The organism is Serinibacter arcticus, from assembly GCF_004786095.1.
In the GTDB taxonomy this organism is placed as follows: domain Bacteria; phylum Actinomycetota; class Actinomycetes; order Actinomycetales; family Beutenbergiaceae; genus Litorihabitans; species Litorihabitans arcticus.
Genome location: NZ_RHPJ01000001.1, coordinates 740,275 through 797,945, shown reverse-complemented (window position 1 = coordinate 797,945; position 57,671 = coordinate 740,275). Strand labels below are relative to the sequence as shown.

The 57,671-nt window shown below is 73.9% G+C and carries 47 protein-coding genes, 1 tRNA gene, 1 pseudogene and 2 riboswitches (2 of these 51 only partly in view); of the genes and pseudogenes, 32 read left to right on the top strand and 17 right to left on the bottom strand.

Going from position 1 to position 57,671, the window contains the following annotated elements; translation table 11 throughout:
• Together SERN_RS03710 and SERN_RS03705 are read right to left on the bottom strand one after the other, a co-directional pair.
• A protein-coding gene (locus SERN_RS03710; protein ID WP_233251436.1) for an MFS transporter crosses the window boundary here: on the bottom strand, positions 1 to 420 show its start. 906 nt of this gene lie to the left of the window's left edge; only the first 420 of its 1,326 coding nucleotides appear in the window; it begins with the start codon at positions 418 to 420; its stop codon lies off the left edge, out of view.
• Positions 421 to 431: 11 nt separating this feature from the next.
• Positions 432 to 1,121, bottom strand: coding sequence for a Crp/Fnr family transcriptional regulator (locus SERN_RS03705; protein WP_135848725.1), 690 nt, complete (start codon positions 1,119 to 1,121; stop codon positions 432 to 434).
• A 118-nt stretch (positions 1,122 to 1,239) separates the two neighbouring features.
• On the opposite strand from SERN_RS03705, the gene SERN_RS03700 reads away from it, so the two are divergent.
• Entirely contained in the window at positions 1,240 to 2,802 is a 1,563-nt protein-coding gene (locus SERN_RS03700) for a DUF7059 domain-containing protein (protein WP_233251435.1), read from the top strand.
• Positions 2,803 to 2,888: 86 nt separating this feature from the next.
• Here the strand turns inward: SERN_RS03700 and SERN_RS03695 are convergent, their stop codons facing one another.
• From SERN_RS03695 to SERN_RS03675, 5 genes are all read right to left on the bottom strand, one after another.
• Positions 2,889 to 3,422, bottom strand: coding sequence for a hypothetical protein (locus SERN_RS03695; protein WP_135848724.1), 534 nt, complete (start codon positions 3,420 to 3,422; stop codon positions 2,889 to 2,891).
• A gap of 67 nt (positions 3,423 to 3,489) precedes the next feature.
• On the bottom strand, positions 3,490 to 3,945 hold the full coding sequence (locus SERN_RS03690; protein WP_135848723.1) for an SRPBCC family protein: 456 nt from the start codon (positions 3,943 to 3,945) through the stop codon (positions 3,490 to 3,492).
• 122 nt (positions 3,946 to 4,067) lie between these two features.
• Complete coding sequence (gene gcvP, locus SERN_RS03685) at positions 4,068 to 6,944, bottom strand: aminomethyl-transferring glycine dehydrogenase (protein ID WP_135848722.1); 2,877 nt, start codon at positions 6,942 to 6,944, stop codon at positions 4,068 to 4,070.
• Positions 6,945 to 6,946: 2 nt separating this feature from the next.
• Positions 6,947 to 8,161 carry a glycine cleavage system aminomethyltransferase GcvT gene (gene gcvT / locus SERN_RS03680; RefSeq protein WP_135848721.1) on the bottom strand — a complete coding sequence of 405 codons (1,215 nt, stop codon included), beginning with the start codon at positions 8,159 to 8,161 and terminating at the stop codon, positions 6,947 to 6,949.
• Positions 8,162 to 8,200: 39 nt separating this feature from the next.
• Positions 8,201 to 8,325: riboswitch (glycine riboswitch) on the bottom strand.
• A riboswitch (glycine riboswitch) is annotated at positions 8,326 to 8,431 on the bottom strand.
• A 150-nt stretch (positions 8,432 to 8,581) separates the two neighbouring features.
• Positions 8,582 to 8,953: a PH domain-containing protein gene (locus SERN_RS03675; protein ID WP_135848720.1), complete on the bottom strand. Its 372-nt coding sequence runs from the start codon at positions 8,951 to 8,953 to the stop codon at positions 8,582 to 8,584.
• 153 nt (positions 8,954 to 9,106) lie between these two features.
• Between SERN_RS03675 and SERN_RS03670 the strand changes: the two genes are divergently transcribed.
• From SERN_RS03670 to SERN_RS03660, 3 genes are read left to right on the top strand one after another with little or no spacing between them, the layout of a single operon-like run.
• A complete protein-coding gene (locus SERN_RS03670; RefSeq protein ID WP_135848719.1) occupies positions 9,107 to 10,618 on the top strand; it encodes an MFS transporter in 1,512 nt (503 codons plus the stop codon).
• A gap of 28 nt (positions 10,619 to 10,646) precedes the next feature.
• Entirely contained in the window at positions 10,647 to 12,080 is a 1,434-nt protein-coding gene (locus SERN_RS03665; RefSeq protein WP_135848718.1) for a M20/M25/M40 family metallo-hydrolase, read from the top strand.
• 6 nt (positions 12,081 to 12,086) lie between these two features.
• Complete coding sequence (locus SERN_RS03660; RefSeq protein WP_135849011.1) at positions 12,087 to 12,881, top strand: MerR family transcriptional regulator; 795 nt, start codon at positions 12,087 to 12,089, stop codon at positions 12,879 to 12,881.
• An 80-nt stretch (positions 12,882 to 12,961) separates the two neighbouring features.
• On the opposite strand, the pseudogene SERN_RS03655 reads toward SERN_RS03660, so the two are convergent.
• A pseudogene (locus tag SERN_RS03655) lies at positions 12,962 to 13,651 on the bottom strand (DUF2268 domain-containing protein); the annotation flags it as partial.
• Between the two features lie 284 nt (positions 13,652 to 13,935).
• Here SERN_RS03655 and ku point away from each other — a divergent pair.
• The 12 genes from ku to SERN_RS03600 all read left to right on the top strand — a co-directional run bounded on the left by ku (position 13,936) and on the right by SERN_RS03600 (position 28,103).
• Positions 13,936 to 14,784, top strand: coding sequence for a non-homologous end joining protein Ku (gene ku / locus SERN_RS03650; protein ID WP_135848717.1), 849 nt, complete (start codon positions 13,936 to 13,938; stop codon positions 14,782 to 14,784).
• The gene (gene ligD / locus SERN_RS03645; protein ID WP_135848716.1) at positions 14,784 to 16,976 is read left to right on the top strand and encodes a non-homologous end-joining DNA ligase; all 2,193 of its coding nucleotides are present in this window, start codon (positions 14,784 to 14,786) and stop codon (positions 16,974 to 16,976) included. The genes ku and ligD overlap by 1 nt, the downstream gene beginning before the upstream one ends.
• A 90-nt stretch (positions 16,977 to 17,066) precedes the next feature.
• Entirely contained in the window at positions 17,067 to 18,035 is a 969-nt protein-coding gene (locus tag SERN_RS03640) for a phosphatase PAP2 family protein (protein ID WP_135848715.1), read from the top strand.
• A gap of 146 nt (positions 18,036 to 18,181) precedes the next feature.
• Complete coding sequence (topA, locus tag SERN_RS03635; protein WP_135849010.1) at positions 18,182 to 20,980, top strand: type I DNA topoisomerase; 2,799 nt, start codon at positions 18,182 to 18,184, stop codon at positions 20,978 to 20,980.
• A 165-nt stretch (positions 20,981 to 21,145) separates the two neighbouring features.
• Positions 21,146 to 22,204, top strand: a complete 1,059-nt coding sequence (locus SERN_RS03630; protein ID WP_135848714.1) for a Gfo/Idh/MocA family protein — start codon at positions 21,146 to 21,148, stop codon at positions 22,202 to 22,204.
• A 9-nt stretch (positions 22,205 to 22,213) separates the two neighbouring features.
• The gene (locus tag SERN_RS03625; RefSeq protein WP_233251434.1) at positions 22,214 to 23,635 is read left to right on the top strand and encodes an LssY C-terminal domain-containing protein; all 1,422 of its coding nucleotides are present in this window, start codon (positions 22,214 to 22,216) and stop codon (positions 23,633 to 23,635) included.
• A gap of 27 nt (positions 23,636 to 23,662) precedes the next feature.
• Positions 23,663 to 24,322, top strand: a complete 660-nt coding sequence (tmk, locus tag SERN_RS03620) for a dTMP kinase (protein ID WP_233251433.1) — start codon at positions 23,663 to 23,665, stop codon at positions 24,320 to 24,322.
• The gene (locus SERN_RS03615; RefSeq protein ID WP_135848713.1) at positions 24,319 to 25,479 is read left to right on the top strand and encodes a DNA polymerase III subunit delta'; all 1,161 of its coding nucleotides are present in this window, start codon (positions 24,319 to 24,321) and stop codon (positions 25,477 to 25,479) included. Before tmk ends, SERN_RS03615 begins: the two co-directional genes overlap by 4 nt.
• A 14-nt stretch (positions 25,480 to 25,493) precedes the next feature.
• Positions 25,494 to 25,655: a hypothetical protein gene (locus tag SERN_RS15235; protein ID WP_158292553.1), complete on the top strand. Its 162-nt coding sequence runs from the start codon at positions 25,494 to 25,496 to the stop codon at positions 25,653 to 25,655.
• 4 nt (positions 25,656 to 25,659) lie between these two features.
• Positions 25,660 to 27,225 carry an alpha/beta hydrolase gene (locus tag SERN_RS03610; protein ID WP_135848712.1) on the top strand — a complete coding sequence of 522 codons (1,566 nt, stop codon included), beginning with the start codon at positions 25,660 to 25,662 and terminating at the stop codon, positions 27,223 to 27,225.
• A 39-nt stretch (positions 27,226 to 27,264) separates the two neighbouring features.
• Positions 27,265 to 27,924 carry an SDR family oxidoreductase gene (locus SERN_RS03605; RefSeq protein ID WP_135848711.1) on the top strand — a complete coding sequence of 220 codons (660 nt, stop codon included), beginning with the start codon at positions 27,265 to 27,267 and terminating at the stop codon, positions 27,922 to 27,924.
• A gap of 106 nt (positions 27,925 to 28,030) precedes the next feature.
• A tRNA-Thr gene (locus SERN_RS03600) sits at positions 28,031 to 28,103 on the top strand.
• Between the two features lie 55 nt (positions 28,104 to 28,158).
• Here the strand turns inward: SERN_RS03600 and SERN_RS03595 are convergent.
• The 3 genes from SERN_RS03595 to SERN_RS03585 are packed head-to-tail and all read right to left on the bottom strand — an operon-like array spanning position 28,159 to position 31,012.
• Entirely contained in the window at positions 28,159 to 29,460 is a 1,302-nt protein-coding gene (locus SERN_RS03595) for a GDSL-type esterase/lipase family protein (protein WP_135848710.1), read from the bottom strand.
• 32 nt (positions 29,461 to 29,492) lie between these two features.
• Positions 29,493 to 30,257, bottom strand: coding sequence for a glutamine amidotransferase-related protein (locus tag SERN_RS03590; protein ID WP_135848709.1), 765 nt, complete (start codon positions 30,255 to 30,257; stop codon positions 29,493 to 29,495).
• Positions 30,254 to 31,012, bottom strand: a complete 759-nt coding sequence (locus SERN_RS03585; protein ID WP_135848708.1) for a glutamine amidotransferase — start codon at positions 31,010 to 31,012, stop codon at positions 30,254 to 30,256. Before SERN_RS03585 ends, SERN_RS03590 begins: the two co-directional genes overlap by 4 nt.
• A gap of 248 nt (positions 31,013 to 31,260) precedes the next feature.
• Between SERN_RS03585 and SERN_RS03580 the strand changes: the two genes are divergently transcribed.
• From SERN_RS03580 to SERN_RS03560, 5 genes are all read left to right on the top strand, one after another.
• On the top strand, positions 31,261 to 31,764 hold the full coding sequence (locus SERN_RS03580) for an RNA polymerase sigma factor (RefSeq protein ID WP_135848707.1): 504 nt from the start codon (positions 31,261 to 31,263) through the stop codon (positions 31,762 to 31,764).
• Positions 31,765 to 31,870: 106 nt separating this feature from the next.
• A complete protein-coding gene (locus SERN_RS03575) occupies positions 31,871 to 33,274 on the top strand; it encodes a hypothetical protein (protein WP_135848706.1) in 1,404 nt (467 codons plus the stop codon).
• Between the two features lie 52 nt (positions 33,275 to 33,326).
• On the top strand, positions 33,327 to 33,971 hold the full coding sequence (locus SERN_RS03570; RefSeq protein ID WP_135848705.1) for a hypothetical protein: 645 nt from the start codon (positions 33,327 to 33,329) through the stop codon (positions 33,969 to 33,971).
• 66 nt (positions 33,972 to 34,037) lie between these two features.
• Complete coding sequence (locus SERN_RS03565) at positions 34,038 to 36,929, top strand: FAD-binding and (Fe-S)-binding domain-containing protein (protein ID WP_408640858.1); 2,892 nt, start codon at positions 34,038 to 34,040, stop codon at positions 36,927 to 36,929.
• A 173-nt stretch (positions 36,930 to 37,102) separates the two neighbouring features.
• Positions 37,103 to 37,993, top strand: coding sequence for a hypothetical protein (locus SERN_RS03560; protein WP_135848704.1), 891 nt, complete (start codon positions 37,103 to 37,105; stop codon positions 37,991 to 37,993).
• A gap of 18 nt (positions 37,994 to 38,011) precedes the next feature.
• Here SERN_RS03560 and SERN_RS03555 read toward each other — a convergent pair whose 3' ends face one another.
• On the bottom strand, positions 38,012 to 39,115 hold the full coding sequence (locus SERN_RS03555; RefSeq protein WP_135848703.1) for an alpha/beta hydrolase: 1,104 nt from the start codon (positions 39,113 to 39,115) through the stop codon (positions 38,012 to 38,014).
• Between the two features lie 130 nt (positions 39,116 to 39,245).
• Between SERN_RS03555 and SERN_RS03550 the strand changes: the two genes are divergently transcribed.
• On the top strand, positions 39,246 to 39,578 hold the full coding sequence (locus SERN_RS03550; protein WP_135848702.1) for a hypothetical protein: 333 nt from the start codon (positions 39,246 to 39,248) through the stop codon (positions 39,576 to 39,578).
• A gap of 2 nt (positions 39,579 to 39,580) precedes the next feature.
• Here the strand turns inward: SERN_RS03550 and SERN_RS03545 are convergent, their stop codons facing one another.
• Positions 39,581 to 39,973 carry an RbsD/FucU domain-containing protein gene (locus SERN_RS03545; protein WP_135848701.1) on the bottom strand — a complete coding sequence of 131 codons (393 nt, stop codon included), beginning with the start codon at positions 39,971 to 39,973 and terminating at the stop codon, positions 39,581 to 39,583.
• Complete coding sequence (locus tag SERN_RS03540; protein WP_135848700.1) at positions 39,970 to 40,923, bottom strand: ribokinase; 954 nt, start codon at positions 40,921 to 40,923, stop codon at positions 39,970 to 39,972. The genes SERN_RS03545 and SERN_RS03540 overlap by 4 nt, the downstream gene beginning before the upstream one ends.
• Positions 40,924 to 41,021: 98 nt before the next feature.
• On the opposite strand from SERN_RS03540, the gene SERN_RS03535 reads away from it, so the two are divergent.
• From SERN_RS03535 to recQ, 10 genes are all read left to right on the top strand, one after another.
• Positions 41,022 to 42,668 carry an FGGY family carbohydrate kinase gene (locus tag SERN_RS03535; RefSeq protein ID WP_135848699.1) on the top strand — a complete coding sequence of 549 codons (1,647 nt, stop codon included), beginning with the start codon at positions 41,022 to 41,024 and terminating at the stop codon, positions 42,666 to 42,668.
• Positions 42,665 to 43,327, top strand: a complete 663-nt coding sequence (locus SERN_RS03530) for a DUF2291 family protein (RefSeq protein WP_135848698.1) — start codon at positions 42,665 to 42,667, stop codon at positions 43,325 to 43,327. Before SERN_RS03535 ends, SERN_RS03530 begins: the two co-directional genes overlap by 4 nt.
• A complete protein-coding gene (locus tag SERN_RS03525; RefSeq protein ID WP_233251432.1) occupies positions 43,324 to 44,931 on the top strand; it encodes a sugar ABC transporter ATP-binding protein in 1,608 nt (535 codons plus the stop codon). Before SERN_RS03530 ends, SERN_RS03525 begins: the two co-directional genes overlap by 4 nt.
• Before the next feature lies 1 nt (position 44,932).
• Positions 44,933 to 46,063, top strand: coding sequence for an ABC transporter permease (locus tag SERN_RS03520; protein ID WP_135848697.1), 1,131 nt, complete (start codon positions 44,933 to 44,935; stop codon positions 46,061 to 46,063).
• A gap of 54 nt (positions 46,064 to 46,117) precedes the next feature.
• Positions 46,118 to 47,173 (top strand): D-ribose ABC transporter substrate-binding protein, encoded by a 1,056-nt coding sequence (locus tag SERN_RS03515; RefSeq protein ID WP_135848696.1) that lies wholly within the window; start codon positions 46,118 to 46,120, stop codon positions 47,171 to 47,173.
• A 121-nt stretch (positions 47,174 to 47,294) separates the two neighbouring features.
• Positions 47,295 to 48,281: a TIM barrel protein gene (locus tag SERN_RS03510; RefSeq protein ID WP_135848695.1), complete on the top strand. Its 987-nt coding sequence runs from the start codon at positions 47,295 to 47,297 to the stop codon at positions 48,279 to 48,281.
• The gene (locus SERN_RS03505) at positions 48,281 to 49,264 is read left to right on the top strand and encodes a transketolase (protein WP_135848694.1); all 984 of its coding nucleotides are present in this window, start codon (positions 48,281 to 48,283) and stop codon (positions 49,262 to 49,264) included. The genes SERN_RS03510 and SERN_RS03505 overlap by 1 nt, the downstream gene beginning before the upstream one ends.
• Positions 49,261 to 50,229 carry a transketolase family protein gene (locus SERN_RS03500; protein WP_135848693.1) on the top strand — a complete coding sequence of 323 codons (969 nt, stop codon included), beginning with the start codon at positions 49,261 to 49,263 and terminating at the stop codon, positions 50,227 to 50,229. The genes SERN_RS03505 and SERN_RS03500 overlap by 4 nt, the downstream gene beginning before the upstream one ends.
• A 99-nt stretch (positions 50,230 to 50,328) precedes the next feature.
• Positions 50,329 to 51,420 (top strand): sugar-binding transcriptional regulator, encoded by a 1,092-nt coding sequence (locus tag SERN_RS03495; RefSeq protein ID WP_135848692.1) that lies wholly within the window; start codon positions 50,329 to 50,331, stop codon positions 51,418 to 51,420.
• 10 nt (positions 51,421 to 51,430) lie between these two features.
• Positions 51,431 to 53,275 carry a DNA helicase RecQ gene (gene recQ, locus SERN_RS03490; protein WP_135848691.1) on the top strand — a complete coding sequence of 615 codons (1,845 nt, stop codon included), beginning with the start codon at positions 51,431 to 51,433 and terminating at the stop codon, positions 53,273 to 53,275.
• Positions 53,276 to 53,279: 4 nt separating this feature from the next.
• Here recQ and SERN_RS03485 read toward each other — a convergent pair whose 3' ends face one another.
• The 3 genes in view from SERN_RS03485 to SERN_RS03475 are tightly spaced (each overlapping or abutting the next) and all read right to left on the bottom strand, a layout consistent with a single transcriptional unit that may run on beyond the window.
• Positions 53,280 to 54,266, bottom strand: coding sequence for an NAD-dependent epimerase/dehydratase family protein (locus SERN_RS03485; protein WP_135848690.1), 987 nt, complete (start codon positions 54,264 to 54,266; stop codon positions 53,280 to 53,282).
• Positions 54,263 to 56,974 carry an alpha/beta fold hydrolase gene (locus SERN_RS03480; RefSeq protein ID WP_233251431.1) on the bottom strand — a complete coding sequence of 904 codons (2,712 nt, stop codon included), beginning with the start codon at positions 56,972 to 56,974 and terminating at the stop codon, positions 54,263 to 54,265. Before SERN_RS03480 ends, SERN_RS03485 begins: the two co-directional genes overlap by 4 nt.
• Positions 56,971 to 57,671, bottom strand: the 3' portion of a protein-coding gene (locus tag SERN_RS03475; RefSeq protein ID WP_135848689.1) for a 3-oxoacyl-ACP synthase III. 322 nt of this gene lie beyond the right edge of the window; the window shows 701 of its 1,023 coding nt (coding positions 323–1,023); its start codon lies off the right edge, out of view — the gene reads right to left on this strand; its stop codon occupies positions 56,971 to 56,973. The genes SERN_RS03480 and SERN_RS03475 overlap by 4 nt, the downstream gene beginning before the upstream one ends.

Genomic DNA, 57,671 nt, shown 5'->3' with positions numbered 1-57,671 from the left:
GATCACGCTCGCGACGGCGAGCATGATGACGGCGAACGTCAGGTAGGACGGGTCGGGCTCGGCCCAGAAGAGCGACGCCATCGCCAGCACGAGGCCCAGCGTGGAGATGCCCAGCAGCCGGCGACGGCGGCCGTAGCGGTCCGCGAACACGCCCATCAGCGGGCACACGAGCGCGATGACGACGCCCGCCCAGGTCTGGGCGCCCGACAGCGCTGCGGTGCCGGTGACCTCGTCGGCGGCGATGCCGCTGGTGATGTACACCGAGAAGACGAAGGTCAGCATCACGGTGTTGAACGTCTGCTGACCCCAGTCCCACAGTCCCCACGAGGCGAGCACGCGCCGCGGCGCCGTCGTCGTCGCGTAGCCCGCCGGGAGGGGGGAGGAGGGCTGCGGGGGGATGCGTACGCCGTCGTGGTCCACGTCACCAGACCCTATTGGCTCGACTCCCCCTCGGCGCGCTGCGCCGCGACCCGGCGCACGATCCGGCTCATGCCGACCTCGGTGACGCCGAGGTGGGCGGCGAGCTCGCGCTGGCTGATCCGCTCGACGAGGTCGGGGCGGCGCTCGAGGAAGAGGAGGTAGCGCTCCTGCGGCGTCGACAGGTGCACGTCCGGGAGCGCGGCGACCGTGCGCACGAGGTTGGTGCCGATGAGCGTGGTGAGGACCAGCGACCACCCGTGGTGGCGCTCCGCGAGCGCCTCGAGCGTCGCGAACGAGGCGCGCATCGCGGTCGTCGGCTCGATCGCGACGAGATCGAACGGGCTGCCGTCGGGCCGGACGCGGGGATCGGCGCGCAGGTGGGGCATGGTGCGGCCGTCGACCCTGGCGAACAGGTCCATGCCGAGCCCCGGCCAGGAGGTCGCGAGCTCGTTCTCGCCGTGGATCGCGACCGTGCGTTCGGTGCTGCCGTCGCGCACGCGGACCTTCAGCAGGCCACGGATCACCAGGTAGACGTAGGGGTGGTGCACCCGGGCGGGGACGAGGACGGCGCCGCGCTCCACCGTGACGATCTCCGTGGCGCGCGTGAACTGCTCCCACTCGGCCAGGCGACGGCCGGCATACGTCTCCAGCAGGAGACGCGTGCTGGCCAGGGCGTGACCGTGCAGCGTGCTCGAGACCAACCGTCCACCCCCGGGTCGCGGTCCACGACCGGCCGGGGCCGCCCCGGACCGTCAGGATACGAGGCGCGCGGCACGGACGCCGCTCGCGTCTGCGGAGGGGCTGCCTAGGGTGGTGGCCGTGACCTCCTCCGTTCCCGTGACCGACCCGACGCTCCTCGACGCCCTGCGCTCCGACCTGAGGTCCGCGGACTACACGCTCGACGGCGTGCGCTCGCTCCTGGGACCGGTGGCGGCCGACGCGCTGGACCGCGAGGAGGCGCTGCCCGCGCGCGTGGTGACGGCGTCGGCGCTCGCCTCCGGTGCGGACGGGCGCGCCACGCTGCTGCGGCTGTTCCAGCTCGGCGAGGACGTGACGCGGGCTGCGCTCGACGCGGTGCTGCCGACGCTCCGGACCGCCGGGGCCGAGCGTCTGGGGCTGGTGGCGACCCAGGGTGCCGACGACGGGGACGCGGTGCGCGCCGTCGTCGACCTGAGCCCGTACGCCGCCGTGGACGCGGCCGGCGAGGTGGACTGGTGGATCGCGTCCGACCTCGGCGAGGTCGCTCGCCGCGGCGCTCTGCCCGAGAACTTCGTGCTCGGCGTCGGCGGCGCGTCGCGGACGCTCGCCCAGATCACGGTGCGCGAGCCGCGGGGCTCGGTGCTCGATGTCGGGACCGGCTGCGGGATCCAGGCGCTGCACGCGTCGCGGCACGCGGGCGCGGTGGTGGCCACGGACATCGATGCGCGAGCGCTGGCGTACGCGCGCTTCAACGCCGCGCTCGCGGGTGTGCGGCTCGACCTGCGCGAGGGGTCGATGCTGGAGCCCGTCCTCGGTGAGACGTTCGACCTCGTGGTGTCCAACCCGCCGTTCGTGATCACGCCGCGGGGGGAGGCCGGCGTGGGTGAGTTCACCTACCGCGACGGCGGGGCGGTGGGCGACGACGTCGTGCGCTCGCTCGTGACCTCGGTCGGATCGGTGCTGGCGCCGGGCGGCGTCGCGCAGCTGCTGGGCAACTGGGAGCACCGGCGCGGCGAGGACTGGGCCGAGCGCGTGGGCGGGTGGCTCACGGAGTCCGGGCTGGACGGCTGGGTGGTGCAGCGCGAGGTGCAGGATCCGGCGCAGTACGCCGAGCTCTGGCTGCGCGACGGCGGCATCACGCCCGACCGCGACCGCGCGCGGTTCGAGGGCGCGTACGCCGCATGGCTCGCCGACCTGGACCGGCGCGGGGTCGAGGGGATCGGTTTCGGCCTCGTCACGCTGCGCCGGCCGGCGCTCGCGGGCGCCGCGGTCAGCCCGTGGCGGCGCGTGGAGGAGATCACCGGGACGGTGGCGCAGCCGCTGGGCGCGACGATCGCGCGCGTGCTCGACGCCGTCGACCTCGTGCGCGACCTCACGAGCGAGGCGCTGCTCGGCCGGCGCTGGCAGGTGGCGGGCGACGTCACCGACGAGCGCTACTTCACGCCGGGCGAGGCGTCGCCGCGGGTGATGCTGCTGCGCGCCGGTGGCGGGTTCGCGCGGACGGTGCGGACCGAGACCGGCCTGGCGGCGTTCGTCGGGGCGTGCGACGGCGAGCTGACCGGGGTGCAGATCGTCGCGGCGCTCGGGACGCTGCTGGAGGTCGACGCCGCGGCGCTCGCGGCCGAGCTGGAGCCGCAGCTGCGGGGCCTGATCACGGACGGCCTGCTGCTCCCCGCCCCCTGATCCGCGAGGCACTTTGGGGCGTTCGCGAGGTCTTTTCGGGCGTCGGCGAGGTACTTCGGGGCGTTCGCGAGGTCCTTTCTGTGCGGTCACCAGGTGCGCGGCCGGACCGTGACGTTCATGAGGGCGCCCAGCTCCTGCTCGAACGCGTCGTCCGTGCCGAAGATGCGCTCGCGCGTGCCGATCACGAACGCCCACCCGAGCTCGTGTCCGAGGCGTCCGCGACGATCGCCGTCGTGCCGCACGTCGTGGGGGTCCGAGTGGAACTCCCGACCGTCGTACTCGGCCGCCACCCTCCGGGCGACGAACGCCGAGTCCAGCCAGTAGTCGCGACCGCGATGGACGACGTGGTGCGCGATCGCGGGCCGCGGCAGCCCGGCGTCGAGCATCCGGCACCCCATCCACGACTCCCCGGGGGACTCCCGCCGCCCGTCGACGTGCGGAGCCAGCTCCTGCGCCTGCTTCGTCCCAGGGAAGCGCCGCAGGCGCGCGACGAACTCGGCCACCCGAGCGGGATCGACGACGTCGGCGCGCACCATCGTGTCGGCGGCCGCGAGCGCGTAGGGCCGCCAGCTCAGGCGGAGCAGATCCGAGGCGGTGCGCAGCGGTGAGGTGACGGCCACGCTGTCGAGCTCGACGACGGAGCGACGTCGGCGCGCGCTCCGCCGTCGACCTGTGGACAACCGCGGGTCAGGCGCGTTCCGCCGCGGCGGCGAGGTGCGCGCCCCGACGGCGGAGCAACCGCCGCAGGTACGGCACCAGGACGAGCCGCTCGGCCACGGCTCCCAGGACGGGCGAGGCCAGGGTGACGTCGTCGATCATGCGGGTGCCGCTCGCCGTCGGGATGAACGTGTGGACGTGGACGAAGCTGCGGAACGGGCCGCGCACCTGCCGGTCGGTGAAGGTGCGCGGCTCGTCCCAGCCGGCGAGCTCGACGCGTGACGTCATGGTCCAGCGGACGCCCAGGTGTCGCGCGCGCCAGGTGACCTCCTCGCCGGGGCGCATCCGACCCGACGTCACGCCGCCCACGGCCTCCTCACCCGAGGAACCCATCGAGGCGACGTGCGCCCCGACGTCGAGCGCCAGGTCGAACAGTGCCTGCGGCGGCGCGGTCGTCTCGGTGGTCAGGGAGAAGGAGGCGGGCACGACGTCACCCTGCCACGCGGCGGGGAGAGCAGTGCTCGCCGGGAAGGACCTCGCGACGGCCCGAAAGTACCTCGCGGACGCCCGAAAGGACCTCGCGGGCGCCCGAAAGGGCCTCGCGAAGGTCAGGCGAAGGCCTCCGGCGGCGGGCACGCGCACGCGAGGTTGCGGTCGCCCCACGCCTGGTCGATGCGGCGGACCGCCGGCCAGTACTTGTGCCGAATCAGGCTCGGCACGGGGTAGACCGCGAGCTCGCGCGAGTACGGGTGGCTCCACTCGCCCTCGATGACCGAGCGCGCGGTGTGCGGCGCGTTCGCCAGCGGGTTGTCCGACGCCGGCCACTCGCCCGCCGCGACGGCGTCGGCCTCCGCGCGGATCGCCAGCATCGCCTCGACGAACCGGTCGATCTCGCCGAGGTCCTCCGACTCGGTCGGCTCGACCATCAGCGTCCCGGCGACCGGGAAGCTCATCGTGGGGGAGTGGAAGCCGTAGTCCACGAGGCGCTTGGCGACGTCGTCGACGGTGATCCCCGTCGCGGCCTTCAGCGGGCGGATGTCGAGGATGCACTCGTGCGCGACGAGGTCGCCGTCGCCCGTGTAGAGCACGGGGAACGCCTCGCGCAGCCGCGCCGCGACGTAGTTGGCCGACAGCACGGCGGCCGCCGTCGCCTCGCGCAGCCCCTCGCTTCCCATCATCCGCACGTAGGACCACGTGATGGGGAGGATCGACGCCGAGCCGTACGGCGCGGCCGAGACCGGGTTGGCGAGCGGGTCGCGCCCGCCCGCACCGGGCAGGAACTCCGCGAGGTGCGCCTTGGCCGCGACCGGTCCGACGCCGGGGCCCCCACCGCCGTGCGGGATGCAGAACGTCTTGTGCAGGTTGAGGTGGCTGACGTCGCCGCCGACGTCGCCGAACCGGCCGTAGCCGACCAGCGCGTTGAGGTTGGCGCCGTCGATGTAGACCTGGCCGCCGGCGTCGTGCACCGCGTCGGTGATCGTCCGGATCTCGTGCTCGTAGACCCCGTGCGTGGAGGGGTAGGTGATCATCAGCGCGGCGAGCTCGGCGGTGTTCGCCTCGATCTTGGCGCGCAGATCCGCGACGTCGACGTTGCCCGCGTCGTCGCACGCGACGACGACGACGCGCATCCCCGCGAGCACCGCCGAGGCCGCGTTCGTGCCGTGCGCGGACGCGGGGATGAGACAGACGTCGCGGTGGACGTCGCCGCGGGAGCGGTGGTAGCCGCGGATCGCGAGCAGCCCGGCGAGCTCGCCCTGCGACCCGGCGTTCGGCTGGAGCGAGACGGTGTCGTAGCCCGTGATGTCGGCCAGCCAGCCCTCGAGGTCGCCGATCATCGCCAGGTAGCCCTCGGCGTCGCCGGTCGGCGCGAAGGGGTGGAGGTTCGCGAACTCGGGCCACGTCACGGCCGCCATCTCGGTGGCCGCGTTGAGCTTCATCGTGCACGAGCCCAGCGGGATCATGCCGCGGTCGAGCGCGTAGTCGAGGTCCGCGAGGCGCTTGAGGTAGCGCATCATCGCGGTCTCGGAGTGGTAGCTGTGGAACGTCGGGTGCGTGAGGAACTCCGACGTGCGCGCGAGCGAGGCGGGCAGGACGCTGGTCTCTCGCGTCTCGGCGACCGCGGCCCAGTCATCGAGGCCGGAGAGCACGTAAGCGATCACCACGGCGTCGTCACGGGTCACGGTCTCGTCGACGCTCACCTGCAGCGTCTCGCCGTCGACCACCAAGGGCGTGTAGCCCTCTGCGCGCAGACGCGCGAACGCGGCCTCGGCGTCGAGCCCGGCGACGCGGACCGTGTCGAAGAACGCCTCGTGCACCACGGTCAGGCCGATGTCGCGCAGATTCCGGGCCAGGAGATCGGCGGTGGAGTGCACCTCCGCAGCGATCCGCCGGAGCCCGACGGGCCCGTGGTACACCGCGTACATCGAGGCCATCACGGCCAGCAGGACCTGCGCGGTGCAGATGTTCGAGGTCGCCTTCTCGCGACGGATGTGCTGCTCGCGCGTCTGGAGCGCGAGCCGGTAGCCGGGGTGGCCGTCCGCGTCCTGCGAGACACCCACGAGTCGCCCGGGCAGCTGCCGCTCGAGTCCCTTGCGCACCGCCATGTAGCCGGCGTGCGGACCGCCGAAGCCCATCGGCACGCCGAAGCGCTGCGACGTCCCGACGGCGATGTCGGCGCCGAGCTCGCCCGGTGCCTTCACGAGGGTGAGGGCCAGCAGGTCCGCGGCGACGACGGCGAGCGCGCCGCGCGCCGTCACGGCGGCCAGGACCTCGCTCGGGTCCCACACGCGACCCGACGCGCCCGGGTACTGCACGAACGCCCCGAACACCTCACCCTCGGGAAGGTGCGCGACGGCGTCGACCGCACCCTCCGCGGCGAGGTCGAGCGTCTCGAGGTGGATGCCCAGGGCCTCGGCCCGGTGGGCGAGGAGGCGCTGCGTCTGGGGGAGGGTGTCGGCGTCGACGAGGAAGACCGTGCCCTTGACCTTGGACGCGCGCCGCGCCAGCAGCATCGCCTCGACGACGGCGGTGCCCTCGTCGAGCATCGAAGCGTTGGCGATGTCGAGGCCGGTGAGGTCGGTGACCATCGTCTGGTAGTTGATGAGCGCCTCGAGCCGACCCTGGCTGATCTCCGGCTGGTAGGGCGTGTACGCGGTGTACCAGGAGGGGTTCTCGAGCACGTTGCGCTGGATGACGCTCGGGGTGTGCGTGCCGTAGTAGCCCTGCCCGATGAGCGAGGTGGTGACGGTGTTGCGCGAGGCGATGTCGCGCAGCTCGGCGAGGGTCTCCGCCTCGGAGGCGGCGGGGGGCAGGACGTCCTCGGCGCCCGAGGCCACGTCGAGCGCGGCCCGCAGCGAGTCGGCGACGGCGGGCGGGATCGCCGCGCTCATCAGCGACTCGATGCTCTCGTGTCCGATCGCGGCCAGCATGGTCGCGCTGTCGGCGTCGGTGAGCCCGATGTGACGGTCGACGAAGGGGGTGGTCATCTTCAGGACTCCTTGGCGCGGCGGTAGAACGGCAGGGCGACGACCTCGCCCGGGACGGCGGTGCCGCGGACGTCGACGGCGAGCGCCGTACCGATCTCCGCGAGGTGGGGTGCCACGTAGGCCATGGCGATCGGGTGACCGAGGGTGGGGGACAGGACGCCGGAGGTGACGGTGCCGACGCGCTCGAGGGCCCCGTCGCCGCCGTCGGGCAGCACGACGGGGTAGTCGGCGCGGCCGGCACGGCGCCCGGTCAGGGCGATGCCGACCAGGACGGGCGCGTCGGCCGGCGGTCCGGCGAGGATCGCCTCGCGCCCGACGAAGTCGTCCTTCGCCGTGACGACGACGCGGCCGAGGCCCGCCTGAGCGGGCAGCGTGTCCAGGGACAGCTCGTGGCCGTACAGCGGCATCCCGGCCTCGAGGCGCAGCGTGTCGCGGCTCGCGAGGCCCGCGAGCACCAGTCCGTGGGGCGCCCCGACGGCGGAGATCGCCTCCCAGAGCTCGACCGCCCGCTCGGGGGCGACCGAGATCTCGAACCCGTCCTCGCCGGTGTAGCCGGTGCGGCTGAGCGTGATCGTCTCGCCGTCGAAGGCGCCGGGGGCGCTGCGGTAGTAGCGCAGGTCGGCGAGGGTCGCGCCCGAGGAGGCGTCGAGCGTGAGGCGCCCGGCGGCCGCGAGCCCCTCCAAGATCGCCTGCGCCCGCGGGCCCTGCACCGCGATCAGGGCGCGGTGGGTGTCGGTGACGACGACGTCGAAGGTGCGCTCCGCCGTCGTCGTCCGCTCGATCAGGGCGGCGAGAACGGCGTCGCGGTTGCCGGCGTTGGCGACCACGAGGTACGCGGTGGGCGCCGCTGGGTCTCGTGAGGCCGCCGCCTCGGGCGTGTGGGTGTTCGTGACGATGAGGTCGTCGACGATGCCGCCGGACGGCGCGAGCATCATCGTGTACTTCGACTGGAGCGGGGCGAGGGCGCTCATCCGGCCGGCGAGGGCGTGGTCGAGGAACGCGGCTGCGTCGGGGCCCTCGACGGAAAGCTGGCCCATGTGGGAGATGTCGAACAGGCCCGCGGTGGTGCGGACGGCGACGTGCTCGGCGACGTCGGAGGTGTACTTCACCGGCATGGACCAGCCCGCGAACGGGACCATGGTGGCGCCGGCGGCGACGTGGAGGTCGTGCAGCGGGGTGCGCAGGAGCGGGGCTGACGGAACGGTCGGGTCGGTCATCGGAGTCCTTCGACGGCGCGGCTGGTCGGGCCTTGCGGGACTCCCCCTCTGTCTCGGTTGCCTGAGAGATTCACCGCGCGCCGAGTGGTCTCGGGGCGCGGCTTTCACCGTGGGCGAGCGCCTCGACCCCCGCGGTCGGGGACGGGCGCTGCTCTCCAGAGTGGCCTCGCCGTGCGGTACGGGTACCTGAGAGATTGGCGGGGAGTGCTTGCTCCTTCGGTGCCCGGCGCCGCCTGCTGGCTGGCGACCGGACTCTCCCGCACGGTGATGGGGCCGGATGTTCAGTTGGACGTGCTGCGGTGCTGGGTCCGAGCCTACCGGCGCGGGGCCGCCGAGGGAGTGCACGTGCTCGTGGGGAGGATCGGCGGGCTCAGAGGCCGCCGATCCTCCCCACGAGCACCCGCGTGGACCCTCGGAGTGTCACGAGCTGCTGAGGACGGCCCAGGCGATCAGGCTGTCGAGGCGGCGGATGTCGACGTCCTTCGCGAGGCGCACCTTGATGTGACCGGCGCGCGTCCAGAGCTCCAGCTCGGAGTCCCGATCGAAGCGACCCGCATTCTCTGACGACCACATGTTGATCGAGGAGTAGGGGAGCGAGTAGATCTCGACCTTCTTCCCGGTCAGGCCCTGGGCGTCGCGGATGATCAGACGCTTCGTCGTGAAGACGGCGGAGTCGCGAAAGGTCTTGTAGGCCGCGACGGCTTGCTCACCCGGTGTCAGGAGGGGCGTCACGTCGTCGGGGATGGCGATCTCTCGCTGAAGGATCCAGGTCAGGATCGTCGCGGTTTCCACAGGTGCCTCGAATCGTCGGCGGGTCGGGGTCGACCCATCCTGCACGAGCTGCCCGTTCCGCCGATAGGCAGGCGCGGGGCACCGTCGTGCCGGTGGGGTCGAGGTTCCCGCCCCGGGGCGCGCTTTCCGCCCGCGGGTGCCACGATCAGCGGCATGACGAGCGAGCGCGGCCCCGAGCAGCCGAGCACCACCCCCCGCAGCATGAGGATCGCGGGCGGGGTCGTCGGCGCGCTCGTCGTCGTCGAGATCACCTCCGGCGTGCTGCAGGGCTACTACACGCCGCTGTTCACCGACGTCGCGCGCCGGCTCGGCATCAACGACGCCGACATCAACTGGCTCGAGGCGCTGCAGCTGCTCGTCTCCGCCATCGTCGTGCCGGTGCTCGCGCGGCTGGGCGACATCCTCGGCCACCGTCGCGTGCTCCTCGGGAGCCTCGCGGTGACGGCGCTGGCCTCGTGGGCCGTCGCCGTCGCCCCGACGTTCCCGCTGTTCCTGCTCGCGTGGTCGCTGCAGGGGTTCTACGTGGTGTGGCTGCCGCTGAACGTCGCGATCATCTACAGCCGCGCGCGCCGCCTGCGCGAGGCCGATCCGAGCGCCGACGTCCCGGCGACCACGCGCCGCGCGACCGGCGTCATCGTCGTCGCGCTGCAGGCCGGGGCGATCGGCGGCGCGCTCCTGGCGGGGCAGCTCGGCACGCTTCTGTCAGGCAACCTGACGGTCGTGCTCGCCGTGCCGGCGCTCCTGGTGACGGTCGCGCTCGTCGTCGTGTGGCGCCTCGTGCCGGACTCCGGCGAGCGTGCGGGCGGCGCGATCGACACGCGCGGCGCCGTCGTCCTCTCGCTCTCCCTCCTGGCCGTCACGGGCGGCCTGAGCCTGGTCAGGGTCGACGGCGTGACGATCTGGGTCGGTCTCCTCGTCGCGGTCGGGCTGCTGCTGGGCTGGCTCTTCGTCCGGCTCGAGCAGCGCACCGCCGCACCGCTCATCGACATCGCGCTCGTCCGCCGCCCGACCCTGTGGCCCGTCTTCCTCACGGCCGGCCTGTTCGGCGTCAGCGTGCTCGGCGCGCAGGGGCCGCTCTCCACGTTCGTCCGGACCGACCCGACCGTCCACGGATACGGGCTCGGCCTGACCTCGGCCACGGCCTCCTACGTGATCGGTGCGTACGTCTTCAGCCTGCTGATCGGCGCGGGACTGTTCGCCCGGATCTCGGCCGCCCTGACCCCGCGCGTGGTCCTGATCGCCGCGTCCGCGCTGGTCGCCGTCGGTTACCTCTCCCTCATCGGCCTGCACGGGAGCGTGGTCTCGGTCGTCGCGTGCATGGTGGTGGCGGGGCTCGGCTCCGGCGCTCTCGTCGCGGCGCTCCCCGCCGCGGCGGCGGCCGCGGCCCCGGCCGATCGGACCGCGATGGCCACCGGCCTGACCAACACCACCAAGACCGTCGGCGGGTCCTTCGCGAGCTCGGCCTTCGCGCTGGCGCTCGCGAGCGGTGTGGTGGTGGCGGGCGCGGGTGCGCCGGGGGTGGCCGACGCCGGAACGGCCGCCTCGATGTCGGGCTACGTCACGGTGTGGGCGATCTGCGGCGGGACGGCGATCCTCGCGATCGTCGCGCTGCTCACCGTCCCGAAGGTCGCGTTCACGGCCGTGCCGGCCGACGCCGTCGCCTGATCGCTCGCGGGCTGGGAGGCTGGAACCCATGAGCGACGACGACGTCACCACCGCCCGCCGCCTGGCCGACCGTCTCGCGCGTCTGGTGCGCGTCCCGACGGTCACCCCGGCCGACGACGGCCCCCTCGGCCCCGAGGACGCGCGCGTCTTCGGCGAGCTCCGGGAGCTCCTGGGCGAGCTCTACCCGCGCGTGTGCGCGGCGGCGGAGGTCGACGTCGTCGGACGCGCGGGGCTGCTCCTGCGCGTCCCCGGGCGGGGCGGAGACGGCGGGGGCGCGACGGCGCTCGGCCCGGTCGTGCTGATGGCGCACCAGGACGTGGTGCCCGCGCCGCGCGGGAACGCGGGCGAGGACTGGGCCGGCGAGGGCTGGTCGCACGAGCCGTTCGCCGGGGTCGTGGCCCCCGACGGCGCCGGCGAGCTGACCGTCCACGGCCGCGGCACGCTGGACGACAAGGGCGCGCTGCTCGTCACGCTCGAGGCCGTGGAGGACCTGCTCGGCGAGGGCTGGCGTCCGCACGCCGACCTCTGGCTCCTGCTCGGGGCTGACGAGGAGCGCGAGGGTCCGTCGGCGGTAGCCGCCGTCGCGCTGCTCGCGGCACGGGGCGTCGAGCCCGCGCTCGTGGTCGACGAGGGCGGCGCCGTCGTGACCGGCGCGTTCCCCGGGCTGCGGCGGCCGATGGCGGCCGTCGGCATCGCGGAGAAGGGCGTCGTCACGCTCGAGATCGTCGTCGAGGGCGACCCCCGCCACGCGGGGCACGCCTCGACCCCACCGCGGCGTGGTGTGGTGCCGGCGCTGGGGCGCGCGCTCGACGCGCTCGAGCGGACGCCGCACCCCGCCGTCGTCGACGACGTCACCGTCGCGATGTTCGCAGCCGTCGCGCCGCACGTCCCGCCCCCGCTGCGGTGGCTGCTGGCGCGCGCCGATCGCCTGCGGGCGCCGCTCGCGCGCCTCCTGCCGCTGCTCGGCGGCGAGATCGCCGCCATGGTCCGCACGACGACGACCGCCACCGTCCTGCGGGGGTCGTCCGCGGCGAACGTGATCGCGGCGCGTGCGAGCGCCGTCGTCAACATGCGCGTGGCGACGTCGTCCACGGCTGCCGACGCGACGGCGCACGTGGAGCGGGTGGTGGCGCGCGCCGTCGGCCGCCGTGGGCCGAGCGTGAGCGTGCGCGTGCTGGACGCGAGCGAGCCGACCCCGGCCTCGCCGCTCGACGACGAGCGCTGGGCCCTCGTCAGCGGCGCCGTCACCCACGCCTACCCCGACGCCGTCGTGGCCCCGTACACGATGCTCGCCGCGAGCGACGCCCGGCACGTGGCCAGGATCGCCCCCGCCGTCTACCGGTTCTCGCCGCTGCGGATGACGGCGGCGCAGCGGTCCTCGATCCACGGCGTGGACGAGAACGTGGCGGCGTCCTCGCTCGTGGCGGGTGTGCGGTTCTACCGGCACCTGCTGGCCGGCTGAGACGCCGTGGTCGACGACGAGGCGCGCACCGTGGGCGCGGTCGCGCACGCGCTCGGGGTGAGTGTGCGGACGCTCCACCACTGGGACGAGCTCGGGGTGGCGACGCCGTCGACTCGCACCGCCGGCGGCTACCGCGCCTACCTCCCGGCGGACGTCGCGCGGGCGCGGCGCGTGCTCCTGCTGCGCGATCTGGGCGTGCCGCTCGCTCGAATCCCGGCGCTCATGACGGCGACGGCGGCGCAGCGTCGGACCGAGCTGGTGCGGCGTCGCGCCGAGCTGGACGAGCGGATCAAACGGCTCCAGGAGGTCGCGGCCGGCGTCGAGGCCGTGCTCGAGGCCGACGAGAAGGGCGTGCTGCTGTCGGACGCGGAGGCCGCCGAGGCGTTCGGGCCGACGTGGGACCCGGCCTGGAGCGAGCAGGCCAGGGAGCGCTGGGGCGACACGGCGCAGTGGGCGGAGCACGCCGAGCGGTCGGCGGGTCGAGGCGCGCGGGAGTGGGCCGACGTCGTCGAGGCCGTGCGGGAGGTGCTCCGGGTGATGGCGGCGGCCAGGACCGCGGGTGTCCGTCCCGAGGACGCCGCGGCGGTGGCGCTGGCCGAGCGGCACCGGGCCGCGATGGGCGAGCACTTCCACGTGACGCCGTCGATGCACGTGGTCCTGGGCCGCACGTACGTGAGCGAGCCGGGCTTCACCCGGGAGATCGAGGCGGTCCAGGAGGGGCTGACCGCCTGGCTGCTGGCCGCGATCGAGGCCGCTGCACGGGCGCGCGGCGTGGACCCGGCCACGGCCGGGTGGGAGTAGCCCGGCGGGGAGCGGCTCGGCGGCGGTCGAGCCGACTCAGTCGCGCCCGACGCCGGGAGGGCGACGGCGAGGATCTCGCGGCTGGGCACGTGCAGGGCCTGCGACGCCGTCGTGCCCGTCGCGGCGAGGTAGGCGTCGACCAGCCGGTTCCCGACGGCGTAGCCCGCCCCGGTCGGCAGCCCGACCGGCTCCGCGCCGAAGCGTGCGGCGGCCTCGTCGCCGTGCACCCACGCCACGAAGTGCTGCATGCCGCCCACGTCCAGGCCGTCGATCACGCGGTCCAGGACGGCGTCGTCGCGCAGGTGCGGCAGGCCGATCGGGGTCGAACCGGTGTCGCCGTGGAGCTCGCGCGCGAACGCGTCGGCGAGCCCCTCGGAGACGATCTGCTCCCCGACCACGACGCTCGCGGGGTCCCACACGACGCCGCCCGGGGCGTAGCGCAGGTTGTGGTTCAGCTCGTGGACGGCCGCCGCCTCCAGACGGTCGAGGTTCTCCGGCGTCGGCAGCAGCGTGAGGGAGAGGTGGCCGGTCGCGCTGCCGTTGCCGCTGAAGCTGCGGATCGGACCGGTGAAGTAGGCGTCGTCGGGGTCGCCCAGGACCAGCAGGACGGTCAGGTCGGGCACGGTGATGCCCGGGAGCACCGAGACCTGGTGGGCGACGGCGTCCACCAGGGCGCGCTCGACACGGCCCCAGGCGTCGGCGTCGCGCAGCGCTCCCAGCGCCTCGCGGGTGTCCTCCAGGCTGCGGTCCAGCGGGAACCCGAAGGACATCGCGTGCATCGCGACGAGGTCGACGTCGCCCGGGAAGTAGCGGTACATGCCCGCGGCCGGGGCGAGCACGCGGCGCAGGACCTCGGGGCGATCGGCCTCGGGGGCGTCGAGGACGGACTGCATCCCGGTGGCGGTGTCGAGCACGGTGATCGTCATGGTGGGGACGCTAGGGGCTCACGCTGCGTGAGGGTCAAGCGTGTGCGTGGTCCGGGACCACGGACGTCTCCACCGGCCGTTTCAGCTCGACCGTTCCCTCGGGCTCCCCGCCGCGCCACAATGGCCGGATGCGATCCATCTGGAAGGGCTCACTCGCCTTCGGCCTGGTGAACGTGCCGGTCAAGGTCTACTCGGCGACCGAGGACCACGACGTCTCCTTCCACCAGGTGCACGCCGAGGACGGCGGTCGCATCCGCTACCAGCGGCGCTGCGAGGTGTGCGGCGAGGTCGTCACCTACGACCAGATCGCCAAGGCCTACGACTCCGAGGACGGTCAGCGCGTCGTCCTCACCGACGAGGACTTCGCCACGCTGCCGGCCCAGGCCAAGCACGAGATCGAGGTGCTGCAGTTCGTGCCGAACGAGCAGATCGACCCGATCCTGCTCGACAAGAGCTACTACCTCGAGCCCGACTCCCGCTCGCCGAAGGCGTACGCGCTGCTGCGTCGCACGCTCGAGGAGACCGACCGCACCGCGATCGTGCACTTCGCGCTGCGCAACAAGACCCGCCTGGCGGCCTTGCGCGTGCGCGACGACGTCCTCGTGGTCCAGACGATGATCTGGCCCGACGAGGTCCGCACCGCCGAGTTCTCGGCGCTCGACGAGCAGCCCGACATCTCCGACAAGGAGCTGGCGATGTCCGCCAGCCTGGTGGAGTCGATGGCCGAGGACTTCGACGCGAGCGCGTTCACCGACGACTACACCGCTCAGCTGCGCCAGCTCATCGACGACAAGCTCACCGGTGGGGAGTCCTTCACCGCCGTCGAGACGGAGGACGAGCCGGCCGACGTCGTCGACCTCGTCGCCGCGCTGCGCAAGAGCGTGGAGGACCGCAAGAAGGCGCGCGAGGCCGCGACGAAGGCCGAGGAGAAGCCCGCGAAGAAGGCTCCGGCCAAGAAGTCCGCCAAGGCGTCCTAGTGCCGAGCGGCTCGGGCTCGGGGGCGGGTGCCGCGCAGGCGGTCCGCGTCGGCGAGCGCACGGTTCGCCTCACCAACCCGGACAAGGTGCTGTTTCCCGGCGACCCCGCGGGCGACGCCGCCCATCCCACCACCAAGGCCGAGCTCGTCGAGTACTACTGGCGGATCGCGCCCGTGATGCTCCCGCACCTCGCCGGACGACCCGTCACCCGCAAGCGCTGGCCGCACGGCACCGGCCCGGTCCGCGGCAGGGACGCCGATCCGTTCTTCACCAAGAACCTCGACTCCGGCACGCCCGACTGGGTCCCGCGCGCCACGATCGTGCACCACGAGCGCCCGGTCACCTACCCGCTCGCGACCGAGGACGCCGTGCTGGTCTGGTGCGCGCAGATGGCGAGCATCGAGCTGCACGTGCCGCAGTGGCGCCTCCCGCCGGCGGTGATCGAGGGCCGGCGCAGCCTCGTGCTCGACGACGCCGACACCCGCCCCGATCGGCTGGTCGTCGACCTCGACCCGGGCCCCGGCGTCGGGCTGGAGGAGTGCTGCGAGGTGGCGCTCGCGGCGCGCGAGCTGCTCGACGACGTCGGGTTCGCGTGCGTCCCCGTCACCTCCGGGAGCAAGGGGATCCACCTGTACGCGGCGCTCGACGGCGTGAGCTCGGCCGCGGCCAGCGCCTTCGCGGCGGAGCTCGCCGCCTCGCTGGTGGCGGAGCTCCCGAAGCTCGCGCTGATGCAGATGAAGCGCGACCTGCGCGAGGGCAAGGTGTTCGTCGACCACACGCAGAACAACGCCGCCAAGACGACCGTCTCGCCGTACTCGGTGCGCGGCCGCCTCGAACCCTGGGTCGCGGCGCCGCGGTCCTGGGAGGAGATCGAGGCGGGTGGGCTGCGCCAGCTGCTGATGGCAGAGGTGCTGGAGCGCGCGCAGGACGGCGACCTGTTCACGGCCCTCCTGCCGGCCGATGCCGCCTCGGACGACGGCGACGGCGGCGCCGCGCGCGTCCCGCACCCGCCCGTCACGTTCGTCGCTCCCGCTCCCGCTCCCGCGCCCGCCGCTGCGAGCGGCGCACCCGGCGCGGTTCCCGACGACAACGCTCCGGCGGCGCAGGACCGCTCGCCGTCCGCGGCCCACGACGGCGAGCGCGCCGCTCACAGCGGCGGTCCTCGGACGGCCGGTGCCCGGAGCTCCCTCGGGAAGGTGCCGACTCCGATGCTCGCCACCTCCTTCGACCCGATCACGCACGCCGAGCTCGACCCCGAGCGGTGGTCGTTCGAGCCGAAGTGGGACGGCTACCGCGCGATCGCCGCGCTGCGCGACGGAACCGTCCGGCTCGTCGGCCGCTCCGGACGCGACCTGACCTCCGAGTTCCCCGGCCTCGCCGTCGTCCCCGAGGCCCTCACCGACCACGACGGCCTCCTCGACGCCGAGATCGTCGCTCTCCGTGACGGCCGACCGAGCTTCCACGCGCTGCAGGAGCACGGCACCGCGCCGCGCCCGCCGCTGCGGCTCGTCGTGTTCGACGTGCTCGAGCTCGACGGCGTCGACCTCACGGCCCAGCCGCTCAGCGCCCGCGCGGAGATCCTCGAGGTGCTCGACCTCCCGTCCGCCGACATCGGGGCGAGCGCGGGGCTCGGCGACGGCGACGCCGGCTGGCTGCGCAGCCCGACCCTGCCCGGCACGCTCGATCAGGCGCTCGCGGCGACGGCCTCCGTCGAGGGGGAGGGCGTGATGGCCAAGCGGCTCGACTCGCCCTACCGGCCCGGGAGGCGCAGTCCCGCGTGGGTGAAGGTGAAGCACCAGGCCGAGGCGCGCGTCGTCGTCGGTGGCTGGCGGCCGGGGCAGGGTCGACGCGACGGCGGCATCGGTTCCCTCCTGCTGGGTGTGCGCGACGGCGATGAGCACGACGGCGACGCCGCCCTCCGCTACGTCGGCAAGGTCGGGACGGGCTTCACCGACGCCGAGCTCGACCGCCTTCTGGCCCTCCTCGGGCCGCTGCGCACGGGCGAGAACCCGTTCACGACGCCGGTGCCCGCCGTCGAGGCCCGCGTCGCCGTCTGGGTGCGGCCCGAGGTCGAGGGCGAGGTCACGTTCGACTCCTGGACCCCCGACGGCTCGCTCCGTGCCGCGCGCTGGCGCGGTCTCGCGGCGCAGGACCGACCGCAGGACCGGCCGCGGGACCGATCGCGTGACTGACCGCCCTCTTCACCGGATCTCCCCGGGGCGAGGCCCAGCTCCGCGCGGGTCGAGCGCCCGGCCACCTCGCGGCCGATCTACCGTAGTTTCATGAGCATGGTCCAGCACGCGCCGCCCGACGGCGGGCAGCCGTTCGGCGGCACGCACCCCGGTGGGGGTGCGTACGACGCGCAGCGCGGCCCAGCCGGCCCCGCCCGCCCGGTCAACCCCCAGCGCGCGACCCGGTGGGTCTGGAGCCTGGTCGGGGCGATCGTGGCGGGGGTCGCCGTCGCCGGACTGGCCCGCTGCTTCGTCGGCAGCGCCGCGGGACTGTGGGTGGACGAGCTCGCGTTCGTCGGCTCGGAGCGCGGACGCGACCAGCTCGAACCCATCAGCCACGTCGTGCTGTCGGTCGTGAGCGTGCCGTTCCTGGTCGTCGCGATGATCGCGGTCGTCGCGATCGCCCTGGCGCGCCGGCGGTGGGGCGACGCCGCGCGTGCCGTCATCGTCGTGGTCGGGGCCAACCTCTTCACGCAGGTGTTCAAGAAGATGGTCGAGCGCCCCGACCTCGCGGGCATGCCCTCCCTGGACAACTCCCTCCCCAGCGGCCACACGACGGTCGCGGCCTCGGTCTCCGCCGTCGCGCTGCTCGTCGCCCCGCGGGCCGCGAGGCCGTTCGTCGCCATCCTCGGCGGCGCCTACACGGCGGCCACCGCCGTCGCCACGATGTCCCTCGGCTGGCACCGGCCCTCCGACGTGATCGCGGCCATCGCCGTCGTGACCGCCTGGACGCTCCTGATCATGGTGCCGGGCAGCGGTCGCCGGGCCGACGGCTTCCCGGGATCGCCCGGCCGCGTCGCGGCCTCGCTGGTGCTCGGCGGCGTCGCGATCGGTGGCATCGCCGTCGGCGTCGTGACGCTCCTGACGACCCTGGCCGGCGTCGACCTCGCCGCCACGTACACGGAGGCCCGCGACGCGTTCGACGGCGCCGGGCTCCTGCTCGCCTACGGGGGGTCGGCGGCCGCCGTCGTCGGCTGCGCGGCCGCGTCGGCGTGGGCCCAGCTGCTCGCCCGCCGCTGACGCCGGCGCGGGACGTCGCCCACACGCGAGACGGGTCGGCTTGCGCCCCCACCGCGGCTTCGGGGTAGCGTGCGCCACGGACCCGTCCTCGCACCATCACTGCCGACGTCCTCCCCGGGACGCCGGTGCCAGCACCGGAAGGCCCCCTGTTGCCCAAGCTCGTCATCGTCGAGTCGCCCACCAAGGCGCGCACCATCACGCCGTTCCTCGGCTCGGACTACGAGGTCGAGGCCAGCGTGGGGCACATCCGCGACCTCCCGCAGCCGAGCGAGCTGCCGGCGGAGATGAAGAAGGGGCCGTACAAGAAGTTCGCGGTCAACGTCGAGGACGGCTTCGACCCCTACTACGTGGTGGACGCCGACAAGAAGAAGAAGGTCGCCGAGCTCAAGCGCAAGCTCAAGGACGCCGACGAGCTCTACCTCGCCACGGATGAGGACCGCGAGGGCGAGGCCATCGCGTGGCACCTCCTGCAGGTGCTCGACCCCAAGGTCCCCGTCAAGCGCATGGTGTTCCACGAGATCACCCGCGAGGCGATCGTCCGGGCGCTCGACGCCACGCGCGAGCTCGACACCCGCCTCGTCGACGCGCAGGAGACCCGCCGCATCCTCGACCGTCTCTACGGCTACGAGGTCTCACCGGTCCTGTGGCGCAAGATCGGCCCCGGCCTGTCCGCGGGTCGGGTGCAGTCGGTCGCGACCCGCCTCGTCGTCGAGCGCGAGCGCGAGCGCATGGCATTCCGCAGCGCGTCCTACTGGGACGTCTCCGGCGAGTTCACCGGAGGACGCGGCGAGACCGCGGGCACCGCGTTCAACGCCCGCCTGACGAGCGTCGGCGGCACGCGCGTGGCCACGGGCCGCGACTTCGACGACGTCGGGCAGCTCAAGGGGCGCACGGGCGGTGTCGTCCACCTCGACTCCGCCGGTGCGCACGGTCTGGTCGAGGCGCTCGGCGGCGCGAGCTTCACCGTCTCCTCGGTGGAGACGAAGCCGTACACGCGCCGTCCGGCCGCGCCGTTCACCACCTCCACGCTGCAGCAGGAGGCGAGCCGCAAGCTCCGCATGAACAGCCGGGCCGCGATGCGGACCGCGCAGTCGCTGTACGAGAACGGCTACATCACCTACATGCGTACCGACTCGGTGACGCTGTCGACCGAGGCCGTCTCGGCCGCGCGCCGCCAGGCCGCCGACCTCTACGGCGCGGAGTACGTGCCGGAGAAGCCGCGCGTCTACGCCAACAAGAGCAAGAACGCGCAGGAGGCGCACGAGGCGATCCGCCCCGCCGGCGACCACTTCCGCACGCCGGCGCAGGTCGCCAAGGCGCTCTCGGGTGACGAGTTCCGGCTGTACGAGCTGATCTGGAAGCGCACGGTCGCCTCGCAGATGTCGGATGCGCGCGGCTCCACCGCCTCCATCCGGATGCAGGCCGGCACGACGGCGGAGATCACCTCCGCCACGGCCGGCACGCTCGCGACCGGCACGACGGCGGAGTTCTCCGCCTCGGGCACCGTCATCACCTTCCGCGGCTTCCTCGCCGCGTACGAGGAGGGCAAGGACGCCGGCCGCTACGAGGACGGCGCCGACGCCGCGGCCAAGGGTGAGGACAAGGGCGCCTCGCGCCTGCCCGACGTCCGGGAGGGCGACGGCGTCGCGAACGGTCCGCTCACGGCCGACGGCCACGAGACCTCGCCGCCCCCGCGCTACACCGAGGCGTCGCTGACCGCCGCCCTCGAGGAGCGCGGCATCGGCCGCCCCTCGACCTACGCCGCGACGATCGGCGTGATCGTGGACCGCGGCTACGTGCTGCGCCGCGGACAGGCGCTGTTCCCGAGCTGGCTCGCGTTCTCGGTCGTGCGGCTGCTCGAGGAGCACTTCGGCTCGCTCGTGGACTACGACTTCACGGCCAGCATGGAGTCCGACCTGGACCGCATCGCGGCCGGCAGCCAGGACCGCGTGGAGTGGCTGACGCAGTTCTACTACGGCGTGGGCGACGCGCCCGGTCTGTCGGGCCTGGTCAACGACCTCGGCGACATCGACGCGCGCGACATCAACTCCATCCCGGTCGGCGACGGCATCACGCTGCGCGTCGGGCGGTACGGCCCCTACCTCGAGGGCACCGGCGCCGACGGGACGGCGCTGCGCGCCTCCGTCCCCGAGGACGTCGCCCCCGACGAGCTGACGACCGAACGCGCTCGGGAGCTGCTCGAGACGCAGTCCGACGGCGACATCGAGCTCGGCGTCGACCCCGCCACGGGGCTGCAGGTCGTCGCGAAGAACGGCCGCTACGGGCCGTACGTCACCGAGGTCATCCCCGACCCGCCTGCCGCCGAGGAGCCTGCTGCTCCCGCCGGGGGCACCGACGGCGCAGCGAAGCCGAAGCGGAAGAAGGCCCCCGCGAAGGCGAAGCCCCGTACCGGCTCGCTGCTGCAGTCGATGTCGCTCGACACCATCACGCTCGAGCAGGCGCTGCAGCTGATGTCGCTGCCGCGCGTGGTCGGCACGGACGCCGAGGGCGTCGAGATCACCTCCCAGAACGGTCGCTACGGCCCGTACCTGAAGAAGGGCACGGACTCCCGCTCGCTGACCTCCGAGGAGCAGATCTTCGACATCACGCTCGAGGAGGCGCTGGCGATCTACGCCCAGCCGAAGCAGCGCGGCCGCGCCTCCGCGACGCCGCCGCTGCGCGAGCTGGGGGTGGACCCGGTCAGCGAGAAGCCGGTAGTCGTCAAGGACGGTCGGTTCGGTCCGTACGTCACCGACGGCACGACCAACGCCACCCTGCGCAAGGAGGACGAGGTCGAGGCGATCACCCCCGAGCGCGGCTTCGAGCTGCTCGCGGAGAAGCGCGCGAAGGGGCCGGCCAAGAAGCCGGCGGCCCGCAAGCCCGCCGCGCGCAAGCCGGCGGCCAAGAAGCCCGCTGCGAAGAAGGCCCCCGCCAAGAAGGCCTGACCCCGCGCGGCGCTCGCCACCGCGCCGCACGTCGCGCGCGGCAAGGTGGTGTGCGGAGGTGGCTGGGCTCGCTGGGGGTGGGCGTCCCCTCCCTGGACGAGGGACCGTCCGCCCTCGATGAGGACGCCCGGACCTCCCGCCCCGCCCGCGGCATAGGCTTGCCGTGTGACCGACGCCACCGCTGCCGCCCCGTCCACCGCCGACCCTGCCCTTGCCCCGGCGAGCGCCTACCCCGACCCGAGGGACGCCCCCGCGATCCGGTGGGGCATCCTCGCGGCCGGCGGCATCGCCAGGAAGTTCGCCACCGACATCCCGGCGCACACCGCGTCCACGATCGCCGCCGTCGGGTCGCGGAGCGCCGACCGCGCGGCCGCGTTCGCCGCCGAGATGGACGTGCCCCGCTCGTACGGCTCCTACGAGGAGCTCGTCGCCGATCCCGAGATCGACGCGATCTACGTCGCCTCCCCGCACTCCGAGCACCGCGACCACGCGCTGCTGGCGCTGAACGCGGGCAAGCCCGTGCTCGTGGAGAAGGCCGTCACGCGCAACGCCGCCGAGGCGCGCGAGATCTTCGATGTCGCCGCCTCCCGCGGCCTGTTCGCGATGGAGGCGATGTGGGCACGGTTCCTGCCCAGCTACCGCGCGACCGTCGACGCCGTCGCCGCCGGGGCGATCGGTGACGTCATCTCGCTCACGGCGCTGCACGGCCAGAACATCCCGGGTGGTCCCGAGCACCGGCTGTGGAACCCGGACCTCGCGGGCGGCGCGCTGCTGGACCTCGGCGTCTACCCGATCTCGTTCGCGCACGCCGTGCTCGGCGTCCCGGATGAGGTGCACGCCTACGGCGAGCTGTCCGACCTCGGGGTCGACAAGGCCGAGACCGTGGTGCTGCGCTACGGGCAGCGCGCGGTGGCCGTCGCGACGTCCTCGATGGAGACGGCGATGCTCAACAACGCGACCGTCGCCGGCACCGAGGGGCGGATCGACCTCGACCCCACCTTCTACAACCCCACCGACGTCCACCTCTCGCTGCTCGACGGCACGCGCCAGGACGTCTCCGGGCGTCTCCCCGGCGGGTTCCAGTTCCAGGCCGCCGAGGCCGCGCGGCAGATCGTCGCGGGCGAGACCAGCTCGCCGCTCATGACGTGGCAGGCCTCCGTCGAGGTCATGGAGATCATGGACGAGGTGCGCCGCCAGCTCGGCGTCGTCTACCCGGGCGAGTAGGTCGCCGCAGTGCCTGCCGTCACTCCCGCGGCCGTCCGGCTCCCCGGACGGCTGCGGCAGGGGCTGGACGCCTTCTTCTTCGTCCTCGCGGGGCTGGCCGCCGCGTGGCTCGCCGTGCTCGTCGTCTCCGACGCGTGGGGCCGCGGCTGGTGGGCCCTGCCCGGTCTGGTCCTGTTCTGGATCCTGCTGGCCTACCTGGTCCTCCCGCGGCTGCACCGCATCCTCACCGACGTCTACGTCCCCGCGTACTTCATCGGTCGCACCCGGACGAGCGACGGACTTCTGGGCGACCCCGTCAACCTGTCCGTCCTCGGGCCCGAGGACGTGCTGCACGACGTCATGAACCGTGCGGGCTGGATCCGGGCCGACGACGTCACGCTGCGCTCCAGCTGGCGCATCGTGACGACCACGCTCTCCCGTCGCAGCTATGCGCGGGCACCGGTCAGCCCGCTGTTCCTCTTCGGCCGGCAGCAGGACTTCGCCTACCAGCAGGAGGTCGACGGGAATCCCGCCAAGCGCCACCACGTCCGGTTCTGGCGCTGCCCGCCGGGGTGGCTGCTCCCCGGTGGCACCCGGGTGGACTGGCTCGCAGCGGGGACCTTCGACCGCGCGGTCGGACTCTCGCTGTTCACGCTCCAGGTGACGCACCGGATCGAGGCGGACATCGACGTCGAGCGCGACCACGTCGTCGCCTCGGTGCGCGCGGGGGTGCCCGACGTGACCGTCCACCTCCTCCAGGACTTCGCCGCGGGCTACCACTCCCGCAACGGTGGGGGTGACTCGGTCCGGACCGACGGCGATCTCCCCGTGATCGTGCTGCCCGTCGCGGAGGGATCGCCGCCGGTGCCTCGGCCGACCAGGGTGGTGCAGCTCCGCGACGAGCCCCAGGACAGCGCGACCGCCTCCGCCGAGCGGCGCAAGCGCCCGGCGTTCGAGGGCGTGCGCGACGACGACCTCCTCGACCGGCGTCCGGACGGGGGAGTCCGCCGGATCGCCCGCCCCTCGACGATCCTGTTCGGGGTCGTGGCGACCTACGTGCGCGCTCTCGTCCTGGCGGCCACGGTCGTCGAGCTGGTGATCACCGGTCCGGCGGGTTTCGCGGCCGCCACGGGTGGGGACGCGACGGCTGTGGTGCTGCCGGGCTCGTCGTGGACCATCACCGTCGTGGCCGGTGCGGTGGCCGCCGTCGTGCCCGCCGTCCTCGCGACGCTGGTGCTGCGCGGCGTCGACCTGGCCAGGGTGCTGGTGCTCGTGTCGGGCTGCGTCTCGCTGTCGGCCCTCTTCGCCACGTGGGTGTCCAGCGGCGCCGGCCCTCTGGTGGGAGCGGCTCTCCTCGTGACACCGCTCGACATCCTGACGCTGCTCGCGCTCTCGGGACGACCGGCGCGCGAGTTCTGCCGCCCGGTCGCGGCGCCCGCTCCCGTCCGGTAGCAGGCGAGCCGCCACTACCCTGGAGCCGTGATCCCCGACCCCGCCGCCCCGGCCGAACCCGGCCTGTTCCTGTCCTTCGAGGGTGGCGACGGCGCGGGCAAGACCACGCAGCAGGCGCACCTGGCGGCGTGGCTGACGGAGTCGTTCGGCCGCGAGGTCGTGCGCACGCGCGAGCCCGGGGGGACGGAGCTCGGCCGGACGCTGCGCCAGCTGGTCCTGCACGGGGACGACGTCGACGCCCGCACCGAGGCGCTGCTCTACGCCACCGACCGGGCCCACCACGTCGCGAGCCTGGTCCGTCCGGCGCTGGGGCGCGGCGCCGTCGTGATCACCGACCGCTACCTCGACTCCTCGCTCGCCTACCAGGCTGGCGGACGCGAGCTGGGGCTCGCGGAGCTGCGGGATCTGCAGATGTGGGCGGTCGGTGGTCTGCTTCCCCGCATGACGTTCCTGCTCGACCTCGACCCCGCCCTGCTGCCGCAGCGACTGACCGGTTCGCCCGACCGGCTCGAGCGCGCCGGCGCCGAGTTCCACCGTCGCACCCGCGACGCCTTCCTCGCCCTCGCCGCAGCCGAGCCGCAGCGGTGGCGCGTGCTCGACGCGTCCCTCCCGATCGAGGAGCTCGCGGCGCGCATCCGCGCCGAGGTCGCACCGCTCCTCGCCCCGAGCGGCGGGGTCCCCGCGTGACCTCGGTCTGGGACGACGTCGTCGGGCAGCCCGACGCCGTGGCCGTCCTGCGCCGCGCCGTGACCGACCCCTCGTCGATGACCCACGCCTGGCTCGTCACGGGACCTCCCGGTTCCGGTCGGTCCGTGGCCGCGCGTGCCTTCGCGGCCGCGCTCGTGGCGGGCGACGGCGGCCGCTGGACCTCCGAGGTCGCCGACAACGCACGGGCGCGCGTCATGCGCGGCACGCACCCCGACGTGCACGTCGTCGCGACCGACAAGACCGTCATCACGGTGGCCGAGGTGCGTGACCTCGTGACCATCGCGCAGCGCACGCCCGGCGAGGCGCCCTGGCGCGTGATCGTCGTGGAGGACGCCGACCGCATCGTCGAGCGCAGCGCGAACGCACTCCTGAAGGCCATCGAGGAGCCGCCGCCGCGCACGGTCTGGATCCTGTGCGCGCCGAGCGAGCAGGACGTCATCACCACGATCCGCTCGCGCTGCCGCCACGTGACGCTGCGCGTGCCGCCGGCCGACGCCGTCGCCGACCTCCTGGTGCGCCGCCACGGGATCGATCGCGACGACGCCCTGGTCGCGGCCCGCGCCGCCCAGAGCCACATCGGCCTGGCGACCTCGCTGGCGCTGAACGCCGAGGCCCGTGCGCGGCGCGACCGCGTGCTCGAGATCGCCTCGCGCGTGCGTGGTGTCGGCGACGCCGTCATCGCCGCTGGTGAGCTCGTCGAGGTCGCCACGGCGCAGGCGAGCGCGTCGATGGCCGAGCGCGACGCCGTCGAGAAGGCCGCGCTGCTGCGCTCGCTGGGTGCCGACAACGCCGAGGGCGGCAAGACCCTCCCCGCGAACGTGCGCACGCAGATCCGGCAGCTCGAGGACGACCAGAAGCGGCGGGGCAAGCGCGCCGTCGTCGACGGTCTGGACCGCGCGATGACCGACCTGCTCTCGTTCTACCGCGACGTGCTCGCGGTCCAGGTCGGCTCCGACGTCGACCTGGTCAACGCCGCGCAGGTCGCCGACGTGCGGGCCGTGGCCGCCGCGAGCGACCCGCAGCAGACGCTGCGTCGCACCGAGGCGATCGCGACGGCGCGCACGCGTCTCGCGGGCAACGTCGCACCGCTGCTGGCGGTCGAGGCGATGACGGTCGCGCTGCGGCCGCAGGGGTGAGAGGGATGTCCGGCATGGACCGCACCACCAGGAGGACGGCCTCGATCGTGGCGCGCACGCTCGCGGTGCTCGGCGCGATCGTGCTCGGCGCCACCGCCGTGTCCGGCTGCACGGAGACCCGACCGCCGATGCTGCAGCCCGTGGCGCCGGTGCCGGACGTGACCGGGACAGATTGACCACGTGCGGACTGACCACGTGCGGACCGAGCGCGTGCTGAGGGCGCGTGCGCGGGTGGTGGTGGCCACGGTCGCGACGGCGGTCCTCGCCCTCGCGTCCTGCACCCCGCCGGGCGGCCCCTACCCGCGCGAGGCGGACGCCGGCGGCATCGAGGACGCCCCCGCCGCGTCGGGTTTCGCCACGCTGGCCGACGTCGAGGCTCAGCCCGTGGAGTGGGCGCCCTGCGGCAAGTACGTCGACTGCGCCACGATCCTGGTGCCCCTGGACTACGAGGACGTGCCGGGGGAGACCGTGCGAATCGCGATGAAGCGGCTGCCGGCCACCGGCGACGACGAGCAGCGCCAGGGGTCCGTCGTCGTCAACCCGGGCGGACCGGGGGAGTCGGGCGTCGACCTCGTCGACGCGGCCGGGTCCATCTTCTCGGGCGACGTCCTGGACGCCTACGACGTCGTCGGGTTCGACCCGCGCGGTGTCGGCGCCTCGACCCAGGTGCGGTGCCTCGAACCGGGCGAGGACGACCCGACCGCCAGGCTCTACGACCTCCGCGACGAGCGCGACGTCGAGCGGTTCCGCGTCGACCACACCGCCCTCGGGGAGCTCTGCGTCGAGCGCTCGGGACCGCTCCTGGACCACGTCGACACCGCCACGACGGCGCGCGACCTCGACGTGGTGCGCGCCCTGCTCGGTGAGGAGCGCCTGACCTACCTCGGCTACTCCTACGGCACGCTGCTCGGCGCGGTGTACGCCGAGACGTTCCCCGACCGGGTGGGCCGCCTGGTGCTGGACTCCGCCGTCGACCCCGCCCTCGGCTACGCCGACCTGCAGTCCGAGCAGCTCGCGGGGTTCGAGCAGGTCTTCGCGACGTTCGTCGGGCAGTGCCAGGACGTGGCCGCCTGCCCGCTCCCGGCGGACGCCGACGCCGCTCAGGAGCGGGTGCTCGAGCTCGTCGACGCGCTCGACGCCGATCCGCTGCCCTCGGACGCCCAGGACGGCGAGCTCGACGGCGGCGAGCTGTGGTCGGCCGTCACGGGCGCGATGTACTGGGCCGCCGACTGGCCCGCCCTCGTGACCGGCCTGGCGGACGTCGAGGCCGGGACGGACGGCACCGTGGTCGACGAGATCGGCGATGCGGGGGTCATGGCCGGCTCCGACGACGTGAACCATCCGTTCGCCTTTCCCGCGATCGACTGCACCGACTACCCGATGACCTCGACGTACGAGCAGGCCGTGGAGAACGTCCGTGCGCTCGAGGACGCCTCGGCCCTGTTCGGACCGGGGTCGGTCGCCGAGCTCGCGTGCGTGCTGTGGCCGGCGGCGGCCGACGTCGAGCGGGTCCCGATCACGGCGTCCGGGGCGGCACCGATCCTGGTGGTCAGCGCGCTGCGCGACCCCGCGACGCCGCACGCCTGGTCGGTCTCCCTGGCCGACCAGCTCGAGTCCGGCCGGCTGCTGACCTACGACGGCGAGGGCCACGCCGTCTACGGCGGTGTCTCACCCTGCGTGGACCGGGTGGTGGACACCTACCTGCTGACCGGTGAGCTGCCGGCCGAGGGGACGATCTGCGACTGAGGTGGCCGGGCACCCCGCCCCGGGGCACACAATGGGTGGATGACCAAGACGATCGCCATCGTGGGTGGCTACGGAAAGATCTCCCGGCGCCTGGTGCCGCTGCTGCGGGAGCGGGGTGACGCCGTCGTGCCCCTGGTGCGGCGCGCGGAGCAGGCCGCCGTCCTCCTCGACCTCGGCGCCCGGCCGCGGTTCCTCGACATCGAGCGGGCCGACGTCGACGCGTTCGCCGCGGCGTTCGACGGCGTGGACGCCGTGGTGTTCGCGGCCGGCGGGGGCGCCGACGGGAACGTGCTGCGCAAGCGCTCCGTCGACCTCGAGGGCGCCATCAAGTCGCTCGCGGGCTGCGCCGCGGCCGGGGTGCGCCGCTACGTGCAGATCTCCGCGATCGGCGTGGACGCCAAGGTCGGCCTGGACGAGTCCGCCGCGTGGGCGAGCTACGTCGTCGCCAAGCGCGACTCCGACGAGGCCGTGCGCGAGAGCGGCCTGGACTGGACGATCCTGCGTCCGGCCACGCTCCTGGACACGCCCGGCACCGACCGGGTCCTGCTCGGCAGCGACCTCGAGCCCGAGGGCGTGACGCGCGACGACGTCGCCGCCACGATCGCTGCGGTGCTCGACGAGCCGCGCGCGATCGGCCGCCAGTGGGACCTGGTCGGCGGGGACGCGAGCGTCCTGGCCGCGCTCGAGGCGGCGATCTGAGGCCCTCCGACGGCCGGTCCCCCCGACCACGCCCCCCGTGGTTGGTAGCACCCCCGATCGCCCGGTAGAGTTGACGCCGCTGCCCGGGCGATCCTCGGGTGGCGTCGCCGCCTTAGCTCAGTCGGCAGAGCGATTCACTCGTAATGAATAGGTCAAGGGTTCGATTCCCTTAGGCGGCTCGGCTGGAAGACCCGGAACCTCGTGCTCCGGGTCTTTCGTCGTTCTCGGGCGAGGTCAGAGGCCGAGGGCGGCGCGCAGGGCGGGGCCGTAGCGCCGGCCCGCCGCGGCCTGACCCGCCGGGGTCAGGTGCACCCCGTCGGTGTACTCGACGCCGTCGCCCCACCCGGCCACGGACACCGTGGCCAGACCCATGCGGAGGGCCTCGGCGGTGATGAGGGCGTCGACCTCGCGACGCCGCTCGTGGTCGGCGCCGGTCCGGCTCATCACGCCGTCGACGACGATCGGGCTGGTGGGGTAGCGCAGTCGCACCGCCGCGGTCAGACGGCGGACGCCCTCCACGATCTCGGCGTCGCCGGTGCCGACGGCGGAGTCGTTGCCGCCGAGGGTCACGATGACCACGCCCGGGTCGCCCGCCGGCAGCAGCACCCGACCGCTCTCCACCGCCTCCGTCATGGAGAAGCCCCACGGTCCCGTCGCGACGTAGCCGATCCCGCCGTACGCGCGCTCGACGACCGTGCCGAACCCGACCTCCCGAGCCCCCCGTTCGGTCCACCCGTCGCCGCCGCACTGCGAGTCGCACAGCACCACGGCCGCCGAGGCGTCGACCGTCTCACCCGAGTGGACGACCCCGTCGCGGGTCTGCGTCGTGCCCTTCTCGAAGACGGTGGTCGTACCCGATCCGTCGGGCGCGACGTCGCGCACGGGCCAGCCCAGCGCCGTCGGGTCCTGCTGCCACGCCCGGTAGGTCGGGTGGTCGACGGTGACGGCCCCGGTCCGGGGGCCCCAGACCAGCACGCCGCCCGTGAACTCCTGCGCGTACCCGCCGCCGACGGCGGTCTTGTCGACGACCGGGAGTCCCAGGGAGGAGTCCGGGCCACCCAGGGCGTCCCACCTGTCCACGATCGCCCCGGGCGTCGTGGCCGCGACGGTGTGCTGACTCCTGGACCGGTAGAGGCGACCTCCCTCGAAGGGCTGCACCCACCCGCCCGTGGTGGCGCTCTCGTTGCGCGTGGGCGGACCGAGCGGGCCGGCCTCGGCGCCGTGGTCCCGGTAGGCGGGCCAGAGCTCCGCGCGCACCACGAGACCGCTCCCGGCCCTGGACCACCGGACCGTCCCGGGCTCGCGGGTCTGCAGCGCTGCCGCGCGAGCGAGGGTGCGCCACACGTGCAGCGCGGGGTCCCAGGGGATCTCCCAGTCGGCGGCGAGCACCCGGAGCGTGTCGGCCCGACTCTCGAGGCTCGGTGCGGACGCGGCCGAGGCCGGTGCCGACACGGTGCCCGACCCCACGACCGCCGCCAGCACCAGGAACGCCGATCTCCGGAGGGTGCGCCGGGCGCGGCGTGCGTGCGTGCTCATCCTCGAGTCCTCCGGTCGCCGCCGTCGCGGTCTCACGATCGTAGGCGGCCCGACGAGGCGTGCGCCGGAGCGACGCCCCCGCGATCGGGGCCGCTGCGGGCCAGGCCGTCCAACCACTCCCCGACCAGCGCGCGCGATGCCGCCTGGGCCGCGTCCAGGTGGGTGTCCTTCGCCGCGAGCAGCTCGGCGGCGCTCGCCCCGGGCACGTCGGTGACCTCGTGCTGCCAGCGCTCGATCCAGCCGTCGACGATCGCCTCGTCGACCTCCGGGTGGAACTGCACCGCGAGCAGCCAGGACCCGATCGCGTAGGCCTGCGGGTAGCTGGCCGAGGTCGCGAGGAGGTCGACGCCGTCGGGCAGGTCGAACGTGTCGTGGTGCCACTGCATCATCGGGACGCCGATGACGTGGCGGACCGGGCCGGCGGTACCGGCCTCGGTCACCGCGAGCGGGAGGAACCCCACCTCGTGCACCGGTCCGCGCCACGCGCGGGCGCCGAGCGCCACCGCGAGCATCTGGGCACCGAGGCAGATCCCCAGGATCGGACGCCGCGCGGCCGCCCGCGCGGTGAGCAGCTCGATCTCACGGGCGAGATGGGGGTGGAGGTCGGTCTCGTAGGCCCCCTCGGCCCCGCCGAGCGCGATGACGACGTCCCACGCCAGCGGGTCGACCTCGGCCAGGTCGGCGGTCGGCGTGTCGAGCGTCGTGACGACGTAGCCCCGCGAGGTGAGGGTGGCGGCCACGTTGCCGAGCCCGATACCGACGTCGTGGCGCAGGACGAGCGCGGTGGGGGAGCTCACGCGTAGATCTCGGCGAACCGGCGCAGCACGCGCCCGGGGTGCACGACGTGCGCGCTTCGCACGCTCTCGAGCACCGTCTCGACCTCGGCCGGGTCGAAGTAGCCCTCGTACCGGTAGGCGAGCAGGCGCGAGGCGATGCCCTCGGCGTCGAGCTCCGGATGGAACTGCGTGGCGTAGACGTTCGACCCGAACCGCAGCATCTGCACCGGCGCCGTGGGGGAGGAGGCGAGCAGCACGCTGCCGGGCGGCGTCTCGCGCAGCGCCTCCTTGTGGCCGACGTAGGCCTCGAACACGGGCGGCATCCCGGCCAGCAGCGGATCGGCCACCCCCTCGGGCGTCAGGGTGATCTCGACCGCGCCGGCGGGTTCGCCGTACGTCGTGTCCACCACGCCACCGAGGTGCACCCCGAGGGTGCCGACGCCGTAGCACGCGCCGAGGAACGGGATGTCGCGCTCGCAGACCGTCACGAGCAGGTCACCGATCTCGCGCTCGACACGCTTCTGCACGTCCGACTTGGACTCCTCGGGATCGCTCGAGGTGAACGGGCTGCCGCCGACGACGATGCCGGCGATCTCGTCGAGATCGAGGGGCGGCATCGGCTCGCGCTCGAGCCGGATCCGTCGCAGCCGTTCCGGGGGCAGTCCCATGAAGCGGCAGAACTCGCCGTACTCCTCGTCGGCGACGGTGTCCTGCTGCCGCGACGCCAGGAGGACGAACGGCCGACCGCCGTCGCCCTCGACACCGTCTCCGCGCACCTCGACCTCCGCGCCGCCTCGTCGCCCGCCACCGCTCCGCCGGTCGGCGGTGGTGCACCGGCTAGTCAAACGCACTCGGGGCCCGACCGGGGCAACTCGCCCCGGAGCATCCACGGATCGGTCAGCACCGACCAGCAAGATCGAGGCGGGACGGCACACAGACAGAGCAGAGCCGACGCCTCGCCCCGCTCCCCGGGGACGGTGTCACCATCGACGACGACGCCGCCAGCGGCGGGACGGAGGACGCCGTGGACGACCCGCAGGCGGACGCCTGGTTCACCGACGTGGTGCGTGAGCACTCCCGCGCCCTCGTGCGCTACTTCGCGCGCCGCGCCCCGGCGCAGGACGCCGAGGACCTGGCGGCCGACGTGCTCGTGACCGCGTGGCGACGGCGCGACGACGTCCCGCGCGAGGCCGTCCTGCCGTGGCTCTACACGACGGCCGGGTACACGCTCGCCAACCACCGGCGCAAGCACACCGACCTCCCCGTGGAGGAGGTGCCCGAGCGGGCGACCGCGCCGCGCGTGGGCGACGATCCCGAGCTCTCCGCGATCTTCGACGCCGAGGTCCGCGGAGCCCTCGCCGCCGTCGGGGAGCGCGACCGGCAGATCCTGCTGCTGAACGCGTGGGAGGGTCTCGACGGCGCGGAGCTCGCGGGCGTGCTCGGCATCTCCCGCTCCGGCGCGGACGCGGCGCTGTCGCGGGCCCGCAAGCGGCTGCGCGAGGCGTGGACGGACCGCCTCCACCTGTGAGCGCGGTCCTGCCCGACGTCGGGGGACCGCAAGGATCTCCGGCCCCGGGACACAGACGAGGTACAGGACGAGTGCAGGCTCCGGCCACCGAGATGGGACACCGAACATGAACGACGACCTCCGGCGCTTCGCGCCCCGCGACCCCGACGACGAGAGCGCCAGCGAGAGCGAGCGCGCGCTCGAGGAGACCGTGATGGCCCGCCTCCGGGCCGCGGACCCCGCCGCCGACGTCGAGCCGGGCGAGGACTTCCCCGCCGCCGTCGGGGCGCGGGCGCGGGCCGACGACGGGTCGACCGCGACCGCGACCGACGCCACCCCCGCGGCCCCGATCGACCTGGCCGCGCGACGCCGTCGTCCCCGCTGGTACTCCCCGGCCGCCGCGGCCGCCGCGGCCGTCCTGATCGGCGCCGGCGGGTACGCCGTCGGAGCCGGTGGCGTGTTCGGGAACGCCGGTTCCTCGACCGCCGACAGCGCCGAGTCGGCCGACGCCGCGAGCGCCCCCGCACCCATCAGCCTCGGCGGTGCCTCCGGCGCGTCCGGGTCCGACGCCGCGGGCGCCGGCGAGATGGCCACGAGCGCCCCCGGCCTCGGTCAACAGGACGCCGCGATGAGCGCGCGCGGCGGCGCCGACATGTCGATGATCGGCTGGGGCGGCGGCCGGAACTCGTTCACGGGCACGGGTCTCAGCGACGCCGCTCGCTCCGCGCAGGCCTACGGACTGGACGCGGCGACGCCGTCGAACCCCGAGCGCATGGCGCAGGTCGCCGCCGCCCTCGGGATGGCCGGCGCGCCGGAGATCGTCGACGGGCAGTGGGCGCTCACGGACGGTGACGCGCAGCTGAACGTCGGACTCGACGGCAGCCTGGGGCTGAGCTACTACAACACCGCCAACCAGCCGTGGTGCGACGGCTGCGCCGAGCCGAGCCCCGCCGACGCCCCCAGCGGTGACGCGGCGATCGAGCGGCTCAAGGAGGTGCTGGCCGCGATCGGTGAGGACCCCGCGCAGTACGAGTACGCCGCCCCGACGTACGAGGGTGCGGTCACCGCCACGGCCGAGGCGCGCCGCGTCGTCGACGGGCAGGGCACCGACCTGGTCATGATGCTCGACCTCGCACCGGCCGGCATCGCCTCGATCTGGGGAAGCCTGGCCGACGTCGTGGACCTCGGCACGTACGACGTCGTCAGCGAGCAGGAGGGTCTGGAGCGACTGAGCGACCCGCGGTTCGGCGGCTACCTCAGCGGCATGCCGATGCCGATCGACGGTGACGCGCGCGTCATGGAGGAGTACGTCCCGCCGACCCAGGCCCCCGCGGCCCCGCAGCCCGGGGTGTTCATCAGCTGGCCCGTCAACGACGTCGAGATCGTCTCGGCCCGGCTCGGGCTCGCGCAGCAGTGGCAGCCCGACGGCGGCGTGCTGCTGGTCCCGTCCTACGAGTTCACGGCGGCCGACGGCGGGACCTGGTCGGTCATCGCCGTCGCCGAGTCCCAGCTCGACCTCGCCTCCGAGTAGGCCCGCAGCCACGGGTAGTACCGTGGCTGCGGCATCGTTCGAAGGAGCCCCCATGCGTCGCCCCATCGCATTCCGAGCGCCCCAGGCGCCTCACGTTCTCCGGGCAGCAGCCCTCGCGGGCGTGCTCGCGCTCGCCGCCTGCACGCCCCCGCAGGGCAGCTCGTCCGAGGAGTCCGGCTCGGTTGAGCCCGGCCCCACCGAGTCCTCGGAGACCTCGGGCACGGCCTCGCCGTCGCCGAGCCAGTCCGAGAGCACCGACCACGGAGGCACGACCCGCCCGACCGACGAGCCCCAGACGGACGGCGAGCAGAGCGGCGACGCCGACACCGGTTCGCCGTTCGAGTTCGTCCGTGGACTGCCCTCGGGCGTCGAGGAGGCTCCGGCGGACAGCGCGGCCGGGGTCGGCTGGAACGAGGCGGGCGATGCGCTCTACGTCGTCACGTTCGGCTCCAGCTCGTGCCCGCTCGTGCCGCAGACGGTCGAGCAGGCCGGCGGCGGCCTCGAGATCACGCTGGCCGCGGCCGGCGGCGCCGTCTGCACCATGGACATCGTGCCGACGTACGCCACGGTCGCACCGCCGTCGGGCGTCGCCTCCGACGCCCCGGTGACCGCGGTCCTCGGCGACCTCGGTCAGGTCACGGTCCCGCCCGCCGCCACCCCGACGCAGATCGGCTGGCTCGCGGCCGAGGCCGGCTGACGCGTCGGTGGGTCACGGGGCGGACGGCGGCGGAGCCCCGATCCGCCCCGTGACAGACTCGCATCCGTGACAGCCCTCACGAACCGTCCGGGGCCCGCGGGAGGGACTCCGGCAGCGCCCGAGGTGGTCGACGCCTCCGCCGCCCTGCTCGTCGACCTGTCGCGTGTCACGGAGGCCGACGCCGGCCGCCGCCGCCGGGCCGAGTACTCCACGGACGCCTCGAACTACCGCGTGCTGCCGCAGGTCGTCACGTTCCCCCGCCACATCGACGAGGTGCTCGCCACGCTCGAGGTGGCCCGCGCGCACGGCGCCCCCGTCACCGCGCGCGGCGCCGGCACCTCGGTGGCCGGCAACGCCGTCGGGCCGGGCGTCGTCATCGACTTCTCCCGCCACCTGCACGCCATCGGCGAGATCGACCCCACCGAGCGCACCGCCGTCGTGCAGCCCGGGGTCGTGATGAGCAGCCTGCAGACGGCCGCTGCCCCGCACGGGCTGTGGTTCGGACCCGACCCGAGCACGAAGAACCGCGCCACGCTCGGCGGGATGATCGGCAACAACGCGTGCGGACCGCACGCGCTGGCCTACGGCCGCACGTCGGACAACGTGCGCAGCCTCGACGTCGTGGACGGGTCGGGCCGCCGGTTCACCGCGACCTCCGGCCGCGGCGCGCTCGAGGCGGTGCCCGGGCTGGACCGCCTCGTCTCGGGCAACCTCGCGCTGCTGCGCACCGAGCTCGGCCGCTTCACGCGCCAGGTCTCGGGCTACTCCCTCGAGCACCTGCTGCCCGAGAGGGGCAGCAACCTGGCGCGCGCGCTGGTCGGGACCGAGGGCAGCGTCGTGACCCTGCTCGGGGCGACCGTCGAGCTCCACCCGCTGCCGACCGCTCCCGTGCTCGTGGTGCTCGGCTACGCCGACATGCCCGCGGCGGCCGACGCCGTCGTCCCCCTCGGGGCCTTGAACCCGCTCGCGATCGAGGGGATGGACGCACGACTGGTCGACGTCGTGCGCCGGCACGTCGGATCCGTGCCCGACCTGCCCCGGGGCGCGGGCTGGCTGTTCTGCGAGGTCGGCGGCGTCGACGAGGCCGACTCGCTGGCGAACGCCGCGGCGCTGGTCCAGGCGAGCGACTGCCTCGACTCGATGATCACCACCGACAAGGCCAAGACCGCCGCGCTGTGGCGCATCCGGGCCGACGGCGTGGGGCTGGCCGGGCGCACGCCGGCCGGCCGGCAGGCGTGGCCGGGCTGGGAGGACTCCGCCGTCCCGCCCGAGAACCTGGGCGCCTACCTGCGCGACTTCGACGCGCTGCTGGCGACCTACGGCGTCGACGGCCTGCCCTACGGCCACTTCGGCGACGGCTGCATCCACGTCCGCATCGACCTGCCGCTGGAGCGGCCGCAGGACGTCGGCGACTTCGAGAGCTTCATGAACGACGCCGCGCGCCTGGTCGGCTCCTACGGCGGCTCCCTGTCGGGCGAGCACGGCGACGGTCGCGCGCGTGGCGGGCTGCTGCACCACATGTACACGCCCGAGGCGCTCGGCCTGTTCGAGCAGTTCAAGGGCCTGCTCGACCCCGACGACCACCTCAACCCCGGCATCGTCGTGCGCCCGGCGCCCGTGACGGCGAATCTGCGCCGGCCGCAGGCGATCGAGCTCACCACCAGGGGCTTCGCCCTGCCGCACGACGGCGGTGACCTCACCCGTGCGGTGCACCGGTGCGTCGGCGTCGGGAAGTGCCGCGCCGACAACAGTGGTGCCGGCGGCTTCATGTGCCCGAGCTACCAGGCCACGGGCGACGAGCGGAACACGACCCGCGGCCGCGCGCGCGTGCTGCAGGAGCTCGCCAACGGCTCGTTCGTGAAGGGCTGGGACGCCCCGGAGGTCGCCGACTCCCTCGACCTGTGCCTCTCGTGCAAGGCGTGCGGACGCGACTGCCCAGCCGGCGTCGACATGGCCACGTACAAGGCCGAGGTCACCTACCGCCGTTACAAGGGCAAGGTGCGGCCCATGACGCACTACGTGCTGGGGTGGTTGCCGCGCTGGGCCAGGCTGACGACGGCGGTGCCCGCGGTCGCGGCGCTCGCCAACGCGGCGCTCGGTGTCGCGCCGCTGCGCCGGGCGGTGTTCGCCGTCTCCGGGATCGACGCCCGACGGCGCATGACCGCGTTCAGCACGCAGCGGTTCTCGCGGTGGTTCCGCCGCCGCGAGGCCACCACCACGACCCGCCGCACGCGCGAGGTGCTCCTGTGGGCCGACAGCTTCTCCGAGCACCTCGACCCGGCGGGTGCGAAGGCGATGGTGGCGCTGCTGCAGGACGCCGGGTACACCGTGCGGATCCCGGGCGGCGACGCGTGCTGCGGTCTGACCTGGATCTCCACGGGCCAGCTCGACGGTGCGCGCAAGCAGCTGCGCCGCACGCTCGACATCCTCGGTCCGGCGGCCGCCAAGGGCGTGCCGATCGTCGGCATCGAACCCTCGTGCACCGCGGTGCTGCGCAGCGACCTGGTCGAGCTGCTGCCCGACGACCCGCGCTCGGCCGCGGTCGCGGGCGCCGTCCGCACGCTCGCCGAGCTGCTCACCGACCCCGAGCTCGGGCCGGGCGAGGACTGGACGCCCCCGTCGCTCGTCGGCACCACGGTCGTGGCGCAGCCGCACTGCCACCAGCACTCGGTCATGGGGTTCGACGCCGATGCCGCGCTGCTGGCGCGCACCGGCGCGAGCATCACGCAGCTCGCCGGGTGCTGCGGCCTCGCAGGAAACTTCGGCATGGAGAAGGGGCACTACGAGGTGAGCGTCGCCGTCGCCGAGAACGCGCTGCTGCCGGCGCTGCGCTCCGCGCCCGAGGGCGCCGTGTACCTCGCCGACGGCTACTCGTGCCGGACGCAGGCCGAGCAGCTGGCCGGCACGCGGGGAACGACGCTGGCGCAGCTGCTGCTGGGTGACGGCGCCGGGACGTAGCCCGGGACCGGGCGGCGCCCGGTCGACCGCGCGGCTGTGAAGGGCTTGTGCAGACTGCCCCGACGCCTGGCGCGGTGGTGCGGTTGCGCGTCGGGGGCGCCCCCGCCGTCGGGGCTCCGTCTGGCAGACTCTCTCCAGTCCCACCCACCCCTCGGCCGAGATGGTGTTGATCCGTGATTCCTGCGTTCCCGCACGAGGCAGCAGACCGCCCCTCCACCGCCGGTGACGACCCCGGTGCCCTGGCCGAGGCGCGCGCCTGGGCGGAACGGGCGGGGATCGCGCTCGCGCCGGTCGCGGAGCGTCCCCACGGTGCCGACGACGTCGACGTCCTCGCGATCGATGCGACCGGAGCCGTGGTCCTCGTCGTCGGGGTCGTCGACCTCACGGCCGACGCCCTCGTCGACGCCCTCGCCCGCGCCGCCGCAGCCCGCGAGGTCGCGCCCGCCGAGCTCGCCGCCGACCACCCCGGCGGGACCGAGGCCGTGCGCGACGCCTGGTGGCGCGTGCGGGCGGGCCAGTCGGTCGCCCCGACGGCGGCCCCGAGCCTCCTCGTGATCGCCATGTCCGTCTCGCCCGCGGTCGAGGCCGCCCTGCCGCTGCTCGCGGGCCGGGTCCACGTGCACCGGGTCGAGCCCGAGAAGGCGCCGAAGGCGAAGCCCCGGTCGAAGACCAAGTCCCCGTCGGCCGCCGAGAAGCCGGCGCCCGCGACCTCGGCGCCCGAGACCTCGGCGTCCGACGGGTCCGCCACCGTCGACCCGGCCGAGCAGGAGAACCTGCGCGCCGTCGTCGCCCTCGTCGGCGAGGCCGCGCTGGTGCTCGCGAGCGAGGAGGGCGTGTCCGGCCGCCTGGAGAAGGACGGCACGATCCTCGTGGACGGCGAGACCTACCGCGATCCCGCCGCCGCCGCGTCGGCGGCGACGGGGAGCCCCGTGGCCGACGGTTGGACCGCCTGGCGGTTCGGGGCCGACGGCCCCTTCCTCAGCGAGGCCCTGCAGGAGGCGCGCACCCAGCCGCGGGAGAAGCGCCCGGCACGTCCGCACCGCCGTCGGGCCGTCCGCGGCTGATCCGCCGACGGCCGGCCCTCAGGGCAGGTAGCCCGCGGCCCACCGCCCGATGTGCGCGTAGGCGACGTCGCGCACGGGTCGCTTCGACAGCAGCACGTCGTGGATCGCGTCGGGCACGGTCGCGACCGTGACGTTGCGGGCGATGCGCAGCGCGCGCTCGGCGATGACGTCGACCTCGATCACGATGTCGCTGGTGGTCATCGCGTCGTCCCAGACGGGCGAGATGAGCGACTTCTGCGACCGCAGCACCAGGACCGGGACGTCGACGTCGAGCCCCTTCGCCACACGCGCGTGCCCGCGCAGCACCGCGGCCAGCCAGCCGTAGCGCGCCGGGAAGCTCCGGGACGGGCGCCACGGCGCCACCAGCGACCACTCGCCGTCGTGCAGGTCGGAGATCGTCCGGTTGTAGAACCCGAGGTCGATCTGCGGCGTGAGGCGCAGCGGGAAGTTCTTGGCCAGCTCGGTCACGAGCGGGGTCGACAGCGTCCGGACCACCGAGGACCCCTGCGTCTCGAGCCACGGCGAGACCAGGACGAGGCCGGTGACGCGGCCGGGGTTGTGGTGCGCCCACAGGCTCACCGTGAGGCCGCCGGTCGAGTGCGCCATCAGCGTCACCGGTAGCCCGGGGTGCTCCTGCGCCACGACGGCGAGGGCCGCCTCGATGTCCTCGGCGTACGTCTCGAGGCGGTCGACGTACCCGGCGGACTGGTGCCGCCGCAGGCTCCGGCCGTACTTGCGCAGGTCGATCGCGTAGAACGCCGCCTCGTTGTCGAGCCAGAACGGTCCGAGCTCGTGGTTGAAGAAGTAGTCGCTCCAGCCGTGCAGGTACAGCACGACGCGGCGCACGCGCGGCGTCACGACGCCGGGCATCGTCACGCGGCCCGGGTCGATCTCGGGTCGGTACCGCACGAGGGTGGTGACGACCTCGCCCTCGAAGTCGTCCGCCAGCGGCAGGGTCAGCGCCTCGTGACCCCGCCCGAGGACGTCGGTCTCCCAGCGGTCGGTGGGTGGCGGATCGGGCCACTCGGCGTCGGGATCCACGTCCGGCGCGAGGCGGGCGTCCCGGATGACCTCGATCGCCTCGCCCACGCGTGCCAGGGGAGCGGGGCCGCGGCGTCTCATCGGTCCATCGTGGCCGGTGGGGAGTGGGCTGTCATCCCGACCCGCACGACCTGGCCTCCACCCGCTCGCGACCGGCGCGCCGAAGGATGGAACCCACCGCACCCCACCGCACCGCCGAGGAGGCCCACCGATGTCCGTCCAGCTCACACGCCCGAGCCGCATGACCACCATCTCCTACCGCCTGGAGGGTGCGCCGGACTTCGCGACCACGAAGGGCGGGTACCTGGTCCGGCCCACGAACTGCGAGGTGACGTGGTTCTCGGGGGCGATCGGCAAGATCGAGGTCACGGGGAACGTCGTCTCGCGCAGGACCGGGCTGGTCGGCAACAGGCTCATCAGCGAGACCTTCATGATCCACGCGGCCGCGGAGGGTGAGGACGTCAAGCCCGAGCAGGCGTACGACGGGCCGGCGTTCGTCGTGGAGATCTTCCGGGCGGCGGCCGCCCTCGGCGAGTCCGCCTGAGCTCACACCGCGAACGGCACCCCGCACCGGAGCACCACGTTGGAGTAGGCCGTGTCCTCCCCGGTCCGCACCACGAGCCGCGCCTCGCCGACCATCGCCTTGAGCGCGGTGTGCTCGATGCGTTCGGCCGGGAAGCCCAGCGCGTCGTCCACCCAGTCGCCGCCGGGCCAGTCGTCGGACTCGCGCGAGATCCACGCGTGCTCGGCCACGACGTCGGCGAGGAACGCCGCGAGCACGTCGGCGAAGCGCGGCTGGCCGTAGACGAGCGCGAGGTCCACCACGGGGACGTGCGGCGGGACGGGCAGCCCGGCGTCGGCGACGACGACGAGGTCGGTGTGTCCGAGGCGGGCGATCGCCGCGGACAGCGGGGCGTTGATGATTCCGGTGCGCTTCACGGCAGCTCTGCTTCCTGGTCGGGGTAGGAGTCCTGGGCGCCGAGGCGCTGGACGGAGTAGGCCGCGACGCGGGTCGCGTCGCGGGCGGCGTCGTGCAGCGAGGAGCCCCGGGCGAGGCTCGCGGCAAGGGCGCCGACGAACGCGTCGCCGGCCCCCGTGGTGTCTCGGACCGGGACGCGCAGGCCCGCGACGGACCACTCGCCGTCGGCCTCGACACCGACGGCGCCCGCGGCCCCGAGCGTCACGACGACCGATGGCACGCCGAGGGCGCGCAGCCCGCGCGCGAGGGCGGGTCCACCGCCGTCCGGCCGGTCCTCGACGCCGCCCTCGACGGTGGGGACGTCGGCGCCCGCCCACGCGAGGACCAGGCGCGCCTCGTGCTCGTTCACCACGAGAGGATCGGCGACGGCGAGCGTCGCAGCCGGCAGCTCGAGCGCCGGAGCGGCGTTGAGCACCACGCGCGCTCCTGCGGCGTGGGCGGTCCGCGCGGCGGCGACGATCGAGTCCGGCGGGATCTCGCCCTGCAGCACGCACACGCGGGCGCGGAGCAGGACGGCGGCAGCGCCGTCGAGCACCTCGCCGCCCACCTTCTCGTTGGCTCCGGATACGACGACGATCGTGTTCTCGCCGGCCTCGTCGAGCGTCACCACGGCGAGCCCGGTCGGCCCGGGCACGGTCGCCACCCCCGCGAGGTCGACGCCGGCGCGCCGGAGCTGCGCGAGCGCGACGTCCGCCCCGGCGTCGTCCCCCACGGCGCCGACCATCGCGGTGGGCGCACCGCGCAGGGCGGCCGCGACGGCCTGGTTCGCCCCCTTGCCGCCCGCGCTCTGCGTGCCGGCACCCCCCAGCAGCGTCTCGCCCGGCCGCGGGTGGCGCTCCACCGTCAGCAGCAGGTCGACGTTGATCGACCCCACGACCACCACGAGGTCGTCCCGGCCCCGGTCATCCATGCGATCTCCCTCGATCTGTTGACAACATCCAACACCGAACCTAGGTTGGGCGCAACGCATTCAACGTAGAATGAATATGCAGAAGTCAGGGACGATCGATGGCGCAGCAGGCACGAGCGACGGTGGGCACGACGTGGACCCCCGGGTCCGGCGCCGCCGCGTCCGCATCCGGCCGCGGGGTCGACGGCGCGCTGATCCTCGCTCTGGACCAGGGGACCACGAACACCAAGGCCCTGCTCGTCGAGGCGTCCACCGGCCGTGTGATCGCCTCCGCCGCCCGTCGGGTCGGCATCGCCTTCCCCGCTCCCGGCTGGGTCGAGCAGGACGCGGCCGACATCTGGGCGGCCACCGAGGCGGCCGTCGACGACGTGCTCCGCGCCGCCGACGAGCCGGCGCTCGCCGCCGTCGCCATCTCCAACCAGCGCGAGTCGGTCGCGGTCTGGGACACCGACGGGGTGTCGCGTGGCCCGGTGCTCGGCTGGCAGGACGCCCGCACCGCCGGTGCCTGCGCGGAGCTCGCCGAACGGGAGCCGGCACTCGCGGCGCAGATCCGCTCGCGCACCGGTCTCGACCTCGACCCCATGTTCTCCGCGCCCAAGATGCGCTGGCTGCTCGACGCCGTCGGCAGCCCCGGCGAGATGCGTGCCGGCTCGATCCGCGTCGGCACGATCGACACCTACCTCCTCGCGCAGCTGACCGGCGAGCACGCCACGGAGGCCGGCAACGCCTCGCGCACGCTGCTGCTCGACCTCGCCACGCAGACGTGGGACGAGGAGCTGTGCGAGGCGTTCGGCGTCCCGCTCGCCGTCCTCGCGCCGGTGCGCCGCTCCGACGCGCTGCTCGGCCGCACGCTGGCCGGCGGCCGGATCCCCGCCGGCGTCCCGGTGCTGTCGGTGCTGGCCGACTCCCACGCCGCGCTCTACCACCACGCGGGCGGCCGACCGGGCGAGGGCAAGGCCACCTACGGCACCGGTTCCTCGGTCATGGTGGGCGCGGCGAGCGCCGAGGTCGCGCCGTCGGGCGTCGCCGCGACGCTCGCCTGGCTCACGGACGCCCCGGCCTTCGCCCGCGAGGGCAACGTCGTCGCCTCCGGTGCGGCCCTGACGTGGATGGCCCAGATCCTCACCGACGGCGACCTCCTCGCGCTCGGGGCCCTCGCGGCGCAGGCCGAGCCGGGGCTCGCGTTCGTCCCGGCGTTCTCCGGCCTCGGCGCCCCGTACTTCGACCGCGGTGCGACCGGCCTGCTCGCCGGCATCACGGGCGGCACGACGCGGGCCGACCTGGCACGCGCGGCGTTCGAGGCCGTCGCGCACCAGGTGTGCGACGTCGTCGAGGCGATGGAGGCCGACGGCGCCGCCCACCTCGACGTGCTGCACGCGGACGGCGGGGCCACCGCCTCGGTGCTCCTGATGCAGACGCAGGCCGACCTGCTGGGTCGCCCCGTCCGCGTCTCGGGGGAGCCGGAGGCCTCGGCGCTCGGTGCGGCGATGCTCGGCGCGCGGAGCCTCGGCCACGACTGGGCCACGGGCGCCGGACGGGCAGGAGCGGCCGCGCACCGCGTCGTCGAGCCCGCTCTCGACGCGTCAGCACGCACCGCGCGCCGCGAGGCGTGGCGCTCCGCCGTCGCCCGCTCGCGCGGACTCGCGGCCACCACACGCACGACCACCTCGCGCACGACCACCCCACGCACGACCGCATCCACCTCGAACGTCGAGGCGACGCAGGAATCAAGGAGGACGCTGTGAGCACCACACCAGCCGCACGACCGCTGTGGCGCAGGAGCGCCGTGGTGGCGCCGGTCCTCGGCGCGCTGCTGCTCGGCGGGATGGCCGCCAGCACGACGTTCGTCGGGGCGGGCGACGCCGTCGTCGCCGCCGACACGGCCGTGGAGTTCGCGGACCTCAACTATGAGGACGTGATCGTCCCGTCGCTCACGGACCGCGCGGTGCCCGTCGCCGAGCTGGTCACGCAGATCCTGGCCGACCCCGACGCGACGGGGGAGGAGCTCGGCCGCCGCGAGGGCGAGGGCAAGCCGTACAGCTACCCCGTCAGCGCGACCGGGACGGTCGTCGAGGGCCTGTTCGGCGAGGTCGGCCTCCAGGTGGAGGGGATGCCCGAGGGCATCGACGTCGGCGTCGCGATCCCGCCGCTCGGCTCGTCCACGGCGCTGCGCGACGCGGGCGCCGAGCTCACCTTCGGCGACTTCGTCAACCAGACCGAGTACCAGAACGTCGCGATCGAGCTGAACAAGCTGGCCGCGGCCGACGTCTACGGCGACCTCGACCTGACCACGATGATCGGCAGCGAGATCTCCGTGGTCGGCGGGACCACGTGGGTGTCCAAGACCGGCGGCGAGGTCACGCACGTGACCATCGTGCCGGTCAGCATCGAGGTCGGCTCGTGACGACGGACGCTGCCCCCGTGGCCGACGGCGTCGCGCATCGCGGCGAGGTCGTGATGCGCGCCGAGGCGGTCACGAAGGCCTACGGCGGCACGCACGCGCTGCGCGGTGTCGACTTCGAGATCCGCCGGGGCGAGGTGACGGCCCTCATCGGGGAGAACGGTGCGGGCAAGTCCACGCTCATGAAGATCCTGGCCGGGGTCGAGCAGCCGTCCACGGGCGTCATCACGCTCGACGGCGTCCCCGTCGACTTCCGCTCGCCGACGCAGGCGGTGGCGCACGGCGTCGCGATCATCCACCAGGAGCTCAACCTCTGCCCGAACCTGTCGATCTCCGACAACATCTTCCTGGCCCGCGAGGAGGTGCGCGGCGGGTTCGTCGACTTCGCCGCGCAGCGCACCGCCGCGGCCGCGTTCCTCGAGCGCCTCGAGGAGCCGCTGGACCCGACGACGCTCGCGGGCGACCTGCGCCTGGGGCAGCAGCAGCTCGTCGAGATCGCCCGCGCGCTCAGCGAGGACGCCCGCGTCCTGATCATGGACGAGCCCACCTCGGCGCTGTCCCACGCCGAGGTCGAGGTCCTCTTCCGCGTGATCCGGGACCTCACCAGCCGCGGCGTCTCGATCGTCTACATCTCCCACCACCTCGACGAGTGCCTCGAGCTGGCCGACAACGCGGTCGTGCTCCGGGACGGTCGCATCGTGGCCGAGGCCCCCATGGCCGACGTCGACCTCGGCTGGATCGTCACGCAGATGGTCGGGCGCGAGGAGGGCGACCTCTACGCCCCGATGGCCCACGACCCCGGTGAGGTGCTGCTGTCGGTGCGCGACGTCGTCGTCGCCGACCCCGACAGCCCCGGGCGCCTGGCCGTGCGGGGTGTGAGCTTCGACCTGCACGCGGGCGAGGTCATCGGCGTCTACGGCCTCATGGGCGCCGGACGGACCGAGCTGCTCGAGGCGCTCGCCGGCCGCAACCGCATCCTCAGCGGCACGGTCGAGCTCGACGGCGTCGACCTCGCCCGCCGCGACGTCGCGAGCCGCATCGAGCAGGGCCTGATCCTCGTGCCCGAGGACCGGCAGCGCGACGGTCTGGTCCAGACGCTCAGCGTCGGCGCGAACATGGCCGTCTCGGCCGTCAACCAGTTCCTGCGGCGCGGCTTCGTCTCGCGCCGCGCCGAGACCGCCGCCGTCACCGAAACTGGCGCGAAAGTGCGCGTGAAGACCGCCAGCTTCGACGCCCCCATCGGATCGCTCTCGGGCGGCAACCAGCAGAAGGTCGTCATCGGCAAGGCGCTGCTGACCTCCCCCCGCGTGCTCGTGCTCGACGAGCCGACGCGCGGCATCGACGTCGGCGCGAAGGCGGACATCTTCGCCCTCGTCGCCGCCCAGGCGCGCACGGGTCGCGCCGTCCTCTTCGCCACCTCCGAGGTGGGGGAGGTGCTCTACGCGTGCGACCGGATCCTCGTGATGGCCCGGGGCGAGATCGTCGCCGAGCTCGACCCCCGCACCACCGACCGCGAGCAGCTCATGGCCGTGGCCGACACGTCCGCGACGCCCGTGGACACGACCTCCTTCAGCCCGACCGGCTCCGACACGAACGACGAGGCATGAGATGACCGCGACCAAGAACGGCTCCGCGCCCGTGAGCGCCACGGCCCAGGCACGCAGCCGACTGCTCGGCAACAGGGGAGTGGGGGAGTTCCTGCTCGACCAGCGGGCCTTCGTCGCCCTGATCGTGCTCGTCATCATCTTCGCGCTGATGACCGACGCGTTCCTGACGCCGACCAACCTCATCACGATGACCAAGCACGTGGCCTACAACGCGATCCTCGCGCTCGGCATGCTGCTGGTCATCATCACGGGCGGCATCGACCTGTCGGTCGGCTCCATCGTGGGCCTGTCGGGGATCGTCGCCGGGGTGATGCTCCAGGGCTGGGACCTGTCGCTGTTCGACACGACCGCCTACCCGGCCGTCTGGGTCGTGGTGGTGATCTCGCTCGCCGTCGGCGGCCTGGTCGGAGCGTTGAACGGGTGGTTGATCACGAGGTTCAACGTCGCACCGTTCATCGCGACGCTCGGCACGATGTACATCGCCCGCGGCGCGGCGCTGCTGATCTCCAACGGCTCCACGTTCCCCCGCCTGCAGGGTGACCCCGAGCTCGGCAACACCGGATTCTCCTTCCTCGGCGTCGGACGACCGCTCGGGATCCCGACGGCGATCTGGATCATGGTGATCTTCGCGATCGTCATCTGGGTGCTCGCCACCCGCACCAGGTTCGGCCGCCACCTGTACGCGACCGGCGGCAACGAGCGCGCCGCCCAGCTCTCGGGCGTGCTGGTGAAGTCCGTGAAGATGCGCGTCTACATCATCTCGGGTCTGTGCGCCGGCATGGCCGGCCTGATCATCGCCTCCGAGCTCACCTCCGCAGCCCCCCAGACGGGCCAGTCGTTCGAGCTCAACGCGATCGCCGCCGTCGTGATCGGCGGTGCCTCCCTCGCCGGCGGCCGCGGCACCGTCAAGGGCGCTCTCATCGGCGCCTTCGTCATCGGCTTCCTCTCCGACGGGCTCGTGCTCGTGGGGGTGTCCAGCTTCTGGCAGACCGTCATCAAGGGTCTCGTGATCGTTCTCGCGGTGATCCTCGACCAGAGCCAGGAGCGTCTCAAGAAGGCCAGGGCAGCAGCCCAGGCCGCCCAGAGCGTCAAGCGCGAGCTTGCCGATCGTCAGCCTGTCGCAACCGCGTAGGCCGTCCCCTGATCCCGGGTCGTCGATCCGGGATCGACCAGAAAGGTATGAGAGATGCGAAGCACTTTCCGCAAGGGTGCAGTGATCGCTGCCGCAGTCTCCGCGCTGCTGCTCGGCGCGTGTTCCGGGGGCGATGCCGGTGAGACCGCCAGCCCCTCGGCCGAGGAGACGTCCAGCTCCGCCTCGCCGTCGGCGAGCGAGTCCGAGTCGGAGTCGAGCGCCCCCGCCGAGACCGGCGAGGCCGGCGGCCTGATCGCCGTCATCACGCCGTCGAACTCGAACGTCTTCTTCAAGGCGGAGGCGGACGCCGCCGTCGCCGCAGCCGAGGAGCTGGGCTACGAGGCGCAGGCCGACAGCCACGACGACGACCCCAACAAGCAGAGCGAGCTGATCGACTCCGCGATCTCCAACGGCGCCGTCGCGATCATCCTCGACAACGCCGGGGCCGACGTCACCGTCGGTGCCGTCCAGAAGGCCACCGACGCCGGTATCCCGGTCTTCCTCATCGACCGCGAGATCAACGAGACCGGCATCGCCGTCTCGCAGATCGTCGCCAACAACTCCCAGGGCGCGGGCCTCGTGGGCGAGTCGTTCGCGGCCGCCATGGAGGGCGAGGGCGACTACATCGAGCTGCTCGGCCGCGAGACCGACACCAACGCGGCCGTCCGCTCCGACGCCTACCACGCGGTCCTCGACCAGTTCGAGGGGCTGTCGATGGTGGCGCAGGAGACGGCCAACTGGGACCAGCAGGAGGCGTTCACCAAGGTGCAGACGCTGCTGCAGGCCAACCCGGGCGTGAAGGGCATCATCGCGGGCAACGACACGATGGCGCTCGGCGCCGTCGCCGCCGTGGACGCGGCGGGCCTCACGGGTCAGGTCATCGTGGCCGGCTTCGACGGCAGCCCCGACGCCGTCCAGGCGATCAAGGACGGCAAGATGCTGGCGACCGGCCTCCAGCCGGCCGTGCAGATCGCCCAGCTCGCCGTCGAGCAGGCCGACGCCTACATCCGCACGGGCGAGACCGGCCAGCCGGAGAAGCAGTCGATCGACTGCGTCCTGCTGGACGCGACCAACGTGGACCGCTACACGTCCTTCGCGCTCGAGGGCTGACCTCTCCCCGGCTGACGACCGGTGGCCCCTCCCGCCCCGTGCGGGCGGGAGGGGCCACCAGGCAGCGGCCGGCACCGCCGAGGCTGTAGTGTTGAGAATGACGAATCAGATTGGAATAGATATGACTTCCCCTCGCTTCGGTGCCGGTCTCTGGCACTTCGCCAGCTACGTCGACCGCTACGCCACCGACGGCTACGCCCCGCCCCTGAGCACGCTCGAGCAGATCGACCTCGCCGGCTCGGTGGGCGACCTGTCCGTCGTGGACGTGCCCTACCCCTTCACCGAGGGCGTCACGGTCGACGACGTGAAGGAGGCACTGAGCCGGAACGGGCTCGAGGCCATCGGCGTCACGCCGGAGATCTACATGCGCCGCTTCCGCTACGGCGCGTTCACCAACCCCGACGCCGCCGTTCGCGCCGAGGCGTTGGCCGTGCTGAACGAGGCGGCCGACGTCGTGCGCCAGCTCGGCGCGAGCTACCTCAAGGTGTGGCCCGGCCAGGACGGCTGGGACTACCCCTTCCAGGTCGACCACAAGATGCAGTGGGACCTCGCGGTCGGCGGCATGCGCGAGCTGGCCCAGGCCAACCCCGACGTCCGCATGGTCATCGAGTACAAGCCGCGTGAACCGCGCGGGCGCATGTTCTGGGACTCCGCCGCGAAGACGGCGCTCGGCATCAAGGCCATGGGCGTGGACAACGTCGGCGTGCTCCTCGACTTCGGACACGCGCTCTTCGGCGGCGAGTCGCCGTCGGCCTCCGCACAGCTCCTCATCGACCACGGCCTGCTGTGGGCGATGGACGTCAACGACAACTTCCGCGGCTGGGACGACGACCTCGTGGTCGGCACCGTGCACCCCGTGGAGGTCTTCGAGTTCTTCTACACGCTCAAGATCAACGACTGGGAGGGCGTCTGGCAGCTCGACCAGTTCCCGTTCCGCGAGGACACGGTCGACGCCGCCCGCACCTCCATCCGCTTCCTCAAGGCCGTGCACCGCGCGCTCGAGGAGCTCGACATCGACGCGCTGCGCGAGGCTCAGGGCCGCAACGACGCGATGGCGGCCCAGCGCCTGGTCCAGGACGTGCTCCTGTCCAGCATGAGGAAGGACTGATGAGCACCCTCGCCCCGCTGGAGAAGAACGCCGGACTCGTGCACGCCGTCGAGACGACGCTGCTGGCGGCCCCGGACCGGGAGATCGAGGTGCTCGGCCGGGTCCCCGCCGGGGCGAGCCGCGCGGAGGCCGTCGCGCACCTGCGGCGCGCGGCCACCGAGGTCCGCCGCCGCGCGGTCCAGACGGTCGGCGCCGCGGGCGCCGGTCACATCGGCGGTGAGTTCTCCATCACCGACGCGCTGGTCACGCTCTACCTGTCCGTGATGAACATCAGCCCGGCGCAGGTCGAGGAGCGCGACCCCGAGCGCGACCGGATCGTCCTGTCCAAGGGGCACGCCGCCAACGCGCTGTACACGACGCTCGCCGTCGGCGGCTACATCGCCCCCGAGGCGCTGCGCACGTTCCTGCAGCCGACCTCGATGCTCAACGGGCACCCGGCGCGCACCAAGATCCACGCCGTCGAGGCGAGCACCGGACCGCTCGGGCACGGCCTGCCGATCGCCGTCGGTATGGCGCTCGCCGCCCGCCTGGACGGTTCCGACCGCCGCACCTTCGTCCTCCTGGGCGACGGCGAGCTGCAGGAGGGCTCCAACTGGGAGGCCTTCATGACGGCGGGCCACCAGCGGCTCGACCGGCTCGTCGCCCTCGTCGACCGCAACCGGCTGCAGCAGGGGGCGCGCGTGGCGGACACCAACGACCTCGAGCCGCTCGCGGACAAGCTGCGGGCGTTCGGCTGGGAGGTCGTGGAGGTCGACGGCAACGACGTCGGCGCGCTGCTCGACGCCTACGCGGGTGTTCCCGCGGCGTCCGGCAAGCCGACGTTCGTCCTCGCCCACACCGACAAGGGCTTCCCGGTCAGCTACATGCGCGACGACGTCGCCTGGCACCACAAGGTGCCGAGCGCCGAGCAGGTCGCGCAGGCCCTGACCGAGCTCGACGCCGTCCTCGCCTCGATCGACACGGAAGAAGAAGTGACGTCATGACCAGCACGGTTCCCGCCGCCGAGGCCGCCCCCGCGGAGCGCACGCTGTTCGACTGCCGCGACTCCTGGGCCGCGACGATCGCGGAGGTGGCGCGCGCGGACGAGCGCGTCGTCGTCGTCGTCAACGACTCGGTCGGCTCCTCCAAGCTCGGAGGATTCCAGAAGGAGTTCCCGCAGCGCACGATCAACGTCGGCATCGCCGAGCAGGACATGGTCGGCATCGGTGCCGGGCTCGCGAACGGTGGCAAGGTGCCCTTCGTCTCCGCCGCGGGCTGCTTCCTCACGGCGCGCGCGATGGAGCAGATCAAGGCCGACGTCGTGTACTCGCAGTACAACGTCAAGCTCATCGGCCAGTCGCCCGGCGTCGCGTACGGCGACCTTGGCCCGACGCACCACTCCATCGAGGACTTCTCCTGGCTGCGCACGCTGCCGGGCATCACGATCGTGGCGCCGTCCGACCCCGACGAGACGGCGCAGGTCGTCCGGTGGGCCGCGGAGCACGACGGTCCGGTCTACGTGCGCGTCTCCCGCATGGGCGTTCCGGCGGTCCACGCGGAGGACTACACCTTCGTCCCGGGTCGGGCGGTCACGCTGCGCGAGGGCGACGACGTCACGCTCGTCGCGACCGGCACCACGGTGGTTCGAGCACTGGACGCCGCCGACCTGCTCGCGGCCGACGGTGTCGCGGCCCGCGTCCTGGCGATGCCCACGATCAAGCCGCTCGACGACGACGCCGTGATCGCCGCGGCGCGCGAGACCCGGGGCATCGTGACGATCGAGGAGGCCATGGTGACCGGCCTCGGCGGCGCGGTGGCGCAGGTCGTCGTCGAGAACCACCCAGCACCGGTCCGCTCGCTCGGCTTCCGCGACGAGTTCGCCGTGACCGGTTCGGCCGAGTGGCTGCTGGACCACCACGGCATGAGCCCGTCCGGCATCGCCACGACGGCGCAGACGCTGCTGGGCTGACCTGAGGACCGATCCGAGCCCGACCGGACCCCCCATGCGATATCGATACGATATTCACTCCAGGGCCGGCCGGGCTCGGTCGTCAGGGGAGGTCCAGGCATGAGCTCGCTCGTCGGAGGCGCACCCGCCGGCCCCACCGGACCTTCCGGACCGCCGGGGACGCCGGCGTCCCGCCCCGTCTTCACCCACTCCGAGGACCAGCTCCGCCTGATGGCGCGCGTGGCGCGGATGTATCACGAGCACCGCATGCGCCAGGCGGACATCGCCGCCGAGCTGCACGTCTCCCAGCCCCGTGTCTCACGCCTGCTCAAACGGGCCGTCGAGGTCGGCATCGTCCACACGATCGTCTCGCTCCCCGCCGGCGTGCACACGGACCTGGAGGAGGAGCTGGAACGCGCCTACGGCTTGCAGCAGGCCGTCGTGGTCGACGCCGGTGGATCCGACGACGACGTCACGCCCGCTCTGGGGGCCGCGACCGCCGAGCACCTGGCGGCCACGCTGATCGGTGGTGACACCGTCGGCATCTCCTCGTGGTCGGCCTCGCTGCTCGCGGCCGTGAACGCGATGCGTCCGTTCCGCCAGCCCGTCGTGGACCAGGTGGTCCAGGTCGTCGGCGGTCTCGGCGATCCGCGCGTGCAGATGCTCGCCGCGCGGCTCATCGGGCAGTTCGCGAGCACCACCGGTGCCGAACCGGTCTTCATGCCGACGCCGGGCGTGCTCGGGACGGCCAGCGCGCGCGACTCGCTGATGGCCGACCCGACCGTCACGACCGTGATGGGGCTGTGGCCGCGCCTGACGGTGGCGCTCGTGGGCATCGGTTCGGTCGAACCTTCGGAGCTGCTGCGGATGAGCGGCAACGTGCTGGGGGAGCGCGAGCGGGCGGCGCTCGCCGACGCCGGCGCCGTCGGCGACATCTGCCTGCGGTTCTTCGACGCCCGGGGCCGAGCGGTGGCCACCGAGCTGGACGACCGAGTCATCGGCATCGCGGCCGACGAGCTGCGCCGCGTGCCGCGCCGCGTCGGCGTCGCCGGTGGACCCCGCAAGTACGCGGCGGTGCGCGGTGCGCTGCTGGGCGAGTGGATCAACGTGCTGGTCACCGACGTCGCGACGGCGCAGCGGCTGATCGCCGATGCCGCAGCCGGCGACGCCGAGGCTGGGGACGGCGCGGGCGGGGGCCCGACACCCGCCTAGGCTGGCACGCATGACCTCACCCGCGCTCTCGGTGCTCGAGCGCACCTTCGGGTACCCCGCCTTCCGCGGCCAGCAGGCCGAGATCGTCGAGCACGTGGTGGGCGGCGGTGACGCGCTCGTGCTGATGCCCACGGGCGGCGGGAAGTCGCTGTGCTACCAGGTCCCGGCGCTCGTGCGGGCCGGTACCGGCGTCGTCGTCTCGCCGCTGATCGCCCTCATGCAGGACCAGGTCGACGCCCTGACGGCCGTCGGCGTGCGCGCGGGCTTCCTCAACTCCACGCAGACGTCGGCGCAGCGCTCCGCCGTCGAGCGCGCGCTGGTGTCCGGCGAGCTCGACCTGCTCTACCTGGCGCCGGAGCGGCTCGGGACGGCCTCCGCCGTCGACCTCCTGGACCGCGCCGCCGCGGGTGGCGGGCTGTCGCTGTTCGCGATCGACGAGGCGCACTGCGTGGCGCAGTGGGGGCACGACTTCCGTCCGGACTACCTGCGCCTGTCGGTGCTGCACGAGCGCTGGCCGCAGGTGCCGCGCATCGCGCTCACGGCCACGGCCACCGCGGCCACGCGGCGCGAGATCGTCCAGCGGCTCGACCTGGACGAGGCGGCCTCGTTCGTCTCGAGCTTCGACCGCCCCAACATCACCTACCGCATCGAGCCCAAGCAGCAGCCGGTCCAGCAGCTCCTGCGGCTGATCGCGGCGGAGCACGACGGCGATGCGGGCATCGTCTACTGCCTCTCGCGCGCGTCGGTCGAGAAGACGGCGGCGGCGCTGGTCGCGGCCGGGATCCCCGCGCTGCCGTATCACGCGGGGCTGGACGCGAGCGTCCGGGCGAGCAACCAGTCGCGGTTCCTGCGCGAGGACGGCCTCGTGATGGTCGCGACGATCGCCTTCGGGATGGGCATCGACAAGCCCGACGTCCGGTTCGTGGCGCACCTGGACCTGCCCAAGAGCGTCGAGGGCTACTACCAGGAGACCGGTCGCGCCGGACGTGACGGCCTGCCGTCGACGGCGTGGCTCGCCTACGGGCTGCAGGACGTGGTGCAGCAGCGCCGCATGATCGAGTCCTCCGACGGCGACCTCGCGCACCGGCGCAACCTCTCGGCCCACCTCGACGCGATGCTCGCGCTGTGCGAGACGGTGGAGTGCCGCCGCGTGCGGCTGCTGGCCTACTTCGGCCAGGAGTCCGCCGCCTGCGGCAACTGCGACACGTGCCTGTCGCCGCCGCAGTCCTGGGACGGCACGGTCGCGGCCCAGAAGCTGCTCTCCACCGTGGTCCGGCTCGAGCGCGAGCGGAACCAGCGCTTCGGCGCCGGTCACCTCATCGACATCCTGCTCGGCCGCTCGAACGAGCGCGCGGTCAAGGGCCGGCACGAGGCGCTCTCGACGTGGGGCATCGGGACCGAGCACAGCGACGTCGAGTGGCGGGGCGTGGTGCGCCAGGTCCTCGCGCAGGGGCTGCTGGCGGTGCAGGGGGAGTACGGCGTGCTGACCGCGACGGACGCCGCCGGTGACGTGCTCGCCGGCCGACGGCCCGTGATGCTGCGGACCGAGCCGGAGCGGCAGAGCCGGAGCAGGAGCCGGTCCTCGCGGGGGTCGGGCGGCGCGGCGGCGGCCGATCTCGCCCCGGCCGATGCCGGACTGTTCGAGGCGCTGCGGGCGTGGCGCGGTGGCGTCGCCAAGGAGCAGGGCGTACCCGCCTACATCGTCTTCGGCGACGCGACGCTGCGCGGCATCGCCGGGGCCCGGCCGACGTCGCTGTCCGCGCTCGGCGACGTCTCCGGCGTCGGGGAGAAGAAGCTCGAGGCGTACGGCGAGGCCGTGCTCGCCGTCGTGGCGGCGGACGCCCCGGAGGGCTGAGCCCTCAGGCGGAGGCGGAGTGCGCCGCCAGGCGGCGCAGGCCCTCGTCGATCGAGACCGCCGGCTGCCACCGCAGGTACTCGCGCGTGCGTCGCTGGTCGAACCAGTGCGCCGTGGAGAGCTGCTCGGCGAGGAACCGGGTCATCGGTGGCTCGTCGTCGCCGGGTCGCACGCGCCACAGCGCCTCGACGGCGGCGCCGGCACCCCTGGCCAGCGCGGCCGGCACGCGCCACCGCGGCGGCTCGACGCCGGACGCGCGGCAGATCCCGGCCAGCAGCTCGGCCACCGGCCGCGGTTCGCCGTTCGTGACGACGTAGGCGCGGCCGTGCACGTCGTCGACGGCGGCCAGCGCGGCGGCGATGGCGCTGGCGGCGTTGTCCACGTAGGTGGAGTCGATGAGGGCGGCGCCGTGGCCGAGCAGGGGCAGGCGCCCGGCCCGGGCGCGCGCGACGATGCGGGCGACGAGCTGCGTGTCGCCGGGACCCCAGACCAGGTGCGGCCGGACGGCGACCACGTGCAGGTCGTCGCCGTCGCGACCCAGGGCCAGCAGCTCGGCCGCGGCCTTCGTGCGGGCGTAGTCCCCGCGCGCGCGGGCGGGATCGGCGGGGGCGGCGTCGTCGCCCGTGATCGAGGAGCCGTGGTGCGCGACCGACGGCGAGGACACGTGCACCACGCGGCGGACGCCGGCGGCGACCGCGGCGTCGAGCAGCGTGCGCGTGCCGCCCACGTTGACCCGCTCGAAGTCGGCGGCCTCGCCCGCGAGCGAGACCTTGGCCGCGAGGTGCACGACGGCGTCGGCGCCCTCGAGCGCGCGGGCGACCGCTCCGGGGTCGGTCACCGAGCCGAGGACGTCGGTGGCGCCCTCAACGCCGCTCGGCCGGCGCTGCAGCGTGCGGACCGCCGGGCCCTGCGCCAGCAGCTCGCGCACGACGGCGCGACCGAGGAACCCGCTCGCTCCCGTGACCAGCACGGTGGTGCTCTCGGCCGTCACGGCGCCGTCACCCGCCCGCCGGCGAGCACGCCAGCGGCCCAGCCGGACAGCATTCCCCGGTCGATCTTCGAGTTGTGACGCACGTCCGTGGGCAGCTCGCGCACCACGAGCACCGCGGCGAGCGGGACGGGGCAGCGCGCCCGGACGTCGTCGGCGACCCCCTCCGGCGCGAGCCCCGGACGTCGCGCGCCCGGCACCGTCTCGACGACGGCCACGACCTGCTGCGTGCCGACCGGGCCGATCCCGACGACGGCGGCCCTGGCCACGAGGGGAGAGCCCGCCACCGCGCTCTCGGGCCCGACGGGGGTGAGCACGCCGTCCGCCGTCACGATCACGTGCGCCAGGCGCCCCTCGATCCAGACGCGGCCCCCGTCGTCGAGGTGACCGACGTCGCCGGTGCGGTGCCAGCGCAGGCCCTCGGGCGCCGGCTCGCCCGTGGTGCGACGGCTCGCGCGCTCGGTGAGCCAGAGCTTGTCGTAGCGATCCTTCAGGTGCGGCGCCGCGACGACGATCTCACCGGTCACGCCGGGGTCGCCGACGAGCGCGCCCGTCGCGCGTCCCTGCTCGTCGAGCGGCGAGAGGCGCAGGCTCACGGGCGCGATCGGTCGACCGACGCACACACCGCTGTCGGCGGCGTGGGCGACGGCGCGGATCTCGTCCGCGCTGACGTCGGTGAGCAGCAGACCCTCGGTCATGCCGTACGGCGTGTGGGCCTCGGCGTTCGGCATGAGGGCCTCGGCGGCCGTCAGCAGGTCGAGCGGGACGGGGGCGCCGGCGGACAGGAACGTGCCCACCCGGGTCAGCGCGTCCCGCTCGGCGGGGGTGAGCGCGTCCGCCGTGGCGACGACCCCGGCGATGGCGGCGGGGGACAGGAACATCGTGGCCGCACCGACGGCGTCGACCGCCGCCGCCGTCGCCCGCGCGGTGAGCGTGCCCGGTGAGGTCACGTCCATGTCGGGCGTGACGGAGCGGGCGCCGAGCGCCGGGCCCAGCAGCGCGAACGGGGCGAAGCCGGCCACCAGGCCGCTGTCCGGGCCGATGCCGTAGGTCGCGGCGAGCGCGTCGCGCACGGCGGCGAGCTGGCCGTGCGTGTAGACGACCCCCTTGGCGGGTCCGGTCGATCCGGAGGTGAACAGGACGGCGGCGGTGTCGCGGGGACCGGGCGTCGGCGCGAGCTCGGCGAGCGTCCGCCCCGCGAGCCGCTGCGCACCGAGCGCCGTGACGTCGCGCAGGCTGCGCCTCGCGCCGAGGGTGCGGGCGAGGGCGCGGGGGAGCGGGGCGACGGCGATGCGCTCGCCGGGCCAGCCGAGCGCGCGGGCGGCCGACAGGCCCGGGACGGCGCCGATGACCAGGGTGGGCCGGGCCCCGCGGACGGCGCGGGTCAGGCCGCGCACGCCGAGTCCGGCGTCGGCGACGACCGCGACCGCGCCGACACGCAGGCACGCGTAGAGGATCGCGGTGAGGTCGGCGCCCGGCGGGACGAGCAGCGAGATCCGGTCGCCGGGACGGACACCGAGGGCCAGCAGCCCCGCACCGATCTCGTCGACCCGGCGCGCGAGGGCGCGCCAGCTCACGGTGCGGGGCCCCGTCCCGACGGGCGGTGCCATCTCGACGAGCGCCGTCGTGCGGCTGGCGCGCTGGGACTCGAGGTGGTGCCACAGGGGTGGGGTGGTCCAGGCGGCCGGCTCGGCGACGGCGGGCTCCGCCGTCGGCCGCGCCTCCGGGCCGTGCGCCTCCTCCAGGTCGCCCAGCCACGTCAGCACGGCCGAGGCGTAGTCGACCTCCTCGGCGATCATGTGGCCGGCACCCTCGAAGCGGTGCACGTCGAGCTGCGGCAGCCGGTCGGCGAGGTCGTCGAGGTAGCGGTCGCTGAAGATCGGGTCCCGCGGCCCCCACAGCGCCAGCGCCGGGGCGGCCAGGTCGCGCAGACCCTCCGCGATCCGGTCGAGCTCGGTGCGGCTGGGGTGGGTCTCCTCGACCGGGATGTCGGCGACGAAGCCGCGGATGCCGCGGCGACGGTCGGCGCTCCGGTAGGGGGCGCGGAACCCCTCGCGGACCTCGGGGCGCAGGGGTGGGTCGGCCAGGGACAGCGTGGTCTCGAGGAAGGCCCGCGTGGCCTGGGTGGCGGGGCCGAGCACCGGGCCCTGCAGCGTGAGCCGCAGCGGCGCGGGGATCGGGTCGGTCTCGGGCTGGTGCACGGCCGTGTTGAGCACGGCGACGCCGGCGAGCAGATCGGGGTGGTCCAGCGCCCAGCCCAGCGAGACCACGCCGCCCCAGTCGTGCCCGAGGGTGACCACGCGTCCGGTGAGGCCGAGCGCGTCCGTGAGGCGGCCGAGGTCGGCCACCCGGTCCTCGAGCGTGCGGAGCGGGTCGGAGCCGGAGTCGTGCTGGGAGAAGCCCATGCCGAGCTGGTCGACGGCGACGACGCGCCAGGCCGCCCCGCCCGCCCGGGCCTGCTCCGTCGAGGCCGCCACGAGGCGGCGCCACAGGTAGGACCACGTCGGGTTCCCGTGCACGCACAGGATGGTGCCGACCGGCTGCGCGCCGAGCTCCTCCAGGCGCCCGAGGCTGTCCAGCACGTGCCACGTGTTGCTCTCCCGGCGCTCCTCGTACGCGTCCGGCACCTCGATCAGGCGCGACCACGCGGGGTCGAGACCGTCGAGGACGTGGGGAGTCGCGGCGGGGCCGGCCGATCGGTGGCGACTCACCAGGCGAGCTCGAGCATCGAGGTGTTCAGGCCCGATCCGACCCCCATGAGCAGCACGCGGTCGCCGGGGGCGAGGGTGGCGGCCTGCTCGGCCAGGGTGATGGGCACGGAGGCCGGGCCGACGTTCCCGTAGTGCGGGTAGGTGACGGGCACCCGGGACCGGTCGAGCTTGGCCGCCTTGACGATGGCCCTGGTGTGGACGTCGGAGACCTGGTGGAGGATGTAGCGGTCCATCTGCGACCAGCTCCAGGTGTCCTTCGCCTCCTGCCAGGCCGCGACGACGAGCTCCATGCCACCCTTGAGCAGCGCCTTCGTGTCCGTGTACATGCCGTTGACGGAGCCGACGCAGACGTCGTGGAACTGCGTCGCGGCGCGCGTGACGCCGCCGAGGATGCGGTGGCCGGACGGGTGGAGGTCGGCCGGGCCGAGCACGGCCGCCGCGGCACCGGAGCCGAGCGTCAGGCTCGCGAACTCGCGCTCGAAGTCCTCGCGCGTGATCCCGGGCCGGTTGAGTCGCTCGATCGTGTTGTCGTTGACCTCGTCGGCGTCCTCGCCGTCGATGATCACGGCGTAGCGGATCTGACCCGAGTCGATCATGTGGGCCGCGACGGTCATGCCGTTGATGAAGCCGAGGCACGCGTTGGCGATGTCGAAGTTCATCGCCGACGACGGCAGGCCGAGCCCCTGGTGCATCCGCA

Coding starts and splice junctions, on each gene's coding strand:
- SERN_RS03640 (WP_135848715.1), top strand. CDS start 17,067: ATGAGCATGGTCCAGCACGCGCCGCCCGACGGCGGGCAGCCGTTCGGC.
- SERN_RS03520 (WP_135848697.1), top strand. CDS start 44,933: ATGACCGCGACCAAGAACGGCTCCGCGCCCGTGAGCGCCACGGCCCAG.
- SERN_RS03535 (WP_135848699.1), top strand. CDS start 41,022: ATGGCGCAGCAGGCACGAGCGACGGTGGGCACGACGTGGACCCCCGGG.
- SERN_RS03510 (WP_135848695.1), top strand. CDS start 47,295: ATGACTTCCCCTCGCTTCGGTGCCGGTCTCTGGCACTTCGCCAGCTAC.
- ku (WP_135848717.1), top strand. CDS start 13,936: ATGCGATCCATCTGGAAGGGCTCACTCGCCTTCGGCCTGGTGAACGTG.
- SERN_RS03505 (WP_135848694.1), top strand. CDS start 48,281: ATGAGCACCCTCGCCCCGCTGGAGAAGAACGCCGGACTCGTGCACGCC.
- SERN_RS03495 (WP_135848692.1), top strand. CDS start 50,329: ATGAGCTCGCTCGTCGGAGGCGCACCCGCCGGCCCCACCGGACCTTCC.
- SERN_RS15235 (WP_158292553.1), top strand. CDS start 25,494: ATGGACCGCACCACCAGGAGGACGGCCTCGATCGTGGCGCGCACGCTC.
- gcvT (WP_135848721.1), bottom strand. CDS start 8,161: ATGACCGACCCGACCGTTCCGTCAGCCCCGCTCCTGCGCACCCCGCTG.
- SERN_RS03515 (WP_135848696.1), top strand. CDS start 46,118: ATGCGAAGCACTTTCCGCAAGGGTGCAGTGATCGCTGCCGCAGTCTCC.
- SERN_RS03665 (WP_135848718.1), top strand. CDS start 10,647: ATGAGCGACGACGACGTCACCACCGCCCGCCGCCTGGCCGACCGTCTC.
- recQ (WP_135848691.1), top strand. CDS start 51,431: ATGACCTCACCCGCGCTCTCGGTGCTCGAGCGCACCTTCGGGTACCCC.
- SERN_RS03670 (WP_135848719.1), top strand. CDS start 9,107: ATGACGAGCGAGCGCGGCCCCGAGCAGCCGAGCACCACCCCCCGCAGC.
- SERN_RS03570 (WP_135848705.1), top strand. CDS start 33,327: ATGCGTCGCCCCATCGCATTCCGAGCGCCCCAGGCGCCTCACGTTCTC.
- SERN_RS03555 (WP_135848703.1), bottom strand. CDS start 39,115: ATGAGACGCCGCGGCCCCGCTCCCCTGGCACGCGTGGGCGAGGCGATC.
- SERN_RS03605 (WP_135848711.1), top strand. CDS start 27,265: ATGACCAAGACGATCGCCATCGTGGGTGGCTACGGAAAGATCTCCCGG.
- SERN_RS03540 (WP_135848700.1), bottom strand. CDS start 40,923: ATGGATGACCGGGGCCGGGACGACCTCGTGGTGGTCGTGGGGTCGATC.
- gcvP (WP_135848722.1), bottom strand. CDS start 6,944: ATGACCACCCCCTTCGTCGACCGTCACATCGGGCTCACCGACGCCGAC.
- SERN_RS03500 (WP_135848693.1), top strand. CDS start 49,261: ATGACCAGCACGGTTCCCGCCGCCGAGGCCGCCCCCGCGGAGCGCACG.
- SERN_RS03550 (WP_135848702.1), top strand. CDS start 39,246: ATGTCCGTCCAGCTCACACGCCCGAGCCGCATGACCACCATCTCCTAC.
- SERN_RS03595 (WP_135848710.1), bottom strand. CDS start 29,460: ATGAGCACGCACGCACGCCGCGCCCGGCGCACCCTCCGGAGATCGGCG.
- SERN_RS03575 (WP_135848706.1), top strand. CDS start 31,871: ATGAACGACGACCTCCGGCGCTTCGCGCCCCGCGACCCCGACGACGAG.